The following is a 57,671-nucleotide window of genomic DNA, read 5'->3' on the forward strand; positions in this document are numbered from 1 at the left end:
GTTCAAACACCCCGAGCTGGCCGGCGCGCTCGCAGACATCGCGGGCGGTGGGGGAGCCATCCGATAGGCTCACGCGGGGGCACAGGCAGCACAGGAGGGTCCCGAGGCTGAGCAGGAGCCGTCTCCGGATGGGGCGGAATCCGCGAAGCAGCACCCAACCCGCGAAAGGCACCACAAGAATCACCGTTTTCGCGGGTTGGCCCAGCCCTCTCGGAAGGGGGCGGAGGGGGAGTCATCCGATAGGCTCACAAGAACCATGGTCCGCCACTGATCCGTGACCACCCCATGATTGCGATTGGAATCCGACATGCCCACCGCCTCGACCTTAACAACCACCACCCGGACCATCGAATTGGCCGAACTCGGCGGGGACTCGCCCCTTCCCTCGGTGCAGCCCCTTTTGGAGCCGCCGTACACGGTGGGGGAAGGCATCCCGGAGGAGATCGCCCAAGGCGTGCGGTGGGGCAAGGTGAGGAACATCTACCCGTATCCGCTGCAGGAGAACTACACGCGCGAGACAAGCGCAACGCAGCTGACCGCCGTCGTGCTTGAGAATACCTATGTAAAGGCGACCTTCCTGCCCCAGCTTGGCGGGCGGCTGTGGGAGTTGGTGGACAAGGCCAGCGGCAAGAACCTCCTCCACACACAGGAGCGGATCCAATTCGCCAACCTGGCCCTGCGCAATGCGTGGTTTGCCGGCGGGATTGAATACAACATCGGCACGCGCGGGCATTCACCCACCACCTGCATCCCGCTGCACGCGGCCACGGTGCGCACGCCCGGGGGGCAGGAGGTGCTGCGCATGTGGGAGTTCGACCGCCTGCGCGAGGTGGTGTTCCAGATTGACGCGTGGCTGCCGGCCGACTCCAAGGTGGTGCTGGTTGCCGTGCGCATCCGCAACCCCAACGACAAGACCGTGCCCATGTACTGGTGGACGAACGCCGCCGTCCCGCAGTCGCCCGGGACCCGCGTGATTGCTCCGGCGTCGCACGCCTACGCCACCGACTACGACGGTTCCATGACGCGGGCGAACCCCACCGATTTCCATGGCGCCGATGCCACCTGGCCGGTACGGAACAAGCAGGCGGCCGACTTTTTCTTCGACATCGCCCCGGCCGAACGCCGCTGGGAAGTGGCTGCCGACGCCGACGGCGACGGGCTGGCGCTGGTTTCCTCCGCGCAACTGCGGGGCCGCAAGCTGTTCGTCTGGGGCGAAGGCACCGGCGGGCACCGCTGGCAGGAATGGCTCACGCCTTCTGGCGCAGGGGGACCGCGCCACTACGCCGAAATCCAGGCAGGGCTCGCCCAGACCCAGTTTGAACACGTGCCCATGCCGGCAGGTGCCAGCTGGCAGTGGGTCGAGGCGTACGGCAACCCCGCGCTGGATCCAGCGCTCGCCGCCGGTGCATGGGACGCCGCGGTGGCCCACAGTGCCGGTCGCGTTGAGGCACTTGTTTCGGAACGGGCCATTGCCGATGCCCTGTCCGACGCCGGAGCCTGGGCCGATCTGCCGCCGTCGGAAGTGCTCGTCGCCGGCAACGGCTGGGGTGCCTTGGAAGCGGCGCGCCGTCGGCAGGGGCAGATGGGCTGGATCGACGAGACCGGCACGCCCTTTGGTGCCGAAACGATCACGGCCGATCAGGCGCCGTGGCTGGAACTGCTCAACGCCAATGAGGGAATTGTTGAAAAGCCCTTCGAGGCGTCGGCTGCCGAGGTGCCCAACCAGCCGTTTGGCGGCGCTGCTTCCTTTGTGCGCGGCCTGGACTGGGAGGACCTGCTCACGGCAGGGCGGAACATGAGCGCAGAAGCCGCCTTCCACCACGCCGTCATGGTTCATGCCAGGGCATCAGAGGGTGCAGGAGACGCATTGGTTGTGGCTTCCCTGTACCGGCAGGTGCTTGAAGATTCCTTCGCGGCAGGACCGGAGTTGAGCACGCGAAGCCGGAGCTTGGCGCACCGCGGCCTGGGGCTTGCCTTGATCGCTGCCGGGGACGATGCGGGAGGTTTGGCAGAAATGGCGGTTGCCTGTGCAGTTGAGCCGGGCAACCGCAACGTGTTGGTGGAGGCGATGACGTTGGCGCTGGACAACGGCCAGTCCGCCCTGGCGTTGGAAGTGCTGTCCGGGGCTGCGGAATCACACAAATCGCTGGGCCGTGTGCGTTACCTGCAGGCACGCGCCCTGGCCGATGGGGGCGAGACGGCTGCCGCGGAGGCCATCCTCAAGGAGGGTGTTGAAGTGCCGGATCTGCGTGAAGGTGTCAACTCGCTATCGGAGCTGTGGCAAAGGGTCTGCCCGGGAGAACCCATCCCTGCCGAATACCAATTCAGCATGCACTGATCCAGGCCCCCGGCGGCAGGGCTTGTGCGCAGATCAGGGTCAGGCCCAGGTCCCTGACCTTGCCCAGCAGCCCATGGAGGGCAGCCTGGTCCGGGACCGGGCCGGTCAAGGTGGTGGTGCCATCGTTTTCGAGGGTCAGCTCCATGCCATCAAACCAGGAAGACCAGCTGGCATCGAGGTGCCCAAGGACCCGCAACCGGTAGGCTGTGGGTCCTGGGCGAGTACCGCCGTCGTTCATGGCTGTCCGATCCTCACCGTCGGCCGGGAACCCACGGCGGCGGCGCGCTGTCCGCGCCACAACGACACGCCCAGGCCGATCATGGCGACACCCAGGGGCAGGGCAAACAACCTTTCGTTGATGAACGGGAGCAGCGGGATGGCTGCGGTGGCAAGTGCTCCCAGGCTCAGCAGTGCTGCGGCCCACCGGGAGAGGACCTTGGCGCGAAAAACTGCAATGCCGAAGATGAGGCCGCCGGTCAGGTAGGAGATGCCGGAGAAGGTGACCAAGCCCGCCAGCATACCGATGTCGCCGGCTGCCTTCGCGCCCGTGGCCACGGCAAGGACGTCGTTGACATAGCCCGGTGCGCTGGCGGCAAGCGTCGGCAAGACCACCGCGCCCATGACTTCAATGCACATCATGGCCAGGTAGCCGGCGCCGAAGATCACATACCCGAGCAGTCCCAGCACACCGATCTTGCGTACCTGGGAGAGGTAGATTCCGGTGATGCCGATCAGTGACAACACGGCCATCACCAGCTTCAGGGACTGACGGAAAAGGTACTCACCCGTGACGGCAAAGTTCGCGTCCAGGTGGGGGTGGTTGATCTGGACGCCGATGAACAATATACCCGCGGCGACGGCGCACAGGCCTGCCGCTGCGGACAACTTGGTGGTGGTGATGGACATGATGGCTCCTGGTGTCTTGGTCCCTTGGCGGGTGCCTGGGGGATAACTCCAAGATAGGGAGCGGGTGGGTGAGTAGGCGTCACCCAATGAGGTGATTGGGTGGGTGAGATGGTCGCTAGAGGAGGCCGCGCTCGCGTGCGCGATGGACTGCTGCCTGCCGGGTGGTGACCCCGAGTTTGGTAAATATGTGCTTGGTGTGGGTGCGCAAGGTGTTGTAGGAGATGAACAGTTGGGCGGCGATGGCCGGCCCGCCCAACTCGCTGCCCAGGAGTCGGAGCACCGCCAGTTCCCGTTCGCTCAAAGGCGGGTCCGACGTCGTTTGTTGGCTTGCGTCCAGAGCATGACCCTGGGTGGTGCCGGCCATGCGGAGCAGGGCCAAGAGGTATTCCGCTCCGCCGTGACGGGCGGCATCGCGTAGCAGGCCTGTCATGGCTTCCCCCTCGTCGAGGAAGAGCCGGGCGTACGCGAGTGGTTCGGCAACAGCGGCCACAGCAAGGGCCAAGGCTTCCCGGGCCTGCACCCGCTGGCTCAGTTCCTCGTGCACCAAGGCCTGCAGAATCAGGATCTCCACCAGGCTTGATGCCCTGCCGGAGGTTGAGGCGGCCATCCGGAGCCGGTCCAACAGCGCAAATACATCAAGGAGAAGGTCTGCCTCGGGGTGTGCCCGGTGCCATGCGATGAGCAGCCGCACCAGGGTCAGGTGCTCGAACTCGCGCAGATAGGTGGCGTTATCCGTCGTGGAGAGGCCCTGCTCGCTAGCCCAGTCAGTGGCCTCCGCCAGCCTGTCCGATGAAATCAAGAGCCGGGCCTTGACTGCCGCGATGGGGCGGATGTCCGGGAAAAAGCCTTGCCGGTACAGGGGCGCCGCCTGGTCCAGAAGCCGGATGGCTTCGCGCGGATCGCCCTCGGCTGCCGTGAGCAGTCCGGTGGCCACGAACCAGCGAAATCGGCTCTCGGTCATTGCCGCACCCTCCAACAGCTTCGCAGCGGCGCCAAGATGCTCCCGTGCGGAGGCGAGATCGCCTGCGCTCCTGAGCATCTCACTGAGCCCAACATGCAATTCGGCGGCAGCACGGGCCGTCGAGGGGCCATGGCTCGCGGCCAGTTCCAGCGCCTCTGCCAAGAGTCGGCGGGCAGTGTCGGGGCGGCCGGCCGTGAACCACATGTCCGCCAGCAGGACAGTGCCGCTGAGTTCGTCGACGAGGTTGCCGGCCGCCCGCAGGCTCGCCACGGCCTGGGTGAACGTTGACAGGGAAAGCCGCACCTGGCCCTCAGCCCAGGCGGCGAGCCCCAGAAAGCCGGTTGCGGCGCCCCGGGCCAGATGATCGCCGGGTCCCGCCAGCTCAAGTGCGTGCCGGGCATGAACCGCTGTGCCTGGCACATCACCGCGCGCCTGGGCCATGGAGGCACGGTAGACGGCGATGGTTGCCGGCAGGGTCCGGAGTTCATCCGTGATGGCCCGCGGCGCGGCCTCCTCCGGCGCGGCCTCCTCCGGCGCGGCGTGGTCCGGCGCGGCTGCCAGTGCGAGCTCCGCCCTTGTGAGCCAGGGTTCGACGCCGTCGAGGTCGCCGCTGACCATGAGCATGAATCCCTGGAAGACACTCAAGATCGGGCTGCGGGCGACGACGTCCGCAGGCAGTGCCTTGAGCCAGTCCCGGAGCATCCAGTCCTGCCGGGTGCGCCTGATCGTTGGCACGGCCGCCTCCATCAGGTGCGCCGCGGTGTCATGGTCGCCGGCAGCCAGCGCGTGGTTGATGGCGTCCGGCACCATGTCCTGGCCCGCGTACCAGTGACTTGCGCGTTGATGCAGCAGTGGAAGCTGCGCCGACGGCTCGTCAAGAAGGCGGGCCCGCAACACGTCGGCGAAGAGGCGGTGGTAGCGAAACCATTCCCGCCTCTCATCCAGCGGAACCACGAAAAGGTTGGCGCGCTCCAGTGCCGTGAGCTGCTCACGCCCGTCATCGCGGCCGGTCACGGCGTCACAAAGCGGGCCAGTGAGCCTGTCCAGGACGGAGGTTTGCAGCAGGAAGGTGCGGACCGGCTCCGATTGCTGGGCCAGCACCTCTTCGACGAGGTAGTCCAGAATGAACCTGTCATTGCCCGTGAACCTGTCGATAAAGCCGGCCGTATCTTCACGCCCCTTCAGCGACAGGGCGGCCAGCTGAAGCGCGGCAACCCATCCTTCCGTGCGTTGCTCCAGGGCTGCGACTTGCTCCGTGGCCAATTCCAGCCCCGCCGCCGCGTCGAAGTAGGCAGCAGTTTCGGAGGGGGTGAAGCGAAGCTCCGCGGCGCGGATCTCGTGCAGTTCCCCGCGCACGCGCCACCGGGACAGGGGCATGGCCGGGTCGACGCGGGTGCCGAGCACAAGGTGCACGGCAGGTGGCAGATGGTCAAGCAGGAATACCATCCACTTGTCGATCTCGCGGTTGTCCACCCAGTGGTAATCGTCAAGCACCACGATGGTTTCCTGGGCGATCCCGGCCAAGTCGTTGAGCAAGGTGGTGAGCAGGCGCTCGGTCGGCAGGGGGATCTCCCGGCTGAGTTCAAGGGCGCCTGCACCGATGGTCGGCTGCACTGTTTGGAGGGCCGCCACGACGTTCGACCAGAAGGTGGACGGGTCATGATCCGCGGAGTCCAGGGCGAGCCAGGCGACGCCCAGCCTGGCTTGCGGGGCCTTGGACAGCCACTGCGCCAGAAGAGTTGTCTTGCCGAATCCGGCTGGGGCTGAGAGGAGAGTCAGCTTGGAGCCGGTGCCGGCTTGCAAGAGCGCACTGAGCCGCGGACGCGCCACCAACTCGGGGCGCAGCCTGGGCAGGAACAGCTTGCTGGCGATCATTGCCTACCCGTTCATTCTGGGGCCCGGGCTGCCATGAGTGAGGTGATTGTCAGTGGAAGCGAGTGCGCAACTTCGGCATCCGTGATGCGCCCGGCGCGGATCTCTGCCGCTGAACCGTGGAGCAGGGTGAAGTAGCAGGACGTGAGCCACGTGGGCGAAACGTCGGTCCGGAATACCCCGGTTCCCTGGCCCCGTTCGATCAGTCGTTGAACACGGAGCATCGTCACATCATGGTGGTCACGCACGTGCGCGGTGCCCAATTCTTCCTCGGCGGCAGCGATCAGCCCCTGCAGATCCGCCAGAATCCGCCAGGAGGAACGGACCAGGAGATCCAGCGCCGCGGTGGGGTCGCCGTCGAGCTTCAGCGAAGTGAGGCGGGCCTCGACACGTGCCATGGTCCTTGTCGCGGCAGCCTCGAGCAATTCCTTCCGGGAAGAAAAGTGGCCATAGAGTGTCACCCGCCCCAATCCGGCAGCTGCGGCGATCTCTGTCATGCTCGACCTGGCATTGGTGGCCAGACATGCCAAGGCCGCATCGAGGATGGCCTCACGATTGCGCTGCGCATCGGCGCGCCGCGGCTGGCCTTTTTGTTCCTCACTCATGAGTGGCATCCTATCCCGCGCTCACTTGATGCCGGTTTGGCTCAAGAAGCCACGTATCTTCAGGGCCATGGTGCCCGCCAGGGTCCAATGCAGGTAGTGCGGGCCGTTGAGGACCAGCAGTTCGTGGTTGGTGACATTGGCCAGCTGGCGTTCATGGGCTCCGAGCCAGTTCGCATTTTGGTCCATGGTTTCCTGGGATAGGAAGTCCAAGACGGGAATGTTGTCCGGGTACCTCATGTCACGGAGTTTTGTCATTTCCCCCATCCGCAGGGTTTCATCCGTGACGGCCTGGTTGCCAAAATCCCAGATGGTCAGCTGGCGCATTTGTTGGCGTTCGTCGCTGGTCAAGGCATTGCCGCCGGGCTCCCCGTAGCCAAGGTCTGTGGCCCAGCGGATGAGTCCGGTGGTTGAGGGGATGTGGGCCCAGAAGTTCTTGCCTGCCGGCATGGGGCTCGCAGCAGGCTCCTTGACGTCGGATGCCGCAACGGTGGGCACAGTGGGGTCGATGCCGATCACTGCGGACACCTCCTTGGGGTACGTGTTGGCGTAGTGCAGGGTGTAGAAGCCGGCAATCGAGTGGCCTGCAAGTACGTAGGGCGTGGTGAGGCCGAGTTTGGAGATCACCTCGTGAAGTTCCTCGGTGATGTTTTCCACGGTTCGCGGCCGGGCGGCAGGGTCGCTGTATCCGTAGCCAAAGCCCTCGACCACCACGCTTTGGAAGCCGTCCAAGTCCCTGAGTAGGGGTGCGAAGTCAAGGCCGGGAGCGGGGGTGCCGAGTCCGCTGAGGAAAACTACTGCCGGGCCGCTATCGCCGCTTCGAGTGACATTGATGGACCCCTGCGCGATGTGCACCCGTTCCCCGTAGGGTGCGGTGGCGGATTTCTCCCTGCCTTCCATCGCGAGGTTTGCAGTGGTGGAGGCAAGTAGTGCCGCCGTGAGGGCCACTGCCACGATTCCCGTGACCCGCAGGGCGCCCCTGCGCCGCCGTGGTGGCCTAGGGGTTGTAACTGGTGACGTGGAGAGATTTTCGGACAGCATGGCGGGACTCCAGGAATGAAGGATTTTTTGGGGGGTACGGGGCGACGTCTCCGCGCTGCGACTCGGCCTGATTGGGTCACGGGCAACTAAGATAAATCATACAACTGTGTTTGAGTTATGGAAAGAGGATGGTTAAAGCAACACCCCAAGCCCCAACGCTCGGTTACATTTCGTGCATTTTTGGGCAACCCTCCTTCACCTGGTAACCGAGCGTCGCCCGAAAGGCAGCGAAATGTAACCGAGCGTCTGCAAGGGGCGTGGGGTGCGAAGATTGACACGCGCTGTAAGCCGTGCGAAAGTTTTGGGTATGAACCTGTCAGACAGCTGGACAGCAGGACAGGGGCCCATCGCCCGTGTCAGCGCAGCAGAAGCCGTATTCCAGGCCATCCGTACAGCCATCGAAGAAGGGGAGCTGCACGTCGGCAGCAAACTCAGCTCGGAAACCATGCTGGCCGCCCAATATGGCGTTAGCCGCTCGGTGGTCCGCGAGGCGCTGCGTTCCTGCACGGCACTGGGACTGACCGAAACGCTGACAGGTAAAGGCACCTTCGTGGTCGCCAATCGCGTATCGAGTGACCTTGTCCTCGGACAGTATTCGGCCCGCAGCCTGATGGAGGCCCGCCCCCACATCGAGGTGCCGGCCGCCGAATTTGCCGCCACCCGCCGCACGGCCGAGCAACTCGAGGAAATGCGCGGCATCCTGGCGCTGATGGCGGAGGAGGACGACCCCGAAATCTGGGTCAGCCTCGACGCCAGCTTCCATGCCGCCATTGCCCGGGCCAGCGGCAACGGCGTCTTCGAACGCGTCGTCAACGACATCCGCGACGCCATGGTAAACCAGTCCGAAACCATCAACTTGATCACGGGCCGCACCCGCCAGTCCGATGCGGAACACCTGACCATCCTTGACGCCATCGCCCGCGGCAGCAGCAATGACGCCGGACTGACCATGGCCACCCACCTCCGCGCCGTTGACGCCGCACTTAGCCTCATCATGGGAGAAGAGAACGCATGAACAACCACGATTTTCCCGCCCACGCCCCACTTGCCGTGCAGACCCGCGGCGAGCTGGTGGAAAGCGTCCACTATGGATCCATCATCGCCCTGGCGCCCGACGGCGGGAGCCTGATTTCCAGGGGTGAGCCCACCGCACGCGCGTACCCGCGATCGGCACTGAAACCACTGCTCGCCGTGGCCATGCTGCGGGCCGGCCTCGAGCTGCCCACTGACCAGCTTGCGTTGGCAGCGGCAAGCCATTCCGGCGCAACGGAGCACCAGGAAACCGCCGCCAGGATCCTTGCCGCCGCTGGCCTCAGCGAGGCTGACCTGCGCAACTCCACGGACTTGCCCTACGGTGTCGGGGAACGCGAAGAGTGGCTGGCAGCAGGCAAGGGCCCCACCCAGCTGGCCCAGAACTGCTCCGGCAAGCACGCCGCACTCGTGGCCACGTGCGTCAAAAACGGCTGGCCGTTGGAAACCTACCTGCACCCCGATCATCCCCTGACGGCACTCATCCGTGAAACCGTGGCTGAGCTGACAGGTGAGGAAATCACCGCGATCAGCACCGATGGCTGTGGCACCGAAGTGTTCGGCCTGTCCCTGAACGGCATGGCACGGGCTTTTAGCACATTGGTCACGGCAGCCCCCGGCGCCCCGGAACGCCTGGTTGCGGACGCCATGCGCGCCCACCCGGAAATGGTGGCCGGCAGCGGCCGCGACGTCACAGCCCTGATGGAAGCCGTTCCCGGACTGCTGGCCAAGGACGGTTTTGAAGGCATCCAGCTCATCGCACTGGCCGACGGCAGCGCCCTGGCTCTGAAGATTTCCGACGGCGGCGACAGGGCCCGCATGCCAGTTGCCGTCCCGGCCCTGCTGGCCATGGGCGTTGACCCGGGGCTGCTTGAACCCTTCAACCACCTGCCCGTCTATGGCGGGGGCCGCCCCGTGGGCGAACTGCGCGGGCTGCCGCCCACCGGCTGAGACGAATCTACTGACTGCCCGCGGCCACTGCCGCCGGCACCACATTCAACGGCGCCATGAAGCGCCCAAAGCCAAGGAGCATCATGTCCGACACCTTTTCCAACACCCCGGTTCCCGACCCTGAGCCAGCACCCTCGCCTGGGACCTTCCGCATCGAGCACGACCTGATCGGTGACCGCAACGTCCCCGCCAACGCCTACTGGGGTGTGCATACCCTGCGCGCCGTGGAAAACTTCCCCATTACGGGCATCCCGCTCAGCGACAACACCCACCTCGTCAACGGCCTGGCCATGGTCAAGCAGGCTGCGGCCCAGGCCAACCGGGAGCTGGGGTTGCTTGATGACGCCCGGGCAGGAGCCATCATCAAGGCCTGCCAGGAGATCATCGCCGGTGAGCTGCATGAGCAGTTCGTGGTTGATGTGATCCAGGGGGGTGCCGGGACGTCCTCGAACATGAACGCGAACGAGGTCATCGCGAACCGCGCCCTGGAAATCCTGGGCCACCACAAGGGCGAATACCAGTTCCTGCACCCCAACGACCACGTGAACCTGAGCCAGTCAACGAACGACGTCTACCCGACGGCCGTGAACGTGGCCACCATCTTTGCGGCAAAGTCGCTGGTGAAGGCCATGGAATACCTTGGCGCGGCCTTTGCGGAAAAGGCCGTGGAATTCAGGACCGTGGTGAAGATGGGCCGCACCCAGCTCCAGGATGCCGTACCCATGACGCTCGGCCAGGAATTCAACACGTACGCCGTGACCATGGGCGAGGACAGGGCCCGGCTCGCCGAATCGAGCATGCTGGTCCACGAGATCAACCTCGGCGCCACGGCCATCGGCACGGGCCTGAACGCGCCGCCGGGGTATTCGGGACTCGCCTGCAGGCACCTGGTGGAAATCTCCGGGCTGCCGCTGACAACCTCCCTTGACCTGATCGAGGCCACATCCGACGTCGGGGCTTTCGTCCACCTGTCGGGCGTACTCAAGCGTGTGGCAGTTAAGCTGTCAAAGATCTGCAACGACCTGCGCCTGCTCTCCTCCGGCCCGCGCGCCGGGTTCGGCGAAATCACGCTGCCGGCCGTCCAGGCAGGATCCTCGATCATGCCCGGCAAGGTGAATCCGGTGATCCCAGAGGTGGTTAACCAGGTGGCGTACGAGGTCATCGGCAACGACGTCACCATCACCATGGCGGCCGAGGGCGGACAACTGCAGCTCAACGCCTTCGAGCCCATCATTGTCCACAGCCTGAGCAAGAGCATGAGCCACCTTGAAGCCGCGTGCACCACGCTGGCCGACAAGTGCATCCGCGGCATCACCGCCCACGAGGACAAGCTGCGTGCCATGGTGGAGGACTCCATTGGCCTTATCACTGCCCTCACCCCGCGGTTGGGCTACGCCGCCTCCACTGCCATCGCACTGGAAGCACTTTCCAGCGGCAGGGGTGTGGCCGATCTGGTGCTTGAGCACAAGCTGCTCACGAACGAACAACTCAATGAACTGCTGCGTCCCGAGCATCTCGCCAACCTGAGCGACTGACCCGGGCCGCTTTCGCGCGGCAACTTGCACGACGGACGGCAAAGGAGCCGCCCGCACCTAAGAAGAGGATTCCCATCATGCACCACCAGGAAAATACAGAAACATCCGATCTGGTCCAGGATGCGCCCGGCGCCTCGCTGACCGCGGAGGACGCCGGGCTGCACAAGGGATTGAAGTCGCGACAAATTCAAATGATCGCCATCGGCGGGGCCATCGGAACCGGCCTCTTCCTCGGCGCCGGCGGCAGGCTCGCCAGTGCTGGCCCCGCACTGATGTTCAGCTACGCCATTTGCGGCTTCTTTGCCTTCTTGATCCTGCGGGCCCTGGGTGAACTTATCATCCACCGGCCCACATCGGGCTCTTTCGTCTCCTACGCCCGCGAGTTCTACGGGGAGAAGGCGGCGTTTGTCTCGGGATGGCTGTATTGGCTCAACTGGGCCATGACAGCCATCGTGGACATCACCGCCATTGCCTTGTACATGCATTTCTTTGCCAAATATGTGCCATGGATCGGGGCAGTGCCGCAGTGGGTCTGGGCACTGGCCGCGCTGCTGGTTGTGCTCGGGCTGAACCTTGTTTCGGTACGGGTATTTGGCGAGATGGAGTTCTGGTTTGCCCTAATCAAGGTCGTGGCGCTTGTGTCCTTCCTTGTCATCGGTGTCTACTTTGTCATTTTTGGCACCCCGGTGCCCGGCCACGAGGTGGGCTTCAGCCTAATCGCCAACAACGGCGGGTTCTTCCCCAACGGGCTGCTTCCTGTGGTGGTGGTGATGCAGGGCGTGGTGTTTGCCTACGCCTCCATCGAGCTGATCGGCACGGCGGCCGGTGAGACGCAAAACCCCGAAAAGATTATGCCCAAGGCCATCAACACCGTCATCATCCGCATCGCGATCTTCTATGTAGGTTCCCTGATTCTGCTGTCGCTGCTGCTGCCCTACTCCGCGTATAAGGCGGGGGAGAGCCCGTTCGTGACGTTCTTCAGTTCCATCGGCGTACCAGGCATCGACTCCATCATGAACCTCGTGGTGCTCACGGCAGCCATGTCCTCACTCAACGCCGGGCTGTACTCCACCGGCCGCATCCTGCGCTCAATGGCGCTGGCCGGATCGGCGCCGAAGTTCGCAGCGAAGCTAAACAGCAACGGCGTCCCGTATGGTGGCATAGCCCTAACGGCGGCGGTTGCCGTGCTCGGTGTCATCTTGAACGCCCTTGTCCCCTCGAGCGCCTTTGAGATTGTGCTCAACGTTGCGGCACTTGGCATCATCTCCTCCTGGGGCACCATCGTGCTGTGCCAGTTGGCCCTGCACCGGCTGGCGAAGAAGGGACTGGCTGTGCGGCCCGCGTTCCGGATGTTCGGTGCCCCCTACACCGGATACCTGACGCTGGCCTTCCTGTTGGCCGTCCTGGTTCTCATGGCGTTCGACAACCCCGTAGGCACATGGACCGTGGCCTCCTTGGTGATCATCATTCCAGCGCTCATTGCCGGCTGGTACGGAGCCCGCGGCAGGATCCTGGAGATTGCCTCCGTCCGCCACACCGACATCCATGCGCACCCCGTCGAAGCTCACCACAGCGGAGCGACGGCGGCCGGGGACGCCGAGTACGGCGGGCAGAAGAACTAGGAGGTGACCGGCGTCGGGCATTCCCGACGCCGGATGGAACCTGTGCGGGAATAACCCCGGCGGCACCCCCGTTGACCCTATTGAATGCAAACGCATGAAGTTAGGGAGTCACGATGCAGCGCACGGTAATAGTCATTTCGGCAGGCCTTGGGGTCCCCTCCACGACTCGCATGCTGGCGGATCAAATGGGGGCCGACGTCATCGCTCGCCTGGCCGCCAGGGGAATCACCGCGGTGCTCGACGTGGTCGATCTGCGCAACTACGCCACCGATATCGCCAATAACATGGTCACCGGGTATGCCGGACCGAAGCTGGCAGAGGTCATTGATCGTGTGGAGGCAGCCGATGCCATGATTGCCGTGACACCCACTTTCAGCGCCTCCTACTCCGGCCTGTTCAAGTCATTTTTCGATGTGATTGAACCGAAATTCCTCGACGGCATGCCAGTGCTTTTCGGCGCCACGGGAGGCTCGCCCCGCCATTCACTGGTGCTTGAGATGGCCATCCGCCCGCTCTTCAGCTACCTGCGCGCCAACACCATGCCCACCGCCGTCTACGCTGCGCCCGAGGATTGGGGCGGCTCCGGCAGCAACCCGCTCGAACGCCGTATCGGTCAGGGTGCGGGGGAGCTTGCCGCAGTTTTGGCCAGCCACGTTCAGGTCAGTACGACGGCGGACGGCAGCCACCGCGTCAAGCGGGCGCAGCGGGAAGCCGACGACATGACCTCCCTGCCGTTTGAGGAACTGCTGGCCGCAACCCGCCGCAGGTAGCGAAAAACAACCGACCCGTCGGTCAGTCAGCAGATCACGCCCTTAAAACGCCTCACGGGGCGGTTTTGAGGGCGTGATCTGCACAGTCACGGAGGTACTAGAAGATGGGCTGCACCGGCTTGGACGTCAGCGGCGGCGGATCCAGTTCGTCAAGGACCACAGTGAGCGCGGTCTTGTAAATGTCCGGGTGGATCTCCGGGCTTGCATGTCCGGTGTTGGGCACAAAGTAGACAACGTTCCTATTGCTGGGCATCAGTGCCTCCCATCCGCGAACCGCCTTAGCGGCATCGACAATGAAGTCCTCGGGGTCGTAGATCAGCCCGATCCCGGTTGAGACGGGGAGTTCGCCGTTGTATTGCCGCGGGAACGCCTGCAGGAAGGTGGCTTGGGTGGTATTCAGGATCAGCGAGTTGTTGTCCTGATTCAATGATCCTGCGATGCCGCTACGCGCAGCCTCATACATGCCCTGGCCGTTGGGGTTGGCCAGGCCGCCCCACACGCCCGCAGCCAGTCGCCCGATCAGGCCAAGGTACGGGACTACCTTGCCCGCGAGGGAGATGTATTCCTTGCCGGGATCCAGTGTGTCGCTGACGTTGCTGGGGCTTGAACCCATGACGACAAGCTGCACCTTCAGCCCGGTTTGGGCCAGCAGCGCGCCCAGAACGACGGCGACCATGCCGCCAAAGCTGTCACCGTAAAAGTACACGGTGTCGATCTTGCGCTCGTACACGTCGCGCTGGATGGCAATGAACAGCTGGGCGACGTCGATGCCGTCGTTGGAATAACCAATGTACGACGCCGGTGCGCGCTGGTTCATGGCCGGCTGCAGTGCCTCAAGCTTGCGTCCCGCATCGCGGTAGCTGACCATGAAGCCAGCCAGCAGGTACCAGGTCTTGCCGGGGAACCGTGCGGCGGCCGTCCTGTTTTCCTCGTTGTCAGGGGTGGCGACGCGGTACCGGCTGCGCTCGGTCAACCGGGCGTCGGCGGCAATGTTGGCCCGAAACCCGGTGCCGAGGGCTGCGGCGCCCATGATCCCGAGAAAGAGCCTGCGTGGCATGTCGGGAATCTGGCGGGTCGCCCGTGCTGCCGGGGCCGGCTTGTTTGGTTTGCCGTCCCCGTGCTGCTTGTTGCTGAGAATGTCTGCGCGTGCTGTCATGGTGAATCGTTCCCATTCTTCCACGCTTGCGGGCTGGCCCTTGATCCCGGGTCACTGCTGCCACGGCAGCGGTCAGTTGTCCTGGCGGTACTCGACACCCAGGGCGTCCAGGCGCGGGAACGCCATGTAGTCCAGGGTGCGGGACGAATCGATGCATTCGGTCCGCAAATTGGTCTGGCCGCCAAGCACATGCCTGACCTCTCCGGCGTCGAGCACTGCGGGAACCGGGTCAAGCCGTGCACGTCTGCCGCACCCAGCGGGATGGAGACAGGGACGGGTTCGGTGGGAAGGTCCGACTGCCTGTCGTCGAGGTAGTCGAGGTAGGCGAGGTCCTCGGGACAACAAACGACGTCGTGTCCCCGGCGCGCGGCGGTCAGCGCACCTCCATGGGCTTGCCGAGGACGCCCGGTTCGGGGTGGGCGGCCGGGGCTGCCTGGACGTGGCCGGGGGTTTCAGGAAATGCCGCACGACGTCGAGCATCGCCCCGCGCCAGCCGAACCGGGGCTTGTCCTGAACGGTGCACGAAGGAATTGCCCAACGGTCCGATGCTGCCTGAGCTGTCCTGAAAATGGCCCCGGCAAAAGCTGCAGCAGCGACTGGCAGCCGTATAACACACCGCCCCCGCCCCGGATCTCCACCGCGCGGGTGAGACTGACAAGCTGTACTCCCCAGCCGCAAGGCCGTGATCGAGGCGCAGCCTGATGGTGTCGGGGCAGCCACACGGCCACTCCCTGAAGATCAGTGGGAGCGTCCACGCCAGGGTGCAACTCCTTGGGATGCGGATTCGGGGCCAGTTCACGAGATTACGGCAAGTGGCCCGCCACACCGGACAGGCCGGGGGCGCTCGCCATCTGGGACGGGTCAATTCCCACTGGATAAGTGACGCGCCACGCGTAAACAATGGTCGGTTCACAGGGCAAGGTGGCACGATGGAGGCATGTCGTTTCCAGAACTCTTCGCCGGTTACTGGTGGTTGCTTTTCCCGCTCGGTGGCATGGCGGCCGGCGGCTTCAAGGCCTACTTCGCCTCGCGGGAGCGTGCACACCAGCGCCGCGTCGAAATGTACAAGCTCAAGCACCCCGAGGTGGCAGGCCTCGACGTTTCGGCACATGGGCACGCCGCGCTTGAGTCCGAACAAAAAGGCTATTCGGCGGCGGACGTTGGAAGGGTCATGGCTGAACATGACACGGTCAACCGCCGCTGGCTGGACTACGAGCTCGACGTCGGCAAGCTCATAGACTTCCCCATGATGAGCGATGTCAGGGAGCCGCTGACAGTTGCGTTCCTGCGGGCCAAGCGCGACGCCGATGCCCTGCGTCCGATGGATGGCGCCGAGATCCCTGCCAAGAGCCGCTGGGACGACTACCGCAATGCCGTCAACGCCTATGCTGTCGCATTTGACATCGCCGAAAAGGAAGCCCACAGGATCAAGGACTCGGCCTTCAACGACGCGGAACGCCAGCGACTGGCAACCGCCCGCAAACTTGTCAACATTGCCGAAAACGAGGGTGCCACCGGGGCCGAACGCCAAACGGCGTACAAGCGGGCCCGCAAGGAACTCGACGGGTTGCTAGTCCTTCCCGAGGTCACCATTGCCTCCCTTGAACAAAAAATAGCCCGCATGCTCGACGCCGGCGACTAAGAACCAAAAACCAACCGCAGGCCCCGCTGTTCCCTGACATCCCATCCGCAACCGCGCACACCGAGGACACCATCCATGAACGTTTCCGCCGTTAATATGGCAGCCGTCAACCTGGCCGCCGGCCCCCTGCACGAAGCAATGGACCTGGCCAACCCTGGCCCTGGGACCGGCGGAATCCGCCCCCGCGCTCACGTTGACAGCGGCCTGCCGGGGCTCTCCCTCAATGGTGATTGGCGTTTTCACTATTCACCGACGCTCGCGGCCGCACCCGTGGGCATCGAGGAGGAAGCGTTCGACGACGGGGCCTGGGCAACGCTGCCCGTCCCCTCCAGCTGGAATTTTCATGGTTATGGGGCGCCGGCTTACACGAATGTGCAGTTCCCGTTCCCGTTGGATCCGCCCCATGTTCCGGATGCGAATCCGGTGGGGGATCACAGGCTGACTTTCGACGCTGACGCACGCTTCCTTGAGGGTGCGGTGCTGCGTTTTGATGGGATCGATAATGCCGGAACTATTTGGCTCAACGGGGTGTTGCTGGGGATTACCCGGGGTTCGAAGTTGGCCCACGAATTTGATGTTTCGGGTGTTCTGCGGGCCGGGACCAATGTCCTTGTTGTCAGGGTGGCGCAGTTTTCTGCTTCAAGTTACCTTGAGGACCAGGATGCGTGGTGGCTGCCGGGGATTTTCCGTGATGTGACCTTGTTGGCTCAGCCTGCCGGGGCTGTCAGGGACATTTTTGTCCACTCCGGTTACACCGCAGATGGTACGGGAACCCTGCGCGTGGAGCTTGACCCGCCCGTGTCCGGGGCGACCGTGGCCATTGAGGGTCTTGGGTTCAGTGGCGTGCTCGACGGCGAAAACCAGGCAACCGTTGACGTCGGCACTGTTGCCCCGTGGAGCGCCGAATCGCCCACCCTGTATGCACTGACGGTCACCACGCCCGTGCAGACCCTGAGCCTGAACGTCGGGTTCCGGTCCATCACAGTTGAGGATGCGCAGGTCAAGCTCAACGGTGTGCCCCTGCTGTTCCGGGGTGTGAACAGGCACGAACATAACCCTGACCTGGGTCGCGCAGTTCCGCAGGAGCAGGTGCTGCGCGAGCTGCACCTGATGAAGTCCCACAACATCAACGCCATCAGGACCTCCCACTACCCTCCCCACCCCTTCCTGCTGCATGCGGCGGACACGCTGGGTTTCTACATCATCGACGAATGCGATTACGAGACCCACGGCTTTGAAGACGGTGATTGGGCCGGGAACCCCAGCGCCGAACCGCAGTACAGGGACGCCCTGCTTGACCGGATGGCGCGCACCGTGGAGCGCGATAAGAACCACCCCTCCATCATCATGTGGTCCCTGGGCAATGAGGCAGGCAAGGGCGAAAACCTTGAAGCCATGGCGCGCTGGACCAAGGCCCGGGACCCGGAACGGTTGGTCCACTACGAAGGTGATTGGGCCTCCACGTATGTTGATGTGTATTCGCGCATGTACGCATCCCACGCAGAAGTTGAGCTGATCGGCCGCCAGGAGGAGGCACCACTGGATGACCCCGATGCGGACGCCCACCGGCGGAACCTTCCGTTCATCCAGTGCGAATACGTCCACGCGATGGGTAACGGCCCGGGCGGGATGGCGGAATACCAGGATCTTTTCGAGAAGTATCCGCGCCTGCAGGGAGGGTTCGTGTGGGAATGGATCGAACACGGCATCCGCCAACACACCCCCGACGGTGAGGCCTACTTCGCTTACGGTGGGGACTTTGGTGAGGCCGTCCATGACGGGAACTTTGTCATTGACGGCATGGTCTCCGCGGACCTTGAACCGCGTCCTGCCCTGCTGGATTACAAGAAGGTCATCGAACCGGTGGCCCTTGCCATCTCCGCCGACTGGCGCGGGCTTGAAGTCCATAACAAGTACGACTTCCTGAACACCTCGCACCTGGCCTTCACCTGGCAGGTGGACGGACCCGAAGGTCCGCTGGCCGGCGGCGCACTCGAGGTGCCCGAGACGGCCCCCGGTGCCCGGTCCGCCGTCGTGCTCCCCCCGGAACTGGCAGCCGAACTGGCTGACCAGCGGGTCCTGACCATCAGTGCCGTCCTGGCTGCGGACGCGCCGTGGGCACCGGCCGGGCACGAGATCGCCTGGACCCAACAAGGGCAGGCGGCCGCACCCGTCCCGGTGGTTGACGGCAACGCCGACGCCCACATCCGGGGCCGTTCGCTGCGGTTCGGGCCGGCTGTTTTCAGCCTTGACTCCGGGGAGCTGAGCGAGTTCAAGGGTGTTCCGGTCAACGGGCCGCGCCTGAACCTGTGGCGCTCGCCCACTGACAACGACAACGGCAGGGACTGGACACGGCCCGGGGCTGAACGTGACTCAAACGTCTGGATTGCCGCGGGTCTTCCCCTGCTGCAGGGGCGTTTGCAGTCAATGACGCACGACGGCGGGACGCTGGCTGTGCGGGTGCGCTACGGGGTGCCCGTGGCCAGGCAGCACGTGGATGTTCAGTACCTGTGGCGCACCGACGGGAGCTCCTTGAAGCTGAGCGCACACGTGGCACCGAGCGCCGGATGGGGCCGGAACTGGCCACGCGTTGGCTTCGACTTCGAGCTGCCGGGAGAGTTCTCCCAAGCCGCCTGGACAGGGTTCGGGCCGGGGCAAAAGTACCCGGACACGGGCATGTCCGCGCGGCTTGGCTGGTTCAATGCAGCCATCGAGGACCTGCAGGTGCCCTACGTTCGGCCGCAGGAAAACGGGGCCAGGGCCGGCGTCTCCCACCTAGAAATGGCCACCCCCGGCGGCGATACCCTCACCTTCGAAGGCGAGGAGTTCTCCTTCACGCTCCGACCGTGGTCCCAAGAGGTGCTGACCGCTGCCAAGCACACCCCCGACCTGCTGGCGGACGGCATCAGCTACCTGACCATTGACGCCGCGGTGCACGGAATCGGCACCGCCTCCTGCGGACCCGGCGTGCTGGAGGACTACCAGCTTGTCCCGGCCCCTCTGGACTTCCACGTGGTCATCTCCTCAAGAGGTCCGGGGCAGTAAGGTTCACAGGCGGACCTGCCGGAACAAGCAGTGCCCGCCGTGCGTTGAAGATTTTGATGGTTGAGGCAGTCCCCGAAGCCCGCAGCTGCGGCAGCACCTGGCACAAAAGCCGGGCGCTGGTGCACAGTGTGCGGTTCAAGGGCCGGAGTGAGGATGTTCCATGGAACGAACAGTAGTTATCACCGGAGCCAGCGACGGGATCGGGGCTGCCGCGGCAAAAATGCTGGCCTACCCGGGCGACACGTTGGTCGTCGTCGGGCGTTCGGCGCAAAAAACCAAGGCCATCGCCGACGAGCTTGAATCGGATTATTTCCTTGCGGATTTCGCGGACCTGGCGCAGGTCCGTGCCCTCGCGGCGGAACTCCTTGAAAAGTATCCGCGCATTGACGTCCTGGCCAACAACGCCGGCGGCATTATGGGCCCGCGGGTGGAAACAGTTGACGGCTTTGAGAAGACGTTCCAGGTGAATCATCTGGCACCATTTTTGTTGACCAACCTGTTGCGGAAGCGGCTGGTGGAAAACCGCGCCACAGTCATCAACACCTCCAGCGCAGCCAACCAACACATGTCCCGCTTCAATATTGAGGACCTCAACGCGGAGCGGAAGTACTCCGCCCAAACTGCCTACGGAAATGCGAAACTCGCAAACATCCTGTTCACCAGAGAACTGCAAAAACGCCATGGTGACCACGGAATCAGCGCTGCAGCGTTCCACCCCGGTGTGGTGGGCAGCAATTTTGCCGCCGAATCAACATCCCTGGCCAAGCTGGCGTACGGGGGACTGGCTCGGCGTTTCCTGCTCTCACCGGCTCAGGGTGCGGACACCCTTGTGTGGCTGGCCACTACGACTCTCGGCGTTGACTGGGTCCCGGGGCAGTACTACGCGAAGCGCAAGATCGCCCGCAGCAACAAGCTGGCCGATGATGAAGGCATCGCCCGGTCTCTGTGGGAGCAGAGCGCTGCCATGGTGGGACTTGCCCCCGACTGGGATTAGCTGCGGAACACTCCGCCGGTGTAAATCCCCTCGGAAAGCTGCTGGACAAGCCACGGGCTGAACGCAAAGGGCGCGGCCGAAACGGCTTCCTCAACATCCACCACGTCGGCCCATGCCCAGTCGCACACTTCCTGCGGGTTGGGTGAGATGTCGCCCTCGTAGATGGCGGTAAAGACGGGGCAGATCTCATTTTCGACAATGCCGGAGGCGTCGGTGGCCTGGTAGCGGAAGTCCGGAAGGGCCGGCTGGATGCCGCTGACGGCGATGTTCAGTTCCACGGCGGCGCGGCGGATGATGGCCTGCTCAAAGGACTCACCAGGGGCCGGGTGGCCGCAGAAGGAATTGGTCCACACCCCGGGCCAGGTCAGCTTCGACAACGCCCGGCGGGTCAGCAGGGTGCGGCCCTGTGGATCGAGCAGGTGGCAGGAGAAGGCAAGGTGCAGGGGCGTTTCGGCCGTGTGCACCAGGGCCTTGTCGGCGGTGCCGATCTCGGCCCCGCTGTCATCTAGCAATCTGACCAGCTCAATGTTTTGATCCATGGTGGGACCAATTCCTTCCGCTCACAGCAGTTCTAGCAGGGTCGATATGTCTTTCCCCCGGGCGCATAGCACCGGGGTCCAGTGTATCTGTCGGAACCGCCACCCGAGTTTTGCGCAGGGGGCTGGTACACAGGAGGAACGTAAGGGTCCGGAGCCGGCGGAACATAGACGGGCGGAAGGTTGCGGATACGCTCAGCCTCGGCTTCGGCGGCTTTCTGTTGTGCCGCTGCCTCGGCCTGCGCCTTCGCCGCAGCCGCTGCCTCGGCCTGCGCCTTCGCCGCAGCCGCTGCCTCGGCCTGCGCCTTCGCCGCAGCCGCTGCCTCGGCCTGCGCCTTCGCCGCAGCCGCTGCCTCGGCCTGCGACAGGGCGGATTTCGCCTGCGTCAAGGACTCATGGTTTGATTCAGCCTTCGCTATCTTTGTGGACAACAGTTTGATGTGGGTTTTCAACTCAAGCTCGTCCAATGCTGCCCACCTGACGACGTCAGTGCCCGACCTGCCTGACTGAAGGAGGGTTTTGAGGGCTCTAGCTGTGGCAATGGAGGCGGCAGCTCCCGTGATCACGGCGCCTGTGGCTGCTGCGGTGGAGCCGGCCTGGGCTGCGGCCGCAGTTTCCAGGGCTTGAGTGGCCGTGGCAATTTGCGCAGGCAGGGTGCAATCAATGACGGGATCGTGGAGTCCCCGCGAGCTGTCCTTCGCTTCCTTCTCAGCGTCCTGCACGGGAGGGAGGAACTTTGAGTTCTTTCCGAAGACCACGGCTGTGCCAAGTCCAGCCCTGGCAATTTCAGCGCTGACAAAGGCGTCACTTGCGGTGAACACGGCAGCCAGGGTGCGGCCGTACTTATCTGTCCGTTCCTCGTCATACATCAACTTGATCGTGGAATTGACGGGAAGCAACTCACTCAGAAAACTGGTGGCTTCAGCGCCCAGACATTCAGTGGGCTTGTTGGGGTCCTTGGTTTCCGGGGTGTCGATATTCAAAAGCCGGATCGTTTGATCCTTGCCGTTCACCGTGGCCACCAACGTGTCGCCGTCGGTAATGGACACTACTTTTCCGGTGTCCGATTTGTCATCCGTGCAGGCGGTGGTGCCACCCACAAGTGCGGCGATGACCCCCATGCTCAGCAGCAGTCTTCGTCCAGAGAGCTTAAGGGTCAGTGCCACCGCAAGATCAACGCCTATTCAATGTCGGGAGCCATGAGAGGCTCGAGCAAACATCCAGTCTAGGGTTTCACGACGTCGTGCGTGACCACTTCGTGCAGTTCAAGTCCGCCGGAGGCCAGCTTCCAGTAGTGCAGTCGCAGTGCGCCGGCCGTGCCCTGCTCCACGTATAGCCGCCAGCACACGTCCTCGCCACGCAGCGTCGCTCCGGCGTGGGCGCCCTCCTTGAGCCTGAGCACGTGCGGTTCGCGCTTGCGCAGCGGCCCGGTGCGGCCTGCCACCAGGTCCACGACCGCCCGGAGGGTCTTGGCACGCTGCTGTTCGTTCAGGGCCGCCCAGGACTCCAGGAAGTGCTGGTTTGAACCGTAACTGCCCAGCGGATGGGCTGCCTTGTCGGCGGCCGGGACCGTGCGTGCCCACGCCAGCGTGAGGTCGAAGTTGAACTGCTCAGCAGGGTCGAGGAACAGGGTTTCGGGCGCATTTTCGGTGCGGTTTGAGGCCGAACGCCGCTGTTGCCGCAGCTGCACAAGGGAGGCCTTGGCCCGGGCAAGCTCGTCCTTGAGGGCGTCGAGCTGGTGAACTGCAGCGTTGTGCAGGCGGGCCAGTTTGACCGCCTCGTGCTGCTCCACTTCCAACTGGTCCTGCAGCGCCCGCGCCACCTTGTCGGTGGCCCCGCGCCGCTTTTGTTCGGCTAAAAGTTCGGCAATGGTGCGCCGGGCCGACTCCAACTGCATTTGGGTGCTTTGCAGGGCCGTGCGCCGCTCGGCCGCGCTCAGCAGGGCCTCCGGTCTTGCAAGCTCGACGCCGGACAGTCCCGGTTCGCGGCCGGCTCCCGTCGCGGCGGGGGAGCCCTGGGCCGGGGCAGGGGCGGGCGTTCCCGCCGTGAACAGGCTCGCGTAGGGCCGCTCGAAAACAAGCCACGGCGGCCCGCCGCGGAGCAGGGGCGGCGCTGGGACCGCGGGTTCGTCGTCGTCCACGTCAAGCATGGACAGGAGCACCGCGCCGTTCTCATACAGCACGCGGACGCGGACCACTTCGCCCTCGGTGAGGAGGTCTTCGGCGGAGTCGAGGTCGTTGGAGGAGATGCGCTCAACGCCGATGCGGAAGTCGCTGCCGGGCCAGAGGATGGCCACCGCATGGCTGGGCTGGACCGATTTCACCCGGGCCAGCGCCACGTCGCCGCTTTTGTATACGGTGACGGGGGAGGGGCGGGGGAGCAGGAGGTCCTTGACGTCAAGGACATGGCCTGCCGGGTCGATGGATCCGGTGAGACGTTGGCCCTTGCTGACAAGCCAGTCAAGGGGTATGCCCGCAAGCAGGTCCTCACCGCGGATCACTGCCTGCTCGCCACTGGGAACTAGCTCAACCATGGCCCTGTCGGCCGACGGGAAGCCCTTGACCACTGCCTCGGAAACCACTGCCAAGGGGCCCGTTGACGTCTGCCGCGGTGACTGGAAATGCTCCGCTGCGAGGACCTCGTTTTCCAGCGTTTGGTACAAGGCAGGCAGCTGGGAAGCGTGGTGGGGTACATGTGGATTCGGGGTCCGGGCCGCCCACTGCGGCCCGTGCGGATACACGCGGGCGCCGGTGCCGAAAACATGCAGGTGCTCGGGCAGGCCGTGCTGGAGGTGGTGGGTTTCGACGCCGTTGGCCACCTCAAAGACCTCTGCCTCGGCGCCGACCTGGGCCGCAACAGCCGCCGCATCAATGCGCAACGCAGCACCGGGGATGAACGAGACCACCACCACTGCATGGGCGCGCGCCGGATCCATTAGATATTCGGCCAGCGCACTGCCGCTCTTCCTGTGGACGGGAAAAATCTGTGCCGCACGGGAGTCCTCCGGTGGCGGGAGCCGCTTCCTGTTCTTCTGCGCAGGCATGGGTGCTCCCTCCTTATCGGCTTTGCCGGATCGTGTTAGTGCCCCACCTTACATCCAGTGGAAGTGGGCGGCGGCCACAGCGGCGCAAAAATTACGCAGTGGCCGAAAGGATCCTGAACTGGCGGCCCACAGGGAACTCCTGTGCCCCGTCCGCGAGGCTCACGACATCCCCCGCATCGACATCTGCCCCCGCACAGACGATGCTGCGTCCTTCGGCGTTGACAAGGACGGCATGGGGGGCAATCTCGCGCAGGATGTGCAGGGCGGTCCGTTCGAGCATCTGGGCTGTGACGTCCATGCCAACAACCCCGGCAAGCACACCGTCCTTGACGATGGGGTGGGTGAAGGTCAGCACGTATTCATCGGTGCACAGCAGGTCGATGTAGGGACCTGTGACATGTGGCAGGCCCGTCGCCATGGGCACCTTGAACCATTCGGCTTTGACGTAGCGGCTCATTGATTGCGGGCTGAAGTTTGCCAAGGCGTCCACGCGTTCCATGTCCTCGCCCTGCCACCAGGCGATGTAGCTCCGCTCAGCACCGAGCAATCCTGCCGCCGCGACAAAACCGGCGCCGGCCAGCAGGGAGCCGGGTTCGTGCAGGAACGCCTCAACGGCCGGGCGGATGAACTTATCAACCGCCGTTCCGGTGACCTTTCCCTGGGAATCAAGCCAGCAGCTGGCAGATTCCGCCCACCCTGCCAGTTTGTCTTCCAGTCCTGCGATCAGGGCTGCGAGTTCGCCAACCGCTGACGTTGTCTGCGCGGCGTCGTTGCCGTTCATAAGGGTGCCTTTGCTGAGTGTTTCCTAGTGGTGGCCGCCGGCATGCTCTGCGAGCAGCCAGGCGGTTGTTGCGGTGGTGAGTTCCTTGGTGCGTTCTTCGGCAGCCTTGGAATCGTGGTCGGCGATGGCCGCCGTGATGGCCTCGCCCAGGATTGCGGTTTTCTCGCGAAATTCGGGGTCTTCGAACGGCAGCAGGGTCAAGGTGCCCACGTCGGCCTGCAGGTGCAGGAGTTCGCGGGCAAGCCTGGCGGAGCGCGCCACGGAGGCGATCTCCAGCAGGAATTCTGCCGCGCACAGGCGCCAGGCAAAGGGCGTGGCAACTTCGCCGGGCAGGGTTTCGGGACGGATATAGGACTGCAGGGCAGCAATGTCATCCGCGCTTGAGCGCCTGGCGGCAACCCCGGCGCATGCCACCGCGATGGCCTGCAGGTGCAGGCCACGGTCAGTGATCTGCAGACGGGTCAGGGCTCTCAACGTGTCCCTGGCCTTGGCGGCCGAGGGGAATGAATTTTCGGTAACAAAGCTGCCGCCGCTGCGTCCGCGCACTGTTCGGATCAGGCCCTGGCCACGCAGTTGGGAGAGTGCCTCGCGCGCCGTGACGGCCGATACGCCAAGGGCCGCGGCCAGTTCAACCTCGTTGGGGAGCCGCTGGCCGCTTGCCAGCAGCCCTGATTCGACAGCGAGTTCTATGCGCCGGCACACCTCATCGACAAGCCCACCGGACTTGATGGGCGTGAAAACGGCGGCCAGGCTGCGGGAGGCGCCGAGTGGTGACAGGGACAAGGGAACCTGCCTCTCGGTTGCGGGGACTGTGGTTGTGGTGCGGCTTGTTCATCGTACCGGCGATTATTCCAGGGGGCTATACATAAAACATCTGAAGTAATAGCATTTACCAACATCACCGGAATGTGACCCAAGCCACACTGCGGGATTGCAGTCCAAGACCAGAAAAAGAAAGGCGGGCACCATGAGCCCAAGTGCCTCCTCCCTAACCGGGAGCCCCGCCGGGAGCCCCGCCGGCGGTGGCGCCGGAGGGACCGCCGGAGGGGCCGCCGCGGATGTCCCGGCCATCCGGCTGCGCAACCTCACCAAGACCTTCGGTGCCAAGAACATTGGCGAAACAAAGGCGGTCGACGGCGTCGACCTGGACATCCGCCAGGGCGAGTTCTTCTCCATGCTCGGACCTTCGGGCTCGGGCAAGACAACGGTCCTTCGCCTGATCGCCGGCTTTGAGCTGCCCACCTCGGGAACCATCGAGCTTGAGGGGCAGGATGTCAGCGGCAAGGCCCCGTTCCAGCGCGATGTCAACACCGTCTTTCAGGACTACGCACTGTTCCCGCACATGTCCCTTGTCGACAACGTCGCCTACGGGCTGCGGGTGCGGGGCATGAAAAAGGCCGAGCGGCGCGAACGTGCAGTGGAAGCTCTTGACCGCGTCCAGCTGCGCAAGTTCGTGGCCCGCCGCCCGTCCCAGCTCTCCGGTGGGCAGCGGCAGCGGGTCGCACTGGCCCGGGCACTCGTCGTCGAACCCAAGGTGCTGCTGCTGGATGAACCGCTCGGCGCCCTGGACCTCAAGCTCCGCCAGCGAATGCAGATCGAGCTCAAGGAATTGCAGCGCTCGCTGGGCATCACGTTCATCTTCGTCACCCACGACCAGGAGGAAGCGCTCACCATGAGCGATCGGATTGGGGTGTTCAACAACGGCAAGCTGGCCCAGATCGGCACGGCCCACGAGATCTACCAGCGCCCCACCGGCGCCTTCGTGGCCAATTTTGTCGGCACCTCCAATCTATTTGGCGCGGATGTGGCAACAACCCTGTACAACCGCAGCAGCCAGTTTGTGCTGCGGCCCGAACGACTCACAGTCCACTGGGACGGCGCCGGAACCACTGCCGGGCTCGAAGGCGTCAGCTCACTCCATGGGACTGTCACCTCCCTCGTCTATGTGGGGCACGCAACCCAGGTGCGGGTCGCGCTTGAGGGCGGCCCCGCCGTCGTAGTCCTGGTGGACAACGACCTGCCAGCGGAGCAATCCCTGGTGGGCAAAAACGTGTCGGTGAGCTGGGCGGACAACGACGCCGTTTGGCTCCCCGACGCAGCCTGAAAACACCCAACTTTTATACGCAAAGGACAAGACAGTGGCAAAGAAAAAAGCCTTGAAAGTCATCGGCACACTGGCTGCTGCAGCATTGGCGCTGGCAGCCTGCGGCACCTCCTCTGGCGGGGAGGTGAAGGACTCCCTAAAGGAATCCATCGGCGCGGGGGAGGGGCAGGTCTCCATCCTGGCCTGGCCCGGCTACGTGGAGGACGGCAGCAACGACCCCAAGGTCGACTGGGTCACCAAGTTCACCGCCGACTCCGGCTGCAAGGTCAACTTCAAGCCCTTCGGCACCTCGGATGAGGCAGTGACGCTTATGCGCACAGGCCAGTACGACGTCATATCCGCCTCCGGCGACGCATCCCTGCGCCTGATCGCCGGAGGGGACGTGCAGCCCGTGAACACGTCGCTGCTGAAGAACTACCCCGACATCTACCCGTTCCTAAAGGACAAGGCCTGGAACACCGTTGACGGGAAAAACTACGGCATGCCGCACGGCTGGGGCGCCAACCTGCTGATGTACCGCAGCGACAAGGTCACCCCGGCACCCACCTCCTGGAGCGCCGTGTTCACCGACGCCGGCGCCAACTCGGGCAAGGTCACCGCCTACGATTCGCCCATCTACATCGCCGACGCCGCCATGTACCTGATGGCGCACAAGCCCGAGCTGAACATCAAGAACCCGTACGCGTTGGACGCCAGCCAGCTCGCCGCCGCCGTGACCCTGCTCAAGGCCCAACGCACACACATTGGCGAGTATTGGAACGACGTCGTCAAGGAAGTCCAGTCCTTCGCCTCCGGCACCACGGCTGTAGGCACCACCTGGCAGGTGGGTGCGAACATTGCCAAGGCCGACGGCGTCAAGGTCCAGACGCTGCTGCCGACCGAAGGCGCCACCGGCTGGTCGGACACCTGGATGATCGGATCCAAGACAAAGAACCCCAACTGCTCCTACAAGTGGCTTGACTACATTGCCAGCCCGGCAGCCAACGCACAGGTGGCCGAGTACTTCGGTGAATCCCCGGCCAACCCCAAGTCCTGCGCCCTGACAGCGGACAAGGAGCACTGCACCACGTACCACTCAGGAGATGCGGCCTACGCGGAGAAGATCTGGTACTGGACAACACCCGTGGCCAAGTGCCTGGACGGGCGCACAGATGCCAAGTGCACGGACTACTCCGAATGGACCAAGGCCTGGACGGAGATCAAGGGCTAAAACTGCCCTTGCACCAACCGGTGTGTGCGGCGGACCGTTCCCGCCGCACACACCACCCCGCGACATCCAAGAATCAAAGGTAAGAGGACATGGCACTACAGACGCAGCCCGACGCTAAGTCGCACACGGGCACGGCGCCGGCGCACGCCGTCGTACCCCGGGCAAAGAAGAACACCGTCTCGGCAGTGCTCAGCCGCACCCCGTGGCTTCGGCTGGCCGGGCTGCTGACGGCGCCGGCCGGATGGCTCATCCTTGTCTATGTGGCAGCGCTCGCAGCACTGCTCATCACGGCACTGTGGACCGTTGACACCTTCACGGGCAAGGTCTCCACCACCTGGAACTTCGATAACGTCATCCAGGTCGTCACCGACCCCGTCTACCAAATCATCACCCTGCGCACCATCTGGATCGCCGTCGCTGTCACAGTCATCGACATGGTGATTGCCATCCCGATCGCGTTCTTCATCGCCAAGGTGGCAACCGTCAAATGGCAAAAGATCCTTGTCGTGGCCGTGCTCATGCCGCTCTGGGCCAGCTACCTGGTCAAGGCGTACGCGTGGCGCAATGTGCTGGCCGACGGCGGCCTGCTTGAATGGCTCGGTGCCCCCATCGGCGTTTCAAGCCCGGGGTATTCGGAGACTGCCGTCATTTTGACGCTTGCCTACATCTGGCTGCCCTACATGATCCTGCCGATCCATGCTGGCTTTGAAAAGGTGCCCGATTCCCTGCTTGAGGCCTCCTCCGACCTTGGCGCCAAACCGCTGTCGACCATGCGGCTTATCATGCTGCCCATCCTCGTCCCGTCCATCATCGCCGGCACCATCTTCACATTCTCGCTGTCACTTGGCGACTACATCACAGCGCAGATTGTCGGCGGCAAGACGCAGATGCTGGGCACCGTGGTCTACGCCAACGTCGGTGCTGCCAACAACCTGCCGTTCGCCTCGGCGGTGGCCTTGATCCCGATCGTGATCATCATGATCTACCTCTTCGTGGTGCGCCGTACCGGTGCCCTGAACAATCTGTAGGAGGAAGCCATGAGACTTTCACGCAGTGCAAAAACGATTCTCGGCGTCATCACCGGGCTGGTCCTGCTGTTCATTTACGCCCCGCTGCTGCTGGTGGTGGTCAACTCCTTCAACGCCGACAGGACGTTTGGCTGGCCGCCCAAGGGCTTCACCCTTGAATGGTGGGGGCGTGCCTTTGAATCCACAGGTGTCCGCGAAGCCCTCGTCACCTCCCTGTGGGTCGCCGTTGTTTCAACCGTCATATCCCTGGTGCTCGGAACGCTGCTCTCCCTGGCACTGCAGCGGTACAAGTTCTTTGGCCGCGAGGTGGTCAACCTGCTCGTCATCTTGCCCATCGCACTGCCCGGCATCGTCACAGGCATCGCGCTGAATAACATGTTCACCACCATCCTTGGCGTGCCGCTGAGCATGTGGACAGTCATCATTGCCCACGCAACGTTCTGCATGGTGACAGTGTTCAACAATGTGATTGCCCGGTTGCGCCGCACCAATGAGGGGCTGGAGGAAGCTTCCGCCGACCTGGGTGCGGGCCTGTTCACCACGTTCTGGCTCGTCACGTTCCCGCAGCTTCGCTCGGCACTGCTGGCCGGCGGCCTGCTTGCCTTCGCCCTGAGCTTTGACGAAATCATTGTCACCACGTTCACCATCGGCGCCGGGGACACCACGCTGCCCATCTGGATCCTGCAGAACCTGTTCCGCCCCAACCAGGCCCCAGTGGTCAATGTTGTTGCAGTGGTGCTGATCATCGTTTCGATTGTGCCGATATGGCTGGCCCAGCGGCTTTCCGCGGACTCGGTTGGTGTTGGCGTGGCCAGGAAGCCGGCGAGGGAAAAGATCGCCGCGTAGCCGTCCCACCCGCCTGGCCCGGGTGCCGGGTGGTTGTATGCGGTAGATATGCGCGTAACGGTTTCGTTGCGGTTTTCCTGCCCAAAGGGGCAATGAGCCGCGGCCCCGCCCCGAATTGGGGTGCATTCCCGGTTGCCGTCCGGCCCCGCCTTGTCCGTTTGGGCAGTCCTGCCGGATGCCGGCATTTTTGGACCCCGGGGCCGAAAATCGACTGCTGTACATTGGCACCCAAGAGTGTGAGGTGGATTACAGTCCGCATCCACCAAAGGGAAATGAAAGCTTCCGCTGCGACCGGTCCACCACCCATGGACGGGGCGGCGGCCCAGTTTTAAGGATGGTTGAATGCCACTGCACGTATCGACGCAGAGGACGGCGCACCGTTGCCGCGCTGCCGCTGTCGCCCAGTTGTGGAAGCCGGCCACATGATCGGTTTCATCGTCAAACGGTTCCTCAATTACGCGGTGCTATCGGCCATTGCCACGCTCAGCGCCTATGTTTTGGCCAGCATCATCTTGAACCCGGCCAGCCGCTATCTTGGCCGCAATCCCCGGCCCTCGGATGACACCATCAACGCGATCCTGGACGGTTTGGGCGTCAATCCGAACACCCCCGTGATCGAACGGCTGTGGGCGTGGATCATCAACCTGGTGACCCGCGGCTCCCTCGGAGACACCGTCCACAACTCCGACGTCATTGCGGAAATGGTGGCCCGGGCCGGCACCAGCTTGCGCCTGCTGATCCTTGGCACCATCATTGCGGCGATTCTCGGCGTCTCGCTGGGCGTGTGGGGCGCCGTGCGCCAGTACAAGTTCAGCGACCAGGCGATCTCCTACGCCTCGTTCACCATCTTGGCTACTCCATCCTTCGTGCTCGGGATCGTGCTGATGATCCTCGCGACGATGACCAACGGCTTCCTTGGCATCCAGTTGATCAACTTCACGGGCGAATACACGGCCGGGCTCGACGGCGGATGGTGGGTCCAGTTCTGGGACCGGGCCGCGCATCTTTTGCTGCCCACCATTTCCCTGGCCCTGATGGGTGCCGCGGGGTACTCCCGGTACCAGCGCAGCGCCATGCTCGATGTCCTGTCGGCCGATTACATCCGCACGGCCCGTTCAAAAGGCCGCACCCGGGGCTCGGCCCTTGTCCGCCACGGCGTCAGGGTCGCATTGATTCCGATGTCCACCTACTTCGCCTACTCCTTCGCCACGGTGCTGGCCGGTGCTGCAGTGACAGAACTCGTCTTCAGCTGGCACGGCATGGGCGAGATGCTGGTCCAGGCGATCACCGAAAGCGACATCAACGCCTTTACCGGAGCCATCTTGTTCAACGCAATCCTGATCCTGATTGCCGGAACGTTGTCCGACGTCGTGTACGCGGCCCTTGATCCGAGAGTGAGGGTTTAGCCATGTCGATGCTTGAAGAGATTCCCATCGCCGACACCGCAGCGGGCACCCCCGAAGTCATCAGGTCCACTAAACCCGTCTCCCGGTTCCGCCTCATCCTGTCCCGGCTGCGCCGCACACCGCGCTTTTGGGTTGGCGTCATCGGACTGGGTGCGATCATCCTGTGGGCCATCTTCGGACTGGTTCCCAACGCCTGGAACGCCACTGACCTCGATGTCTACAACATGGGCTCGCGCCCCAGCGCCGTGCACTGGTTTGGCACAAGTGACATTGGTGAGGACATTTACGCCCAAACCATTGTCGGCCTGCGCAAGTCGTTGATCATCGGGCTGCTGGTGGGCCCGCTGGCGGCCATTATCGCCGGAATCGTCGGCGCGGTGGCGGGATACCTTGGCGGCTGGTGGGACAGGGCCATCGTCTGGGTCATCGACCTGTTGCTGGTGCTGCCGAGCCTGTTCCTGTTCATCCTGCTCAGCCCCATTTTCAAGTCGTTGTCCTGGGTGGCCCTGATCTTCCTTCTCGCCGGGTTTGGCTGGATGATCATGGCCCGCGTGGTCCGGGCGCAAACCAGGTCCCTGCGTGAGCGTGACTTCATCAAGGCGGCACGGTTCATGGGCGTTGACACCTGGACCATCATCCGCCGGCACGTGCTGCCCAACGTTTCCTCGCTGCTGATCATCGACGCAACCCTTGGCGTGGGCGGGGCCATCCTCAGCGAAACGACACTGAGTTTCTTTGGTTTCGGCATCCAGGCCCCCGACGTTTCCCTGGGCACCTTGCTGGCCGCGGGCCAGGGCGCCGCGGCAACCCGCCCCTGGCTCTTTGTCTTTCCCGCCGCAATCCTTGTCTTTACCGTCCTCTCGGCCAGCCTTGTCGGGGATGCCCTGCGCGACGCCGTCGATCCCACCTCCGGAGTGAACCGTGACTGAGAACGCCACAGAATACCTTTCGACGCCGGCCACCGAGGCCCGCGCGCGGACAGTCGCAACGCCGTCGAACATGGCGAATCACCTGCTCGAGGTGCGCGATCTGAGCGTCACCTTCCCGCAACCCGGAGGCGCGGTGACAGCGGTGCGTGGCGTGAATTACCACGTGGACAAGGGGGAGTTTCTTGGCATCGTGGGGGAGTCGGGCTCCGGAAAGTCGGTGTCCTCACTGGCCGTCATGGGCCTGTTGCCGTCGTCCGCCAAGATCAGCGGCGACATACTTTTTGAGGGCAGGTCGCTGCTGGGCCGTACCGACAGGGAACTGTCCAAGCTGCGCGGCGACGGCATTTCCATCATTTTCCAGGATCCGCTCTCGGCACTGACACCTGTCTACACGATTGGTGCGCAGATCGCCGAGGCCCTGCAACTGCACGACAGGAAACTGTCCAAGGTGGCCGCCAATGCGCGGGCGGTGGAGCTCCTGAAGGTAGTGGGCATTCCCAACCCTGAACGCCGGGCCCAGGCCTTCCCTCACGAGTTCTCCGGAGGCATGCGGCAGCGCGCCATGATTGCGATCGCCATCGCCAACAACCCCCGGCTGATCATCGCCGATGAACCGACCACGGCGTTGGACGTCACCATCCAGGCGCAGATCCTGGAGGTGCTGCAGAAAGCGAAGGACCTGACAGGGGCGGCCGTCGTGCTCATTACCCACGATCTTGGCGTGGTGGCAGGGAATGCGGACAGGATTGCCGTGATGTACGCCGGGCGGATTGTGGAGACGGGAACCGTGGACCAGGTGTTCTACTTCCCGACCATGCCCTACACCATCGGATTGCTGCGTTCGATGCCGAACCTTGCCTCGGCGGGCCACACCCGGCTCGTGCCGCTGGAGGGGCGCCCGCCCCAGCTGAGCAACCTTGCGCCGGGCTGCCCCTTCGCCCCGCGCTGTCCCGTGGCCATTGCAGCCTGCACCACCACCGAACCGCCGCTGATGGTTGTCGGTGGCAGGGGGCAGGGCGCCGGCGCCACAACCACCGACGGCCAGGGTTCCGCCGCAGCGCAGGCCGATGCGGAGAACGCCGCCGCCTGCCTCAGGGTGGCCGAGATTGCTGGCGGTTCCCTGCCCCGTGACACCCTGTACCCCGTGCCTGAACCCTTGGCGCCTGCCGAGCGGGCCGACGTCGTGCCTGAACAAGTGTTGGCCGTCGAGGGGCTGAAACGGCACTTCCCGCTGACCCGCGGATCGGTGTTCAAGCACACCATCGGCATGGTGCGGGCAGTTGACGGCGTCAGCTTTGACATCAAGTCGGGGCAAACGCTGGGATTGGTGGGCGAGTCGGGGTGCGGGAAATCAACCACCATCATGGAGATCCTTGAGCTGGCCAAACCACAGTCCGGGCGGGTCACCATCAACGGCACGGACGTGGCAACGTTGTCGGCCAGGGACAAGAAGGCACTGCGCCGGGACATCCAGGTCGTGTTCCAGGACCCCATGGCCTCCCTTGATCCGCGGCTTCCGGTGCAGGACCTTGTGGCCGAGCCACTGAGCGTCCACGGCGTGCCGGCCAGGGAACGGCTGGAGAAGGTGCGCGACGTCCTACAACTTGTGGGCCTGGATCCTGACATGGCGTCGCGGTATCCGCACGAGTTTTCCGGCGGGCAGCGCCAGCGCATCGGCATAGCCCGGGCCCTTGTCACCGACCCAAGGATCGTGGTGCTTGATGAACCGGTCTCGGCCCTTGACGTGTCCATTCAGGCCGGAGTGATCAACCTGCTTCAGGACCTGCAGGAAAAGCTGGGACTGTCGTACCTCTTCGTGGCCCACGATCTGGCGGTGGTGCGGCAAATCGCGGACACAGTTGCCGTGATGTACCTTGGCCGCATTGTGGAAAGCGGCCCGGCGGAGCAGATCTTCCAGAACCCGCAGCACCCCTACACCCGGGCATTGCTCTCGGCCGTCCCCGTCCCGGATCCTGCGGTGGAGCGCAGCCGTAACCGGATCATCCTTGAAGGCGACCTGCCCAGCCCCACTGAGGACACCAGCGGTTGCAATTTCCGCACCCGCTGCCCCCTGTACAAGCTGATGGCCCATGACGGGCAGGAACGCTGCCGGACCGAGGACCCCCGGCAGCGGCCACTCGAGGGCAGCCTCGTTGCCTGCCATCATGCCGAACATATCGACCTGATGGCCGCCCCGGGCGTATGAGGACCACAACAGTTTTACCGAATCCACCAACCCCGCCGGCCACGACATATGGCCGGCCGGGGAACATTCAATTGGGAGGAAAAATGAAACACATCAACAAGATGGTTGGGGCAGGAATCCTTGTTCTTGCCCTCACGGCCACCGGCTGCGGTGCAGGTGGCAACAAGCCCACCGGCGACGCCAGCAAGGGCGCTGTTGACACGGGCTCGCTGCCCACCACCGCCTGGACCAAGGCAGATTATGCCGCGGTCAAGGGCGGCGGCACCCTGACGCTGCCCGTTGACCAACTGCCCGATAACTGGAACACGCTCCAGGTCGACGGAAACGTCAAGGCCGGCGGCGAAATCATGGATCCCACCCTCGGTGGACCGCTGGTCACCACCGTCGATGGCGGATGGGCTGTCAATCCCGATTACGCCTCCGAGGTCAAGCTCACCGGTGAGGACCCGCAGGTCATTGAGGTCAAGCTGAACCCCAAGGCAGTCTGGGAGGACGGTACGCCCATCACCTACAAGGACTATGCCGCGACCTTCAAGGCCAACAACGGCACCAACAAGGACTACCAGATCGTCGGCGACAACGTTTTCAAGGACGTGGAAGCTGTCACGAAGGAAGACACCGACTTCAACTTCAAGATCACGTTTAAGAACAAGAACGCGGACTGGCCCTCAATCCTGGGCAGCAGTACGGCGGGCATGGCCACGGCTGCGGTCCTGCCGGCGGCCGTTGCCTCCGATGTGAAGGCCTTCAACGAGGGATACAAGACCAAGCCGCTGCCATCGAGCGGGCCGTTCAAGGTCTCCAACGTTGACACCACGGGCAAGGTTGTCACGCTTGTCCCGAATACCATGTGGTGGGGCCAAAAGCCCAAGCTTGAAAAGATCATCATGAAGGTTGTCTCCCGTGACGCCATGGCCCAGGCCTACGCCAACAAGGAAATTGACGCCTTCCCGATCGGCACCAACAAGAACAACTACGACACTGCCAAGAAGCGTGCCGACGGCGCCATCCAACAGTCGGGCGGCCTGACCTGGAACCACATCACCATGAACGGTTCAAAGGGGCCGCTGGCCGACGTCAAGGTCCGTCAGGCAGTGGCCCGCGCCATTGACAGGGACACCATTTCCGCCAGCCGCCTGAGCCCCATCGGTGCACCGGTGGCAAGCCAGAACAGCTACATCTACATGCCCGGCCAAAAGGGCTACCAGGACAACGCCACGGCCGTGATCGGCTACGACACTGCCAAGTCGGAGGCGCTGCTGAAGGACGCCGGGTACACCAAGGCGGGCGACGGCACCCAGGAGAAGGGCGGAACGAAGCTGGAGATTACCTACACGCTGGATGCCAACAACCCGGTCTCCGAGCAGATCTTCAAACAGGTCCAGGCCAACCTGAAGGTAGTGGGCATCACGCTGAAGAACAACACTGTTCCCGCCGACAAGTTCTTCTCCGACTACGTGCTCAAGTCCAACTTTGACATGACCGGCTTCGCCTGGTCGGGCACGGCCTATCCCGTCGCCTCGACGGAGTCGATCTTCTACCCTGCTGATGCCGGGCAGAACTTCACCGGTATCACCGACACCAAGCTGGGCGAGATGTGGCGGGCGGCCAACGCCGAGCTGGATCCGGCCAAGCGCGTTGTCCTGGCCAACGCGATCGACAAGGCGATCTTCAACTACACCCCTGTCATCCCGCTGACACCGACCCCGAACACCTTCGGCGTCACGACAGGACTGGTCAACTACGGCGCGGCCCAGTTCCAGTCGATCGACTGGACGGCGGTGGGCTTCAAGTCCTAACTGCAGTCATAAGGTTTAGGCAGGGCCTCCACCGCACCGGTGGAGGCCCTGCCTAAACCTCTTTTTGTGCCTTACATCAGTGCGCCGGCGATGGCCAGGGCTGCCAGCAGGACACCGACGACGGCGGCCGGCGCGTTCCAGCGCGTCGTCACCGTTGCCTGCGGGCCGGGCTGGGAGGCGGCGTTGCCGGGGATGGGGGAGCCGCCGTCGTGCGTTCCGGCAATTGGCTGCCTGCGTTCCCACGCGTCCCAGGCGGACTGGACCGTTGACTGGGTGTGGGGGAGGGGGCCCATGGTGCGGGCGCCGTCGGGGCCCGTGTGCATCCGCGGGCCAAGCTTGCCGGCACCCGGGGCGCCCCAGCTGGCGATGCGCCCGGCGGCGGTGTCGAAGCTGACGGATTGCAGAACACGTACGCCTGTCAGTTCGCTGAAGGGGATGTCGTGGTCGCGCAGGATGTTGTGGACGCCCAGCCCGTCGACGCGGATCAGAAGGCACGGACGCCAGAAGAGGAGGTAGAGCGCCCAGGCCACCAGCAGCAGCCAGGGCAGGTAATGCCTGATCGAGGATGCGGTACCTGTCAGGACAAGGTTCACCGCGAAGAGGGTGCAGATGGCGAGCGCGACGGCCCCCAGCACCCGGGTTTGCCTGGCATAGACGGAGACGGTGCGCGGGTCAGCCTTGCCGCTCGGCGGTGCAGGAGCACAATCCCACCAACGATCGCGGCGCCGAGCGCGAGCACTCCGCCGCCCGCCCATGCCGGAGCGCAGTGACGTGGCCTGGCATCTCGCATCAAAAGCAGTGTTGCGGGACTTCGAAGGCCCTAGCCGCAGCATGTGCCGCTGGCGATGGCTGCCGTGGCAGTCATCATGACGGCGGACGGGAGGGTTTCCGTCGTGGCCCACATGAGTAACCGAGCGTTCCGGAAAAACACGCCATATGTAACCGAGCGTTGGGGGAGCGGGGTGGGCTGACCGGTTGAGGACGCTTGCTCCACGAGTTCTGCGCACTTTGCGGGGTCGGCCGGCACCTGTGGAACGGTTCAAAGTCGGCTCAGTCTCACGCTCGGATCCGGCGGTACCTTCGGCAACGATTTCCCTGAAAGGAGGGTCTTCGGGGCCTGATTTAAAGTTGGTCTGGCTCGCTTTCGGACTCCTGAGCCAATGTTTTTGCGTGCTCGTTGATCTCCTCGATGTCGGGGGTGACCATCTCCGAGTACACCTCGGCCAGCGGATCACGCCTTGAAGGCTCGTGAATCAGGTCGTCGTCGTCAAATTCTGGATGCTTGCCCATGTTCACACTGTAGACCCAATCAGTTCAGCGCGGCAGGGCTGTGTTTCCATGCGCGACGGCGCCCGCCCCACCCGGCGCTGGGCGCCACGTTCTTCGAACGTATTCACCAGCTGGCGAGGCGCGTCCTCGTCTCGGAAAAAATCCTTGCGGCTCAGGCCTGGCACTCGTGGCCTAGACGTGGTCGCCCCGAATTTCTACCCGGCAACACCCGGGACAAAGAAGGTGCTTGAGGAAAGCCGGGAACCGTTCAACAGCACTACCCACTCATAGGTGGATCCCGCGGCCAGCGGAAGTCCACCGGGGAAGTTCAGCACCACGTTGGAGCATCCGGGGAATCCCCTCGGAGGTTGTTGAACATTCGGTGCCACCGTGTGTTTGAAATCAACGTCTTGGTTGAAGCTCAACAAATTCGGCCCCTCCGTTCCAGGTACGGTGACTGTCCGGCCGTCGGTGTCCACGAGCTCAACCTCCACCGCCGCCTGGGTATCGTCAAAGGCCGGAATGCTCACGGTTACACTCACAAACAGCGAGAATGGAGCTGTCATGCCGGCATTGGGGTCGAAGCCAAGAAATTGGATCCCGCCGCCAATGATGTTGACCTTGCCGGCCGCATCAATATTGACAAAATCGGCGATCAGTATGTTAGCGCTGGCGCTAGAAAGGTCAGTCACGCGAAAATCTCCGTAGTGCTCGTCCATCCCTGGGGCCGCATGCCGCGGCACGCCATTGACTTAACAATAGGCGCAACCACCCGCAGCACGTCCTCCGCAGGAAGCACGACGCCGGTGGCTTGTCTTGGTGGGGGACAGCGACGGTGCCAGGCCACCGTGGTGCTGGGCTGTTCTTTGCCTCTTCAAAAAACCTGTTACACCCTGTGACGCTGCGCGCTGGCCAGGCGATTATGCGTGGGTGGCCCGGCGTCGCCGCAGAATAACTCCAAGGAGCAGCAGAAGCGCTGCCGCCGTGAGCAGTGCCCCGGTAGCAGCTGCACCCGTGGAAGCCAGCGGCTGGTCCAGGCCGACGGCGGATCCGCTGCTCGGCTGGGACAGATCCTGGCCGCCATTCGATGCCGCGGGTGAGGTGTTGGCAGGCACGTCGGCAGCTGCGCTGGTAGGCGAGGTCCCGGTGGGTTCGACGGTGGGGGTGGTGCCGTCAGTCGGTTCGGCGGTCGGGGTATTTAGGGCGAGCCGGTGCGTGGTGCTCTTCTTGGCCGTGAAATCGGGGTGGTAGGCCGAGGTCAGTGTGGCCGTGTTGACGATCCTTCCGTTGCCCTTGGCGGAGACAGTGCCGTTGTAGTTCAGGACTGCCGAATGCCCGGGTTCGAGCGCACCGTTCCATGTCAGGACGCCGGCCTCGAGTGAGGCAGGCGGCGTGGTGGCGCCGGTTTCAGGTCCGGTCCAGACCTGCATTTCCCACAGTGACATGCCGTATTTCTTACCGCCGATCGGGGTGCGCTCCAGGCCCTGCATCCTGACGAAGGCAACGGGTTTATCCACCAGCAGTGGCTGCCGATCCACGCTGCCGCAGACGGGGGTGATTTCCGCGGTGGCCGGAGTCCACACCGTGCCATCGGCTGAAACGTCAATGCGGTATCGGGCTGCGCAGGCTTCCTCCCAGTAGATCGTTACATGATCGATCAGGGTTGGTTTGGCCAGTTCGACGGCGAGCCAGGCGTCGTCGGCCCCGTTGGAGGACCATCGCGATCCCTGCGGGCCTGACTGTCCGGCAGTGACGCCGTCGAAGGCAAGCGCGGGACCCCATTGACTGGGCACTTCCTGGCCGGATGCTCTCGCTGGACGGCCGAGCGCCGCATTGGTGCCGGGCTCACGCACCACGTCGCCCTCGGCATCGGTCACTTCCACTGTCGGCACATCATTGAGCGTCACTTCATCCAGTGCGTCGCGGAGGTCATCGCTCAGGGTGACGTTGAGGCGGGCAGCGCCGTTGTTGGTGGCGCGCACCTGCCAGGTGATTTTGTCACCTTCTTGAAGATCTCCCGTCACCGGTGAACCATCGTGTGCAGCCACCCCGGTCTTGGTGAGGTTCAGCGACGGAGCAGTGACAAGGTCGGCAGCGGCAGGCTGGGTGCCAATGGCCTCAACCTTCGTCAGCCACTCCTGGTAGCTGGCGGTGGAGCCACTCGGGTTCCAAACACGCTCAGCCATGGCACGCAGGGGAAGTCGAATGCCAGCAGTGACTTGTTCTTCAGTTTGCCGTGCCGGGACATCGCTCCAAATAGCAAAGGAGGATCCTGTGATCCAATCCGGGCTGGGTTCTGGGTACGTCTGGGCTTTCTGGGGAGCTGGTACGGTCCAATCTTTGGTGGGGAATACGCCCGGACGCCAGGAGGTGTAAATATCGGATGCGGGCCGGGGAGTGGCATAAGCGCCGCCAGGGTTGGCCAGAACATAGTAGAAGAAACCGTCATTGAAGTTAATGACCTTATGGCCGCGCGCGCGAATCGTCTCCACCGTCGGCATGCTGGGGTGCCACTTAGTCCAGTAGGTGACATCGATGTTGGGATCCAAGGCTACGGTGCTGCCCGCACCGTACAAGGCATCGTTCCAGGCCCGTACATGCGTCTTGCCGAGTGCGTTCAGGTGTGCGTTGACTTCGTTCAGGAAGTGGATGTAACCGTCATGGATGTTGGCGGTAGGGCCCACCTCAGATTTGGCGTAGGCGAGCAGCTGGGGGAAGCGGGCGCCTGCATCGCTGGGGTCCTCGACGTTGAAGATTTCATCGCCACCCATATGCCAGCGGCTGCTGGGGAACAGTGCTGCGAATTCGTCAATGACCTCGAACAGCAAGGCCCGGGCCTGCGGGTTGGAATAGTCCAGAACCTTGGTGCCCTCACTGGTATTGGAGGCCCTGAACTGGGGGTACTTGTTCAGCAACTGGTTGAGGTGCCCGGGGACATCCAGTGCTGGAACTACCTCCACGTGGTACTGCTTGGCCAGTTTCAAAAGGTCCGCAAGCTCAGCCTGGGTGATGAAAGTATCGCTGAGGATTTCCGGATGGGTCTTGCTTTCCAGTCGGAAGCCCTCGTTTTCGGAGAAGTGGTATTGCAGCTGGTTCAGCTTGATGGAGGCCATGTCCCTGATGACTTGTTTGAACCAAGCAGGAGAGTAGTACTTGCGAGCGGCATCCACGTGCAGGGAACGTTCTGGTTTGGCGGGCTCATCGAGCACGGTTGCGCTTTGGGCGCCTCCGGAAGAGGCCAGGGACTGCAGGAGTGTGCGCGTTCCGTAGAAGACACCGGTATCGCTGGGGCCGGTGATGGTCACGGCACCGTCCACCTGGAGTTTGTAGCCTTCCTCTGAAGTGAGTGAGGGCACCGTGCCCAGCTGGAGAACAATGTCTCCGGAGCGTGCCGTTCCCGTGCCAACAACAATCTCCGGGGCGTGATTCATGCCCAGATGCCGGCTTTGATCGAGTGCGACGAGTTCGCCGGCAAGCAGTTCGGCGTCATCGCGCAACTGAGCCGCACCCGTGGTGGCAACGATGATGCGTGTGGAGGGCGTCAATTTAAAGGGCTGGCCGTCGCTGAGTTTGAGGTCCTTCACCGTCGGGACAACTCCTGCCAGTCCCGGGCCCGCAAGGGGCGAAGATTCCGCAGCGGGGGCAACCCCGGGCAGGAATGCTAATAGCAGTGGCGCGGCGGCGAGGCTGGCAAGGAGCCGGAGTGTGGGGCGTCTCATGCTCCAGAATGTTATCCGTATCACAGGGTCGTGTCCATTACTGTTCGGCATATTGCGAACCTTGGCGGTAACTGGCCCGGGTCCCCGTGGCTTTCGGGGCAATTGTGACGGGCGCCGCAGTAAATGACACTTTTTCGCGCATCTTCTTGTTTATTGTGATCCAAATCATGTTAGATTTTGAGTTCTTTCAATTTTTGTAAACACAACTGCGCAACTGCGATGGGCCCGGTCTTGTACCAGTCAGTCGGCGGCGTTGGATAGGAAAATATGAACTCCATGTTTCTCACACGCGGGCGCTGGGGGCGCCACGTGCTGGCTGTTGCCGTTCTGCTGCCGATGGTTGCCATGAGTGTTCCGGCCCAGGCGGCACCGCTGACGAGCGCCCAACAATCCGTTGTGCAGCAGGCCCCTGCGCCGCACGTCGCAGAATCTGGAACTCGTGAAGTAAAGAACTTCAATACTGACTGGAAGTTCAACCAGGGAGATGTCACCGACGGCCAACTTGGTTCCATCGATGATTCAGGCTGGGGCTGGGTGAACCTTCCCCACAACATCAAGTTCAATACCCCCGAGGACGTCACCGAATATCTTGGGGCTGCTTGGTACCGCAAGAAATTCACCGTCGGCGCCGAAACAGCCGGCAAAAAGGTCTCCATCGATTTTGAAGCGGCCATGCAAAAGGCGGAGGTCTGGCTCAACGGCACCAAGATAGCAACGCACGTCGGCGGCTACACACCCTTCAGCATGGACGTTACCGACAAACTTCTACCAGGTGAGAACCTCATTGCCGTCCGCATTGACACCCGTCCCAATGCGGAATTCGGGCCCGGGCGCACCGGTGTTGACTTCCGTTACTTCGGCGGGCTGTACCGGGATGTGACCATGACGGTGACCGATCGCGTCCACATCACCGACGCCGTGTCCAAGAACGAGGTTGCCGGAGGCGGACTGTTCATCACCACCCCCACTGTCGATCCGGCGTCTTCCACTGTTCAGGTGCGCACTGATGTGCAAAACGACACCGCAGCCAGCACCTCGGTGCAGGTCAAGACCGAGATCTTGGATGCCTCCAACACGGTGGTGGCCACGGGTACCAGCACGGCACAGCCGCTCGGTGCCGGCAAAAGCTCGGTCATCCAGCAGCAGCTCACCGTGACGAATGCAAAACTGTGGCACCCAAATAGCCCCAATCTCTACCATGCGCGCGTTAGCGTGCTTGCTGGTGGGGCAGTGGTGGACCAGCTCACCGAACAATTCGGCATTCGCAAAATTGAGTGGCGCCATGACGGCTTGTTCATTAACGGTGCGCGGTTCAAGGCGATCGGCACCAACAAGCACCAGGAAATTTACGGTCTGGGCAATGCCGTGCCTAACACCAGCATTTATGAGGACGTGAAGCGGGTCAAGGACGCGGGTTTTGATTTCATCCGCACCTCTCACTACCCCAACGACCCCGCCTTCTATGATGCGGCGGACAAGCTGGGTGTACTGGTCCTGAATTCCATGACTGGGTGGCAGACTTTCAACAACACCACCGCGTTCAAGGAGAACAGCTACAAGGAATTGCGTGACATGATTCGTCGCGACCGCAATCACCCGTCCGTGGTGGCATGGGAAACCAGCCTCAATGAGAGCAATTACAGTGCCGAATGGGCACAGAAGACCAACTCGATTGCCCATGAGGAATACCCGGGCAACCAGATGTTCACCGCAGGGTGGCTGGACTATTTTGATATTTATGTTGGCGCGTCCCAGCATGACATCCGCAAGACAACCAAGACCAAGCCCATTTTGATCAGTGAATGGGGAGACTGGGACTACGGTGGAAATTCCTCCACGTCGCGGGTTCCGCGTGAAAACTATGACTTCACGAACCAGAGTCGCAACAGCCTCAGCCAGGCCGCCAACCACCAAGAGGGGCTCAACGCCAACTTGGGGATGGACTGGTTCAGTGCCGATGCCCTGTGGGACTTTGCCGACATGAGCGGGTACAACCCGGGGGCTTCCCTCATGGGTGTCACCGACTATTACCGGATTCCTAAATTTGGCACCTACCTTTTCAAGTCCCAGCGCAATGCAGACGTGCTGATTCCCGGGGTTGATTCAGGTCCCATGGCATTCATCGCCAACACCTGGTCGGCCAATTCACCCACCTCGGTGAAGGTCTTCAGCAACGCAGAGCAGGTGCGCCTTTTCAAGAACGGCACATTGGTTGCAACGCAGTCCCCGGACACCACCAAGGACACGGCCAACCTGCCGCACCCACCCTTCACGTTCGACGTCGGCGCCTACAGCGCTGGCGAACTGCGCGCGGAGGCGCTCATTGGCGGTGTTGTGGTGGCCACGCATTCGGTCAAGACCGCTGGGACTGCCAGCAAGATCGCCCTGAGCAAGGAAACACAGACGCCGCTGCATGCTGATGGCTCCGACGCCCGCCTCGTGCACATTGCCGTTCAGGATGCCAATGGCACCGTGGCCTACAACGACGGCGGGACTGTCAACGTTTCTGTGACCGGTCCGGGCGAAATTGTTGGGCCGACCACCTTGACCATGAAGGGCGGCCAGCTGGCCGTATGGGTCAGGGCCAAACGCGCAGCAGGGGAAATCACCTTGACGGCAAGCAGGGCCGGGCTTGCCGCAGGCACCACCACCATCACCAGCGACGAGGTGCCAGGGCTGCCTGCACCCCAGTACGACGACGGCGAGGCGTCCGGGACCAACGTGGCCACCGGCTCCGTGGCCACCGCTTCGAGCTCTGCGGCAGGGACCACGGCCGGTGCTGCCGTGGACCAGAATCTGGGCACGTCCTGGAAGTCGGGCACTGCTGCAGGCAATTCCTGGCTGATGCTTGATTTGAAGACGCGCCATGATTTGACTGGCTCCACGCTGGTCTGGGACAAATCGGCAGCCTACCCGTATCTGATCCAGTATTCCGAGGACGGCATTGTCTGGGACACGGCGCTGGATAAGTCAGGCCCCCACGATGCTGGCGAGAAGGTCAGCGACACCTGGCTGCGGTCAGGGCGCTACGTGCGGGTAGTTTTCCCGGAGAACGCCGCCACCGGTGTGGCCGGAGTCGCCGAGTTCAAGCTGTTCGGATCTGCAAGTTCCGCTCCTGCTTCCCTTGATATTGCTCAGGAAAAGCCTGGCGTGATGGCCTCCAACTTCGCTTCGGGACATGAGCCGGCCGTGGCCAACAACGGCAACCCGGCACAATACTGGCAGGGCGGCCGTGGCGGGAACACCTGGTGGTCGGTGGACCTTGGAGCCCGGCACCAGCTCACCTCTACCTTGGTGACGTGGCTCGATGGCAGCAGGGCGTACAAGTACACCATCGAAGTTTCCAATGATGGGGAAAACTACTACACGGTGGCGGACAAGAGCGCCAACACAGTCTCCGGAAACGAAAGCCAGGACGCGTTCAGCGCCGTGGCCCGTTATGTGCGAATTTCCATTGCGGGAGATTCGAGCGATAAATCGCCCGTGGGCATGTACAACTTCAAGACGCTGGGTTTCCCCGTGGCGGACGTGGTGGCACGTAAGTCAAGCATGGCAACGTCCTCAGCTGACGGTGCAGGTGCCGCCTTGGCCAATGACACCGCGGTAGGAACCGCATGGCGTTCTGCAAAGGGTGAGGCAGCACCGGTCTGGAGTGTTGACCTCGGAGCGAACTTTGCGCTCAACGGCATTGATGTGAAGCTTGCTGCCGGATCGGTGCGCAACTTCACGGTGGAAACGTCTTTGGACGGATCGGCCTGGACGCCTGCTCCGGCCACGGCCAGTTCCACCGGGTCCCTCACCTTCAGTTCCACGGTGTCCGCACGCCATGTGCGCGTGAAGTTCACGGGTGTTGGCGCCGGCGAATCAGCAGGCCTGGAAAGTGTGGCTGGCTACGCGGGGGAACAAAACCGCAACCTGGCCTTGGCGTCGGAGAACCCTGCCGTGACGGTGAGCGCAACGTATTCCAACACAGGCGGCGGTGACTCGCTGAGCAAGGTCAATGATGGGATTATTGCCACTGCTAGCACCGGAGAGACGAAGAACCTCTGGACCAACTGGATTGCGACCCCGCGCGCCGAAGACACCATCACGGTGGACTTTGGCGGGGCCCGGACAGTTTCATCCGCTGAGTTCTACGTGTTTGTCGATTCAGGGGCCCCCACGCCTGCCGCTGTGACGGTCCAGTACCTGGACGGCAGCGACTGGAAGAACGTTCCCTCCGCTGCAGCGACGCCGGCTCAGCCTGCACAAGGCAAGAACGTGGTGCAGTTTGGCGCAGTGACCACCACCAAGGTCAGGTTCGTCATGGCGGCCGGCAAGTTGGCCAATGGCAGTCTGGGCTGCATTGCCATCTCAGAGTTGCGAGTTTTGGGAACGGATGCCGCATTGCCTAAGCGCCTGGCGGCCGTGGAAGTAGCAGAATCGACGGGGATGCAACAGCGTTCAGCGACCAACATCGCCGAGCCTGGCAGCAAAATCCGGTTGGTTGCCACGGGCCGTCCGGCAGCTTTTGCCGATGTGAGGGCAACCTGGGAGATTCAAGCCGTGGCCGGCACTGAGCCTGTCGCATCGGTTGATGCCAACGGCGTTGTCACGGGGCTTCGCCCAGGCAAGGCAACGGTGCTGGCTGTCTCTAGTGATGGCTGGAACGTGGTGGGAGCACTGGACGTGAGCGTTGGTGAGCCCGAAGCCACGGTTCCTCCGACGACGGTTCCTCCGACGACGACTCCGCCGACGACGGTTCCTCCGACGACGACTCCGCCGACGACGGATCAGAGCGAACGACCCTCCACCAGTCCTGCAGGTGCTGCCACCGCAGCAGCGGTGACGCCTTCTGAAGGCGGATCACCGGCAACAAGCACCTCGGCTGGGGCGGCTGCGGATGACCTGGCCAGCACAGGGGTCGATTCCAAGCTGACAATCCTGGCGGCATTTGCCGGGTTGATGCTTGTGGCCGGACTTGGCGCGATGGTCGCAAGAAACCGCGGCCGGCAGCGGCGCAGCCACTAGCTTCTGAAAGCTGGCACAGGGCAAATGGCTGTGGCATCCACCAACGGGTGGATGCCACAGCCATTTCCTCGTTCTTAGCGCCGGGCTTTGGTGAGGGCTTCCTGCAGTGCGCCAAGGACCAGCACCACGGAATCTGGGTTGGCGTTGGGCCCCATCATGCCGATCCGCCACACAGTGGAGGCGAACTCGCCCACCCCGGCGCCTATCTCGATGTTGAAACGTTCCAGAAGGTAGGCACGGACGGCGGCCGAGTCCACGCGCTCAGGCACCTTGACCGTGGTCAGACTGGGAAGCCTGCTGCCCTCCGCGGCAAAGAGTTCCAGGCCCATGTCCTGCAAACCGTTTTGTAGCGCCAGTCCAGCTGCAGCATGGCGGGACTGGACGGCGTCGAGCCCTTCATTGAGCACCCGGCCCACGCCTGCCTCCAGGCTGGCAATCATGGTGACCGGCGCGGTGTGGTGGTAGGTGCGACGGCTGCCGCTGGCGCTGCCGACATAGCCGCCGAGCAGGCCCAAATCCAGGTACCAGGACTGCGGGTCCTTGATGCGGCGCTCGAATGCGGCGTCGGAGATGGTGAAGGGGGACAGGCCGGGAGCCACGCCCAGGCACTTTTGTGTGCCGGCATAGCCCACGTCTATGCCCCAGTCATCGGCGAGCAGTTCCAGGCCGCCGATGGAGGTGACGGCGTCGGCGATCAGCAGGGCGTCACCTTTGAGCTGGCCAAGTGCTGCGATGTCCGAAAGTACCCCTGTAGAGGTTTCGGCGTGGACGGCGGCAATGACCTTCGGGTTGGGGTGGGCGGCCGCGACCCGTTCGGGGTCAATGGGCTGGCCCCATGGATGCTCTACCCGCACCACTTCAGCCCCGGCACGGCGGGCGATCTCGCACATGCGCCCGCCGAACAGGCCGTTGACGGCGATGACGGCAACATCACCGGGCCCCACCGTGTTCACAAAAGCCGCCTCCATGCCTGCCGATCCCGTACCGCTCAGGGGCAGGGTACGGCTATTGGCGGTTCCCCACACTTGGCGCAGGCCCTCGCAGGCACGGTCCATGATTTCCAGAAACAGCGGATCCAAGTGGCCCAGGACCGGGTTGCCCAAGGCGGCAATGGCCTCCGGGTAGCAGTTGCTGGGGCCGGGGCCGAAGAGATGGCGGTACGTGAGGGTGGCAGTCAAGGGGTACTCCTTTGGTGGATTTCCTTTGGTGCATGTTTCCTTTGGTGCGGGCAAAGCAGTGTCTGCCAAGGATAGGCGTGTAACCGCGTTTTGCCCACGTGGCATGATCGCGGCAGGATGGCACTGACTCCCACCATCTGTGCTGCCCCAATGCGCGGCCCTGGGACACCTTGCGCGCGGAGGTTGGTTGAACCCACCGGGTTTCCGGCGGTTTGGGGTTGCTGGGCGCGGAGCTGCCTGGGTGCAGAACATGTTGCGTCCGCCTTATTTGCGGGAGAGCACCTCGGAAATGTTGAGAATGACAAACTCGTGGTTGTCGGTCAGCACGTTCAGGTAGCCAGGGTCGACGCTGAGGACGTAGCCGGTGATGGAGCCGTAAGGGGTCAGGATCTGTTCCTGGGGCACCCACGGTGTCTGAATGAAGGCGGCGACGAGCAGGACCGCCACCGCTGCTACCCCACCGACCCTGGCCATGGCCACCGAAAACATTCGGCGCAGCCAATGCTTGACGGAAAGTCGGCGAATTAGCGAAAAGACGCCAAAAACGGCTGCCGTTGCCGCAGGCAACCACCAGGAGCGGAAGCTGAGCGTCAGTGCTATCAGCGTGACGGAGCCCAGTGCGGTGGCCAACAGCACCGTGGCACGATGGCCGCGCGTAGACCACAGGTACGTGGCGATGAGAAGTGGGAGAACACCAATCAGCAGAATCTGCACAAGAACGTGACCGGCCATGAGGGACCCGAAGACCAAGGCTAGGCCGTCGCTCAGGCTGAGCGTGGTGCTTACCGCGAACGCGGTGTTCCAGTCGTACCCCGATACGGCAAAGATGCGCAGAATCAGGAAAACAAATCCCACAGCTGTCGCAGGCGCGAGGTCTCCGGCGGAGAATCGTCGGCCCTCCCCGGAGGGGGTTGACTCAGGGGTTGGGTTCTCGCCAGGGTCCGTGGCAGCGGCTTTGGAATTGTCAGCGGTCATGGAAAGAGGCTACTGCCCCGCACCCTCGCCATTGCATTCCGAAGACTGTCCGATCCAAAGGCTGTGCCCTCAGAACACCTGCACCGGCCAGCAGCTAGCGCGAACAAACCTTGCCGGCAAGCAGCGTCTGGGAAACGGCAATGCGCTCGGTCGACGTCGGCTCCACCCCCAATGGATTCTCCTCCAGCAGGACCAGATCGGCGTACTTGCCCACCTCGATGGAGCCGGTGATGTCATCTGCGCGGCACTGCCCGGCGGCATCGATCGTGACAGCCCGAAGCGCCGCCTCCACGCCAATGCTTTCGTTGGCATTGAGAACCTCCCCGCCCTCTGTCTGCCATGATCCGGGTGGCGGCATCCTGAACGTAACGCAGAGGCTCTAGCGGAGTCACACTGCAGTCGCTGTGGAACGAGATCCGCAGGCCGGCTCTCAACGCCGAAGCGCAGGGATCGTAGAACGCTGCGCGGTCCGTGCCCAGAAGGCGATCGCGGAAAGCCTTGCCCCACCAGCGGACGTGGCCGATCAAAAACGACGGCGACAGGCCCAGTGCAACCATTCTCTCAACATGTTCCGGGCGCATGACGCTGCAGTGCTCGAGCCGATGGCGGCATCACCGTTGGCATGCACCCCTATCTGCCAGCCGTCGGTGTGGGCGCTCAGGACCACTTCGGCCAGTTGCTCCGGTGAATAATTCAGCGTGCCGCGGCTTTTCCTGCCCAGATAGGGTTGCCTTGGAAGCCCGTGCCGGCCTGGTTAGAGCCGTCGGACCAAGCCTTGATGCCGTCCACCCTGAAGAGGCCGTCGCCGAATCCGGGGTGCAGTCCCATCTCCATCCACGCGTCATAGGCGGTGGAAACGAGCATTCCCCGGTAGCGCACGGGTGAATCGGCGTCGATGGCGTTCTGGAGGCCGGCCAGGTCGGTGGCGCCGTCAATTGATCCGATGCCACCGTCATGGAGCAGGGTGACGCCCTTGCCTGCGGCATGCCACAAGAGTTCGCGGATGCGGGTTGTGGCAGCTTAGCCGGTGACGAAGGGGATCCCTTGGCCGAAGGCGCCTAAGGCCGATGACTCCTCGAGGCGGCCGGTCAGTTCGCCGCGCTCGTCGCGGGTGTAGCGTCCGGCCGGCGGGTCGGGGGTGTTCCTGTCCCCTCCGGCCGGGGCCAGCGCCGCCAAATTCACGTACGCGATGTGCCCATTGCTTGCCAGCACCAGAAGCGGACGGTCGGGAACCAGCTTGTCGACACAGCAGGCGCGTCGCGGAGCGCGGCAAACACATCATCGGCGCTGGGCCTGCCCATTGGGCTCACATCGACCCAGTCGTTGAGTTGGACCATGGAGGAATGCATGTGCGGGTCGATGAGCCCGGGCAGTAGTGTCCGGCTGGCCAGGTCCAACTGTTCCGTCCGGGGGAGGGTCGCAGGGGATTCAGTGTCGACGTGGGATCCCAGGCTGTGCACATGCCCCTCATGCTAACCCCGTACATCGCGCGTGCGGGTGGCAACCGTCACGGCTAGAACCAGCACCGCCCCCACTATGGCCGTGATGGCTGCCGGGGTGGAAAGCAAATCCCCGCCCAAGCGTGCCACGGCCACCCAGGCCAGGCCCCAGCACAGTGAGGTTGAAGGTGCGAGCCGGCCCCGGCCGTAGATGGCCAAGGCGATGCCGATGGCGGCCGCCGCTGCGAGAACCAGCACCGCCCAGGCATTTGCGGCCAAGCCAAAACCAGCAAAGCCGGAAGCCACCAGCACGGCAGCAATGTTCGCCGCTGTGGCCACGCACACCCACCCCAGGTACAGGCCCATGGTGCCATCCGTAATGACCGCATCCAGCGTGTTCAGCGGTTCATGGCGCTGCAGGAGCACGAAGATTCGAGCCAGCACTGCCAACAGGGCGATGATGATCGGGATGCTGAGCCAGAGTAGATCAAATTGGATGCTCAGTATCCAGGCCGCGTTCAGCAGCAGTGATGCTGCTGCCGGGTAACCCAGCAAGCGGTGGCGGCTCGCAGTCCTTTGGGCAGGCAGGAACTGCCACACGGCGTAGGCCACCAGGCCAAGATAAATAACGATCCAGATGGAAAACGCCGGTCCGTCCGGGGCAATGAGGGTCGCATCGGCAGCCAGAGCCCCGTTGGAGGCATTCTGGATCTCGGTGCCTCCTGCGGCGCCGGAACCGATGAAGGAACCGACAACGGCGACGACCGCGCTGGCGCCCACCACGATCTGCCGCGTCAAGTCCTTGGTTTGTTGCACTGTGCCTGCCTGCTGTCCCATGGTGCCACCCTCCAGAAGATTTCCCGTAGTCGTGGCACCGATCCTACCGTTCTAGGTGTGGGGCATGCGGCGCACCGAACCAGGGTAAGGCTGCTCCGCACACAGAATCGAGACCATACTTTTGCCCCACCCATAAAAACCAACCCACCCATAAAAACAGATGCACCCGATGACCACGACAGAAGCCCCCGCCACTCATCATCTGGCACCCGTGGCGGTACCCGGCCTCCAGCGGTGGAGGCCCGACCCCGGAACGTTGGCTCTGGCAGACGCTGTCCGGGTTCTGTGGGCAAATGATTCCTTGGCAGCCACGGCACAGTAGCTGGTAGCGGAGATCGCCGAGCTGACGGGCTGTCGCGGCACCGCTGCCTCAGCCTCCGCAGCAGCGCTCACCGCTGCCAGTGCCCAAGGAGGGGTGAAGACAGGAAGGTGGATATCGTGCTGGCCCTGGACCCTATGCTGGATTGTGGCTTGGACATTCCCACAACGGCAGGGGAGGGTTACGTACTGGTGGTGGGGAACGGCGTCGTCCTTGGGGCAAGGACGACTACAGGGGTTTTGGGGCACGCGGGTTCATGCTGGATGGGCGGGCCCTGTTCGAGTCCTGGGAGCCGCATGTTTTGGGGAAGGACAGAACATCTACCCGCATCACCCTCAACTGCTAGGTGCGGCCAGCTCACGGGGGAACTATCTGGTGCTCAAGGATTACGACGAGAACGTGATGCACTCCCTGATCGAGCCCACCTTTGAGCTGCTGGCACAGAGGATAGGGCGGGGCGCCGTGCCCGGCGTGGACTACAACGCCTTCATGACCGTGCCCGGGACCGTGGCCCGGTGGCCGGGGCGCAAATTCCTGAGGTAGCTGCCGGCACGTCCACACCCGTGGTCACTCTTATGCGGGATAAGTGATTTTCCCGTCCTGCACCGATGCGAACGGGGTCAGTTCTGCGGGCTTGGTCGAGGTGGCCGACATAATGTGGAACACTTCCACCCCCTCGACGATCAGCGCATCCGTGATGAGCCGCCGGTGGCACCGCCATGGCACGGCCTCGCTGCACATGATGGCAGGCACCGACTCGCTGGTGGCCTGCAGCAACTCAACGAGGCCTGAGTGGAACTCTGCGCTGGCCATGTAGTCTGCGTAATCGCGGAAAGCCTTGACCCGCCACCCGCCATTGGGAGTGGCCACCCCCACGGGCGTGTACCTCCGGCCCCCAAGGTCCCTGAACCACCGGTATTTGATGTCTGCCGGCAACGCAGCCTTGATCGCGGCCTGGTTCCACTGGGGATACTTCCGCGACGCTGGAAACGAACGCACATCAACCAACCCAGTCACTCCGTTGGTGCGCAGCATAGCGAGCAGATCGTCGAAATCCCGGGTTGAATGACCGATCGTGAACAGCTGAGGGGCACCATGCCCGGGTGCTTTGGCCACTGCCCATGGACCTTCCGTGAGTGCGCCACGCACCATCGTGGCGACCATCGAAGCGGTTCCTGCTTGCCCATTTGCCCACGGTACAACAGGGCAGGGCAGGCTTCCCCGCAGCGGAGTAATAATGGCTAGGGCCCCTGTTACCACTTCGCTGGGGCTTTCCTATGCCTGCACTACTTGAGTTTGCGCAACGCCTCGCCCTTGTGCGCTGCGACGTGGTCAGTCTTCTCACTTTCAATCTCATACTGGGGGTCATCCGTGCTGGCGCGCCGTTGATGTCCCTTATAGAGGAAATCCTTCGTGTGAACTTTAATGATTTTTCCCGAAACCCGCCCGGCTTCCGAGTCCCAGCTCACCCGGTCTCCTACTTTGAAATTTTGGCTCATCGCACTTCCGTCTTCCTGGCAGGGTGGGTGGTCGACTCGTAGCGATCCACCGATGGTCTCGTTCACGAACTGATGGGCCCATGGTTGCGCAATTTGAAGATGCTGTCCAGAGGCGGAGGCCGACGCGGAATTCTTGGTCCTCTAAATTGAGGATGCGGCTTGGTTAAGTGGAAGCCCGACGCCGGGCACACCGCCAGTCCGTCCAGGGACCGCCAATCAGGGCGTGCCAAACAAGGCGGACTGCCGGGTGTCGATCGGAAGTGATCTGTCGATTTGACCTGATCCATGAGTTCAAGACTGTCCGATTCCTTTGCGTCCATTTATCCTCACTCTTTTCCATCTGGAGTTACTGGCCTCTCGAAAACGCGTTCCGAGGTTCCCCATTTCGGGAGCACTTTAGCCAAGTCTCGTCTTTCCATTGCCGGGGGAAAGGCAAGTGGCTAGAGTTGGCGGCAACAGGTAGTGCGATTTACGTTGGCGATTTTTCGCAGGCGAAAGAGGCACAAATGCTCCCGTTCCGAGTCTCGCCTAAGTCAGTGCACGGAGGAAGCCGCTCCGCTCTTGCCCTCGTTCTTGCTCTCGTTATGGCGGCTGCTCTAGGCGGCTGCAATATTCAAATCCATTCCCAACCCGATCCGTCGCTTGGCTCGGGCACCATGCTGGTATCCGGAGACACGGGCTCTCCCACCTTTCAAAGGGTTTTCAACCCGTTTCTGCCCAACAAGCGCACGGCCACCAACTATGTGTTCGAGCCGCTTCTCTTGCAAAATCCGCTGGACGGCGAGCTGACGCCTTGGCTCGCATCGAAGTACACGCAGCCAGACGCGTCAACGATCGATATGACGATCCGATCGGGCGTCAGCTGGAGCGACGGGAAAAAGATGACCGTCGGCGACGTCGTCTTTACGTTTGAGCTTTTGAAGAAATTCCCCGCTCTTGACACATTCGGTGCGTGGTCGAGCTTGGCAAGCATCGAGGCGAAGGGAGAGCACGTTGTCTTTCATCTCAAGAAGCCCGACTCGCCGGCCGTGGCCATCATCGGCAACACCCTCATCGTCTCGAAGCTCCACTGGAAAGACGTTGAAAACCCCACGACCTATGAAGACCCCAATCCCGTGGGCACCGGCCCGTTCACCGTGGGGGCGTTTGCTCCCCAACAATATTCAATGGACCGCAACCCGAATTACTGGCAGGCCAAGAAGGTGCAGATAGAGCACATTGTGCTTCCCGCGACTAATACCCAACTGGACCTTGTTGCCAAAGGCTACGATTGGGCGTACGCGTTTATCTCCGATGTCAAGGGAACCTGGGGGAAGGCGAACTCGAGCAACAAATGGTGGTTCCCGGTGGGCGGGGTCATCTCTCTGATCCCCAACCTGACCAAGGCACCGTTCAACAATGTGAACCTGCGCCAAGGTATTTCCCACGCGCTGGACCGCACACGCATCGCAGGCTCCGCATCAGAAGGGTACATGCAGGCTGCCACGACAGTGGGACTGCTCCTGCCGAACCAGAACAACTACCTTGACCCGTCGATCCCCGCCAGCGGACTGATCACCCAAGATCAAAAAACCGCGCTGGATTATTTCAAGAAGGCCGGATACACGCTGCAAGGCAACAGCCTCGTGAATTCTGCTGGTCAGCAACTTACCTTCGCAATCACCACAGCCAACGGCTATTCCGACTGGCTGAGAGCGGTGCAGGAGGTGGGCAAGCAACTCGCTGCCGTGGGCATCAAGGTCACGATCAAGGCTCCTCAGCCGGCAGGCTACCAGTCGGCGCTTGCTAACGGGGACTTTGAAATGGCAATGGGGGGTACCGGCGGTGGCGATGTCTTTCAGGCATACAACAACTTGCTCTCCTCGACGTTCTATGTGCCGTCGGGAAAGCAGGCGTCCAACAACTTCCAGCGCTTCCAGAGCGCCGATGCCGACCGGCTGCTCGCCGAGTACCAGGGGACAACTGACCCAGCAAAGCAGAAACAAATAGTCCGCCAACTGCAGCAGATCATGTATCAGCAGCTTCCGGTCATTGGGCTCTACAACGGGGGACTATGGGGATTGTTCAGCACGCAGAAGTTCACTGGCTGGCCGAGCGCGCAAGATCCCTACATGGCGCCGCAAACTTATGGCGTTGCGCCGCTGGCAATCCTTACCCACCTGAATAAAAATTAAGGAGGGCCACTGATGAGTGAGGCAATTTCAAACGCAAGCGTCGGGCCACGGGAGCGCAAGGACAGCGCGCCCCTCCTGTCCCCGACGTTGCGGTTCTGGCTAAGTAAGGTGGGGCTGTTCCTGCTCACCTTGTGGGCGGCCGTGACGCTGAACTTCATCTTGCCGCGGTTGATGCCTGGCTCGCCCGCGGACGCGGCCATAGCCAAACTCTCGCAAAGTGGTCCAGTCTCGGCTGCGACCAAACGTGCGATCGAGGCGCAGCTCGGTGTGCCGTCCGGCAACATCTGGCAGCAGTACGTTGAATACTTGCACCAGGTCCTCACGCTCAATTTCGGGGTCTCCTACACGTTCTTCCCCGAGTCCGTGGCATCCCTTGTCCTGCGGGCCTTGCCTTACACGATCACTCTCGTGGGGCTCACCACGATCGTCGCGTTCATTGTCGGCACCTTGTTGGGAGCGGCTGCGGCGTGGCGTCGCGGCACATGGCGGGACACCGTCCCTACCCTGACAGGAAGCTTCTTCAGCACCTTCCCCTACTTCTGGGTTGCACTGCTGCTGTTGTTCTTTCTAGGCTACGTGGCACACCTGTTCCCAACCTCAGGAGCGTACGCGCCGACGGTGGAACCCAATTTCTCCTTCTCGTTCTTCGGCGATGCGATCTACCATGCGATCCTGCCGGCGGTGACGCTGTTTGTCACCTCGCTTGGCGGCTGGATCCTGGGGATGCGCAACGCGATGATCAACACACTCGGAGATGACTACATCACATTCGCGGAAGCGAATGGACTCAAGGGCCGCACAGTCGCCTTGCGCTACGCCGCCCGCAACGCGATCCTGCCGAACCTGACGGGGTTCGGCCTTGCTTTGGGCGGAGTGGTCGGCGGGTCCATTCTCGTCGAACAGGTCTTTGGTTATCCGGGTGTCGGTTACCTGCTCTTCAATGCGGTGATCAACCAGGACTATCCGCTGATGCAGGCACTGTTTTTGATGATCACCCTCAGTGTGCTTGTCGCAAACTTCCTAGTCGACATTCTGTACGGAATTCTGGACCCGAGGACGCACCGATGACCACCAGAGCAGCGGGAATAATCCCGAAAGGCCCGGGCTCCAAGCCCAACGCGTTCCGTTCGTTCTCACACTCCTTCGCCGTGATCTTCTCTAACAAGAAGGCGCGTGTGGGCATCATCATCCTTGCCGTCTTCGTGCTCGCCGCCGTCTTCGGCCCTCTAGTGGCCCCGTATGGCGCCACCGTGAACACTTTTCCGCGCAGTGCCAATGCGTCGGGCGCACACTGGTTGGGAACCACTGCTGCGGGAGAGGACGTTCTCAGTCAACTCATCTCCGGTGCCCGCGTCAGTGTGCTTGTGGGCGTTGTCGCGGGCGGCCTTGCGACCGTCGTTGCGGTGGTGATCGGCCTTGGCTGGGGCTATCTGCGGGGTTTCGTCAGTGACACCATCAACTTCTTCGTGAACCTATTTTTGGTGATCCCCGCACTGCCGCTCATGATCGTCATCGCGACCTACCTGCAGAACGGCGGCATTGCGGTGATCATCGTGGTGATCGTGATCACGGGCTGGGCGTGGGGGGCGCGCGTGTTGCGCAGCCAGACACAGTCACTCCGCGGACGTGACTTCGTGACAGCCGCTCGATTCTCCGGAGACAGCGCGCCACGCATCATCTTCCGCGAGATTCTTCCTAACATGATCTCGATCATTGCCAGCAGCTTCTTCGGCGCCGCGACAGCCGCCATCCTCGCGGAAGCTGGACTTGAATTCCTGGGTCTTGGAGATTCCAGCATCGTGAGCTGGGGCACGATGCTCTACTGGGCACAAAATTCCAGCGCCCTTCTGACCGGCCAGTGGGTGCTGTTGTTCGCACCCGGACTCTGCATCGCACTTCTGGCTATGAGCTTGACACTGATCAATTTCGGTGTCGATGTGATCAGCAACCCTCGCCTGCGGGAAACGGGAACCCGCCGCCGACGCGGACCTAAGGGGACCCCCGCCCCCACCAGCCAGGCGGAAGGCAATGCCTCCCGGTCCAAGGAAACGGCACCCGGGGCCGGCAATCTTGACGTGGACGTGAGGGAAGTGCAGCTATGAGCTCAACGGTGACCGGCCGCGAACCGAATGCCGCAGCCCCGGCGGGTGGGTTTCTGCTCGACGTGAGAAACCTGTCGGTGGCTTATGAATCCGAGGAGGGACCGCAGGTCCAAGCCGTAGACAAGGTCTCCTTCTCGCTACGCAAGGGCGAGTTTGTCGGTCTTGTGGGCGAATCTGGGTCCGGCAAGTCCACCCTGGGTTTTGCCATCACTCGACTTCAGAAGCCTCCGGCTGTGATAACCGGAGGGAACGTCGTCTTTGATGGTCGAGACATCCGAGAGATGGATCCGGAGTCCTTGCGCCGGCAACGCCAGGGTGGTTTCGCCATGGTGCTGCAGTCGGGCATGAACGCCCTGAACCCCGTGCGCACCATCGAGCATCACTTCACCGACATCTTCCGCGCGCACGGGCACGTCGAACGCGGGGATTGGCGGGACCGTGCACGGTACCTCGTGGACAAGGTCGAGCTGCCCTCCGGGGTACTCGCCCGCTACCCGGCCGAACTCTCCGGTGGAATGCGCCAGCGCGTGTCTATCGCGCTTGCCTTGTCGCTGGAGCCGCGGCTGATGGTTTTCGATGAGCCGACCACCGCTCTCGATGTGCTGGTACAACACGCCGTGATGGACACGATCACAACTTTGCAAGAGTCCGAAGGCTTCACTGCGATTCTGATCAGTCACGATTTGGGGGTGGTGCTGGAAGCGACCGAACGGGTCATGGTGATGCACAAGGGACGCATTGTCGAGGATGCCCCAAGCGACCGAATCCTCAGTGACCCGCAGGATGATTACACCAAAA

General features: G+C 63.0%; 46 protein-coding genes and 3 pseudogenes (2 of these 49 cut by a window edge). 24 read left to right on the forward strand and 25 right to left on the reverse strand.

Annotated features, from left to right (window positions below; all coding sequences use genetic code 11):
• Positions 1 to 67 (forward strand): annotated as a pseudogene (locus AAGW05_RS02885) (TIGR01777 family oxidoreductase) (it extends 841 nt beyond the left edge of the window).
• A gap of 240 nt (positions 68 to 307) precedes the next feature.
• Entirely contained in the window at positions 308 to 2,338 is a 2,031-nt protein-coding gene (locus AAGW05_RS02890; protein ID WP_411802966.1) for a DUF5107 domain-containing protein, read from the forward strand.
• On the opposite strand, the gene AAGW05_RS02895 is transcribed toward AAGW05_RS02890, so the two are convergent.
• The 5 genes from AAGW05_RS02895 to AAGW05_RS02915 form a co-directional block, all read right to left on the reverse strand.
• A complete protein-coding gene (locus AAGW05_RS02895) occupies positions 2,325 to 2,576 on the reverse strand; it encodes a hypothetical protein (RefSeq protein WP_411802967.1) in 252 nt (83 codons plus the stop codon). The genes AAGW05_RS02890 and AAGW05_RS02895 overlap by 14 nt on opposite strands.
• On the reverse strand, positions 2,573 to 3,244 hold the full coding sequence (locus tag AAGW05_RS02900) for a hypothetical protein (protein ID WP_411802968.1): 672 nt from the start codon (positions 3,242 to 3,244) through the stop codon (positions 2,573 to 2,575). The genes AAGW05_RS02895 and AAGW05_RS02900 overlap by 4 nt, the downstream gene beginning before the upstream one ends.
• Positions 3,245 to 3,359: 115 nt before the next feature.
• Positions 3,360 to 6,080: a LuxR C-terminal-related transcriptional regulator gene (locus AAGW05_RS02905; protein WP_411802969.1), complete on the reverse strand. Its 2,721-nt coding sequence runs from the start codon at positions 6,078 to 6,080 to the stop codon at positions 3,360 to 3,362.
• An 11-nt stretch (positions 6,081 to 6,091) separates the two neighbouring features.
• Positions 6,092 to 6,682: a TetR/AcrR family transcriptional regulator gene (locus tag AAGW05_RS02910; protein WP_411802970.1), complete on the reverse strand. Its 591-nt coding sequence runs from the start codon at positions 6,680 to 6,682 to the stop codon at positions 6,092 to 6,094.
• 21 nt (positions 6,683 to 6,703) lie between these two features.
• Positions 6,704 to 7,720, reverse strand: a complete 1,017-nt coding sequence (locus tag AAGW05_RS02915; protein ID WP_411802971.1) for an alpha/beta fold hydrolase — start codon at positions 7,718 to 7,720, stop codon at positions 6,704 to 6,706.
• 307 nt (positions 7,721 to 8,027) lie between these two features.
• On the opposite strand from AAGW05_RS02915, the gene AAGW05_RS02920 reads away from it, so the two are divergent.
• From AAGW05_RS02920 to AAGW05_RS02940, 5 genes are all read left to right on the forward strand, one after another.
• Complete coding sequence (locus AAGW05_RS02920) at positions 8,028 to 8,735, forward strand: FadR/GntR family transcriptional regulator (RefSeq protein WP_411802972.1); 708 nt, start codon at positions 8,028 to 8,030, stop codon at positions 8,733 to 8,735.
• The gene (locus tag AAGW05_RS02925) at positions 8,732 to 9,700 is read left to right on the forward strand and encodes an asparaginase (RefSeq protein ID WP_411802973.1); all 969 of its coding nucleotides are present in this window, start codon (positions 8,732 to 8,734) and stop codon (positions 9,698 to 9,700) included. The genes AAGW05_RS02920 and AAGW05_RS02925 overlap by 4 nt, the downstream gene beginning before the upstream one ends.
• Positions 9,701 to 9,783: 83 nt before the next feature.
• The gene (aspA, locus tag AAGW05_RS02930; protein ID WP_411802974.1) at positions 9,784 to 11,235 is read left to right on the forward strand and encodes an aspartate ammonia-lyase; all 1,452 of its coding nucleotides are present in this window, start codon (positions 9,784 to 9,786) and stop codon (positions 11,233 to 11,235) included.
• Between the two features lie 77 nt (positions 11,236 to 11,312).
• Positions 11,313 to 12,857, forward strand: coding sequence for an amino acid permease (locus AAGW05_RS02935; RefSeq protein WP_411802975.1), 1,545 nt, complete (start codon positions 11,313 to 11,315; stop codon positions 12,855 to 12,857).
• A 113-nt stretch (positions 12,858 to 12,970) separates the two neighbouring features.
• Positions 12,971 to 13,627 carry an FMN reductase gene (locus tag AAGW05_RS02940; RefSeq protein ID WP_411802976.1) on the forward strand — a complete coding sequence of 219 codons (657 nt, stop codon included), beginning with the start codon at positions 12,971 to 12,973 and terminating at the stop codon, positions 13,625 to 13,627.
• A gap of 97 nt (positions 13,628 to 13,724) precedes the next feature.
• Here AAGW05_RS02940 and AAGW05_RS02945 read toward each other — a convergent pair whose 3' ends face one another.
• Both AAGW05_RS02945 and AAGW05_RS02950 read right to left on the reverse strand, forming a co-directional pair.
• Positions 13,725 to 14,783 (reverse strand): hypothetical protein, encoded by a 1,059-nt coding sequence (locus tag AAGW05_RS02945; protein ID WP_411802977.1) that lies wholly within the window; start codon positions 14,781 to 14,783, stop codon positions 13,725 to 13,727.
• Positions 14,784 to 14,855: 72 nt separating this feature from the next.
• Positions 14,856 to 14,999, reverse strand: a complete 144-nt coding sequence (locus AAGW05_RS02950) for a family 20 glycosylhydrolase (RefSeq protein ID WP_411802978.1) — start codon at positions 14,997 to 14,999, stop codon at positions 14,856 to 14,858.
• 721 nt (positions 15,000 to 15,720) lie between these two features.
• Here AAGW05_RS02950 and AAGW05_RS02955 point away from each other — a divergent pair.
• The 3 genes from AAGW05_RS02955 (at position 15,721) to AAGW05_RS02965 (ending at position 20,464) form a co-directional block, all read left to right on the forward strand.
• Entirely contained in the window at positions 15,721 to 16,425 is a 705-nt protein-coding gene (locus AAGW05_RS02955) for a hypothetical protein (RefSeq protein ID WP_411802979.1), read from the forward strand.
• A 75-nt stretch (positions 16,426 to 16,500) separates the two neighbouring features.
• Positions 16,501 to 19,470 (forward strand): glycoside hydrolase family 2 TIM barrel-domain containing protein, encoded by a 2,970-nt coding sequence (locus AAGW05_RS02960; protein ID WP_411802980.1) that lies wholly within the window; start codon positions 16,501 to 16,503, stop codon positions 19,468 to 19,470.
• 160 nt (positions 19,471 to 19,630) lie between these two features.
• Positions 19,631 to 20,464 carry an SDR family NAD(P)-dependent oxidoreductase gene (locus AAGW05_RS02965; RefSeq protein ID WP_411802981.1) on the forward strand — a complete coding sequence of 278 codons (834 nt, stop codon included), beginning with the start codon at positions 19,631 to 19,633 and terminating at the stop codon, positions 20,462 to 20,464.
• Here AAGW05_RS02965 and idi read toward each other — a convergent pair.
• From idi to AAGW05_RS02990, 5 genes are all read right to left on the reverse strand, one after another.
• A complete protein-coding gene (idi, locus tag AAGW05_RS02970; RefSeq protein WP_411802982.1) occupies positions 20,461 to 21,003 on the reverse strand; it encodes an isopentenyl-diphosphate Delta-isomerase in 543 nt (180 codons plus the stop codon). The genes AAGW05_RS02965 and idi overlap by 4 nt on opposite strands.
• A gap of 32 nt (positions 21,004 to 21,035) precedes the next feature.
• Entirely contained in the window at positions 21,036 to 22,166 is a 1,131-nt protein-coding gene (locus AAGW05_RS02975; protein WP_411802983.1) for a thermonuclease family protein, read from the reverse strand.
• Between the two features lie 59 nt (positions 22,167 to 22,225).
• Positions 22,226 to 24,043 (reverse strand): hypothetical protein, encoded by a 1,818-nt coding sequence (locus tag AAGW05_RS02980; protein ID WP_411802984.1) that lies wholly within the window; start codon positions 24,041 to 24,043, stop codon positions 22,226 to 22,228.
• A gap of 91 nt (positions 24,044 to 24,134) precedes the next feature.
• Positions 24,135 to 24,824, reverse strand: a complete 690-nt coding sequence (locus tag AAGW05_RS02985) for a cache domain-containing protein (RefSeq protein ID WP_411802985.1) — start codon at positions 24,822 to 24,824, stop codon at positions 24,135 to 24,137.
• 24 nt (positions 24,825 to 24,848) lie between these two features.
• Positions 24,849 to 25,607: a FadR/GntR family transcriptional regulator gene (locus AAGW05_RS02990; RefSeq protein ID WP_411802986.1), complete on the reverse strand. Its 759-nt coding sequence runs from the start codon at positions 25,605 to 25,607 to the stop codon at positions 24,849 to 24,851.
• Positions 25,608 to 25,791: 184 nt separating this feature from the next.
• On the opposite strand from AAGW05_RS02990, the gene AAGW05_RS02995 reads away from it, so the two are divergent.
• The 8 genes from AAGW05_RS02995 to AAGW05_RS03030 all read left to right on the forward strand — a co-directional run bounded on the left by AAGW05_RS02995 (position 25,792) and on the right by AAGW05_RS03030 (position 36,352).
• Positions 25,792 to 26,928 (forward strand): ABC transporter ATP-binding protein, encoded by a 1,137-nt coding sequence (locus AAGW05_RS02995; protein WP_411802987.1) that lies wholly within the window; start codon positions 25,792 to 25,794, stop codon positions 26,926 to 26,928.
• Between the two features lie 34 nt (positions 26,929 to 26,962).
• Positions 26,963 to 28,138, forward strand: coding sequence for an ABC transporter substrate-binding protein (locus tag AAGW05_RS03000; RefSeq protein WP_411802988.1), 1,176 nt, complete (start codon positions 26,963 to 26,965; stop codon positions 28,136 to 28,138).
• 89 nt (positions 28,139 to 28,227) lie between these two features.
• A complete protein-coding gene (locus tag AAGW05_RS03005; RefSeq protein ID WP_411802989.1) occupies positions 28,228 to 29,166 on the forward strand; it encodes an ABC transporter permease in 939 nt (312 codons plus the stop codon).
• A 9-nt stretch (positions 29,167 to 29,175) separates the two neighbouring features.
• Complete coding sequence (locus AAGW05_RS03010; protein WP_411802990.1) at positions 29,176 to 30,012, forward strand: ABC transporter permease; 837 nt, start codon at positions 29,176 to 29,178, stop codon at positions 30,010 to 30,012.
• 422 nt (positions 30,013 to 30,434) lie between these two features.
• Positions 30,435 to 31,418 (forward strand): ABC transporter permease, encoded by a 984-nt coding sequence (locus AAGW05_RS03015; RefSeq protein WP_411802991.1) that lies wholly within the window; start codon positions 30,435 to 30,437, stop codon positions 31,416 to 31,418.
• A 2-nt stretch (positions 31,419 to 31,420) separates the two neighbouring features.
• Positions 31,421 to 32,347, forward strand: coding sequence for an ABC transporter permease (locus tag AAGW05_RS03020; protein ID WP_411802992.1), 927 nt, complete (start codon positions 31,421 to 31,423; stop codon positions 32,345 to 32,347).
• A 70-nt stretch (positions 32,348 to 32,417) separates the two neighbouring features.
• Positions 32,418 to 34,553, forward strand: coding sequence for a dipeptide ABC transporter ATP-binding protein (locus tag AAGW05_RS03025; protein WP_411803188.1), 2,136 nt, complete (start codon positions 32,418 to 32,420; stop codon positions 34,551 to 34,553).
• An 83-nt stretch (positions 34,554 to 34,636) separates the two neighbouring features.
• The gene (locus AAGW05_RS03030; protein WP_411802993.1) at positions 34,637 to 36,352 is read left to right on the forward strand and encodes an ABC transporter family substrate-binding protein; all 1,716 of its coding nucleotides are present in this window, start codon (positions 34,637 to 34,639) and stop codon (positions 36,350 to 36,352) included.
• Positions 36,353 to 36,423: 71 nt separating this feature from the next.
• Here AAGW05_RS03030 and AAGW05_RS03035 read toward each other — a convergent pair whose 3' ends face one another.
• The 4 genes from AAGW05_RS03035 to AAGW05_RS03050 form a co-directional block, all read right to left on the reverse strand.
• Entirely contained in the window at positions 36,424 to 36,987 is a 564-nt protein-coding gene (locus tag AAGW05_RS03035) for a hypothetical protein (RefSeq protein ID WP_411802994.1), read from the reverse strand.
• Between the two features lie 487 nt (positions 36,988 to 37,474).
• Positions 37,475 to 37,642 carry a hypothetical protein gene (locus AAGW05_RS03040; RefSeq protein ID WP_411802995.1) on the reverse strand — a complete coding sequence of 56 codons (168 nt, stop codon included), beginning with the start codon at positions 37,640 to 37,642 and terminating at the stop codon, positions 37,475 to 37,477.
• Positions 37,643 to 37,836: 194 nt separating this feature from the next.
• Positions 37,837 to 38,313, reverse strand: a complete 477-nt coding sequence (locus AAGW05_RS03045; protein WP_411802996.1) for a DUF6941 family protein — start codon at positions 38,311 to 38,313, stop codon at positions 37,837 to 37,839.
• A 228-nt stretch (positions 38,314 to 38,541) separates the two neighbouring features.
• Complete coding sequence (locus AAGW05_RS03050) at positions 38,542 to 41,340, reverse strand: family 20 glycosylhydrolase (protein WP_411802997.1); 2,799 nt, start codon at positions 41,338 to 41,340, stop codon at positions 38,542 to 38,544.
• Positions 41,341 to 41,616: 276 nt separating this feature from the next.
• Here AAGW05_RS03050 and AAGW05_RS03055 point away from each other — a divergent pair, with 276 nt between their 5' ends.
• Positions 41,617 to 46,350, forward strand: coding sequence for a discoidin domain-containing protein (locus AAGW05_RS03055; RefSeq protein WP_411802998.1), 4,734 nt, complete (start codon positions 41,617 to 41,619; stop codon positions 46,348 to 46,350).
• Positions 46,351 to 46,424: 74 nt separating this feature from the next.
• Here the strand turns inward: AAGW05_RS03055 and AAGW05_RS03060 are convergent, their stop codons facing one another.
• From AAGW05_RS03060 to AAGW05_RS03090, 7 genes and pseudogenes are all read right to left on the reverse strand, one after another.
• The gene (locus AAGW05_RS03060) at positions 46,425 to 47,528 is read right to left on the reverse strand and encodes a pyridoxal-phosphate-dependent aminotransferase family protein (RefSeq protein ID WP_411802999.1); all 1,104 of its coding nucleotides are present in this window, start codon (positions 47,526 to 47,528) and stop codon (positions 46,425 to 46,427) included.
• 264 nt (positions 47,529 to 47,792) lie between these two features.
• Positions 47,793 to 48,503, reverse strand: coding sequence for a hypothetical protein (locus AAGW05_RS03065; RefSeq protein WP_411803000.1), 711 nt, complete (start codon positions 48,501 to 48,503; stop codon positions 47,793 to 47,795).
• A gap of 94 nt (positions 48,504 to 48,597) precedes the next feature.
• Positions 48,598 to 48,861, reverse strand: coding sequence for an amidohydrolase family protein (locus AAGW05_RS03070; RefSeq protein ID WP_411803001.1), 264 nt, complete (start codon positions 48,859 to 48,861; stop codon positions 48,598 to 48,600).
• A 28-nt stretch (positions 48,862 to 48,889) separates the two neighbouring features.
• Positions 48,890 to 49,084, reverse strand: a pseudogene (locus AAGW05_RS03075) (amidohydrolase family protein); the annotation flags it as partial.
• A gap of 112 nt (positions 49,085 to 49,196) precedes the next feature.
• Positions 49,197 to 49,496, reverse strand: a complete 300-nt coding sequence (locus AAGW05_RS03080; protein ID WP_411803002.1) for a hypothetical protein — start codon at positions 49,494 to 49,496, stop codon at positions 49,197 to 49,199.
• A 27-nt stretch (positions 49,497 to 49,523) separates the two neighbouring features.
• Positions 49,524 to 49,852, reverse strand: a pseudogene (locus AAGW05_RS03085) (amidohydrolase family protein).
• Between the two features lie 123 nt (positions 49,853 to 49,975).
• Positions 49,976 to 50,779, reverse strand: coding sequence for a tryptophan-rich sensory protein (locus AAGW05_RS03090; protein ID WP_411803003.1), 804 nt, complete (start codon positions 50,777 to 50,779; stop codon positions 49,976 to 49,978).
• 694 nt (positions 50,780 to 51,473) lie between these two features.
• Here AAGW05_RS03090 and AAGW05_RS03095 point away from each other — a divergent pair.
• On the forward strand, positions 51,474 to 51,641 hold the full coding sequence (locus AAGW05_RS03095) for a hypothetical protein (RefSeq protein ID WP_411803004.1): 168 nt from the start codon (positions 51,474 to 51,476) through the stop codon (positions 51,639 to 51,641).
• 30 nt (positions 51,642 to 51,671) lie between these two features.
• Here AAGW05_RS03095 and AAGW05_RS03100 read toward each other — a convergent pair whose 3' ends face one another.
• Together AAGW05_RS03100 and AAGW05_RS03105 are read right to left on the reverse strand one after the other, a co-directional pair.
• Positions 51,672 to 52,262, reverse strand: a complete 591-nt coding sequence (locus AAGW05_RS03100) for a DUF488 family protein (protein ID WP_411803006.1) — start codon at positions 52,260 to 52,262, stop codon at positions 51,672 to 51,674.
• Between the two features lie 122 nt (positions 52,263 to 52,384).
• Positions 52,385 to 52,663, reverse strand: coding sequence for a DUF2945 domain-containing protein (locus AAGW05_RS03105; RefSeq protein WP_411803007.1), 279 nt, complete (start codon positions 52,661 to 52,663; stop codon positions 52,385 to 52,387).
• A gap of 518 nt (positions 52,664 to 53,181) precedes the next feature.
• Here AAGW05_RS03105 and AAGW05_RS03110 point away from each other — a divergent pair.
• The 4 genes in view from AAGW05_RS03110 to AAGW05_RS03125 are tightly spaced (at most 12 nt apart) and all read left to right on the forward strand, a layout consistent with a single transcriptional unit that may run on beyond the window.
• Positions 53,182 to 54,771 (forward strand): ABC transporter substrate-binding protein, encoded by a 1,590-nt coding sequence (locus AAGW05_RS03110; RefSeq protein WP_411803008.1) that lies wholly within the window; start codon positions 53,182 to 53,184, stop codon positions 54,769 to 54,771.
• Positions 54,772 to 54,783: 12 nt separating this feature from the next.
• Positions 54,784 to 55,839: an ABC transporter permease gene (locus AAGW05_RS03115; protein WP_411803009.1), complete on the forward strand. Its 1,056-nt coding sequence runs from the start codon at positions 54,784 to 54,786 to the stop codon at positions 55,837 to 55,839.
• Positions 55,836 to 56,873: an ABC transporter permease gene (locus AAGW05_RS03120; RefSeq protein WP_411803011.1), complete on the forward strand. Its 1,038-nt coding sequence runs from the start codon at positions 55,836 to 55,838 to the stop codon at positions 56,871 to 56,873. Before AAGW05_RS03115 ends, AAGW05_RS03120 begins: the two co-directional genes overlap by 4 nt.
• Positions 56,870 to 57,671 carry the 5' portion of an ABC transporter ATP-binding protein gene (locus AAGW05_RS03125; protein ID WP_411803012.1) on the forward strand. The gene runs 944 nt beyond the window's last position, so only the first 802 of its 1,746 coding nucleotides appear in the window; its start codon is at positions 56,870 to 56,872; the stop codon falls past the right edge of the window. Before AAGW05_RS03120 ends, AAGW05_RS03125 begins: the two co-directional genes overlap by 4 nt.

Origin of the sequence: Arthrobacter sp. LAPM80, assembly GCF_046736435.1 — a bacterium.
Lineage (GTDB): Bacteria > Actinomycetota > Actinomycetes > Actinomycetales > Micrococcaceae > Specibacter.

Bases quoted from the DNA above. Each gene is read 5' to 3' on its own strand.
- AAGW05_RS03030 (WP_411802993.1), top strand. From the start codon at position 34,637: ATGAAACACATCAACAAGATGGTTGGGGCAGGAATCCTTGTTCTTGCC.
- AAGW05_RS03100 (WP_411803006.1), bottom strand. From the start codon at position 52,262: ATGGTCGCCACGATGGTGCGTGGCGCACTCACGGAAGGTCCATGGGCA.
- AAGW05_RS03120 (WP_411803011.1), top strand. From the start codon at position 55,836: ATGACCACCAGAGCAGCGGGAATAATCCCGAAAGGCCCGGGCTCCAAG.
- AAGW05_RS02925 (WP_411802973.1), top strand. From the start codon at position 8,732: ATGAACAACCACGATTTTCCCGCCCACGCCCCACTTGCCGTGCAGACC.
- AAGW05_RS03020 (WP_411802992.1), top strand. From the start codon at position 31,421: ATGTCGATGCTTGAAGAGATTCCCATCGCCGACACCGCAGCGGGCACC.
- AAGW05_RS02955 (WP_411802979.1), top strand. From the start codon at position 15,721: ATGTCGTTTCCAGAACTCTTCGCCGGTTACTGGTGGTTGCTTTTCCCG.
- AAGW05_RS02940 (WP_411802976.1), top strand. From the start codon at position 12,971: ATGCAGCGCACGGTAATAGTCATTTCGGCAGGCCTTGGGGTCCCCTCC.
- AAGW05_RS03065 (WP_411803000.1), bottom strand. From the start codon at position 48,503: ATGACCGCTGACAATTCCAAAGCCGCTGCCACGGACCCTGGCGAGAAC.
- AAGW05_RS03015 (WP_411802991.1), top strand. From the start codon at position 30,435: ATGATCGGTTTCATCGTCAAACGGTTCCTCAATTACGCGGTGCTATCG.
- AAGW05_RS02915 (WP_411802971.1), bottom strand. From the start codon at position 7,720: ATGCTGTCCGAAAATCTCTCCACGTCACCAGTTACAACCCCTAGGCCA.
- AAGW05_RS02895 (WP_411802967.1), bottom strand. From the start codon at position 2,576: ATGAACGACGGCGGTACTCGCCCAGGACCCACAGCCTACCGGTTGCGG.
- AAGW05_RS03055 (WP_411802998.1), top strand. From the start codon at position 41,617: ATGTTTCTCACACGCGGGCGCTGGGGGCGCCACGTGCTGGCTGTTGCC.
- AAGW05_RS02905 (WP_411802969.1), bottom strand. From the start codon at position 6,080: ATGATCGCCAGCAAGCTGTTCCTGCCCAGGCTGCGCCCCGAGTTGGTG.
- AAGW05_RS03070 (WP_411803001.1), bottom strand. From the start codon at position 48,861: ATGCCGCCACCCGGATCATGGCAGACAGAGGGCGGGGAGGTTCTCAAT.
- AAGW05_RS03010 (WP_411802990.1), top strand. From the start codon at position 29,176: ATGAGACTTTCACGCAGTGCAAAAACGATTCTCGGCGTCATCACCGGG.
- AAGW05_RS02985 (WP_411802985.1), bottom strand. From the start codon at position 24,824: ATGAACGGCAACGACGCCGCGCAGACAACGTCAGCGGTTGGCGAACTC.
- AAGW05_RS03110 (WP_411803008.1), top strand. From the start codon at position 53,182: ATGGCGGCTGCTCTAGGCGGCTGCAATATTCAAATCCATTCCCAACCC.
- AAGW05_RS02920 (WP_411802972.1), top strand. From the start codon at position 8,028: ATGAACCTGTCAGACAGCTGGACAGCAGGACAGGGGCCCATCGCCCGT.
- AAGW05_RS03115 (WP_411803009.1), top strand. From the start codon at position 54,784: ATGAGTGAGGCAATTTCAAACGCAAGCGTCGGGCCACGGGAGCGCAAG.
- aspA (WP_411802974.1), top strand. From the start codon at position 9,784: ATGTCCGACACCTTTTCCAACACCCCGGTTCCCGACCCTGAGCCAGCA.
- AAGW05_RS02995 (WP_411802987.1), top strand. From the start codon at position 25,792: ATGAGCCCAAGTGCCTCCTCCCTAACCGGGAGCCCCGCCGGGAGCCCC.
- AAGW05_RS02900 (WP_411802968.1), bottom strand. From the start codon at position 3,244: ATGTCCATCACCACCACCAAGTTGTCCGCAGCGGCAGGCCTGTGCGCC.
- AAGW05_RS02980 (WP_411802984.1), bottom strand. From the start codon at position 24,043: ATGCCTGCGCAGAAGAACAGGAAGCGGCTCCCGCCACCGGAGGACTCC.
- AAGW05_RS03025 (WP_411803188.1), top strand. From the start codon at position 32,418: ATGGCGAATCACCTGCTCGAGGTGCGCGATCTGAGCGTCACCTTCCCG.
- AAGW05_RS02890 (WP_411802966.1), top strand. From the start codon at position 308: ATGCCCACCGCCTCGACCTTAACAACCACCACCCGGACCATCGAATTG.
- AAGW05_RS02935 (WP_411802975.1), top strand. From the start codon at position 11,313: ATGCACCACCAGGAAAATACAGAAACATCCGATCTGGTCCAGGATGCG.
- AAGW05_RS03050 (WP_411802997.1), bottom strand. From the start codon at position 41,340: ATGAGACGCCCCACACTCCGGCTCCTTGCCAGCCTCGCCGCCGCGCCA.
- AAGW05_RS03040 (WP_411802995.1), bottom strand. From the start codon at position 37,642: ATGGGCAAGCATCCAGAATTTGACGACGACGACCTGATTCACGAGCCT.
- idi (WP_411802982.1), bottom strand. From the start codon at position 21,003: ATGGATCAAAACATTGAGCTGGTCAGATTGCTAGATGACAGCGGGGCC.
- AAGW05_RS02960 (WP_411802980.1), top strand. From the start codon at position 16,501: ATGAACGTTTCCGCCGTTAATATGGCAGCCGTCAACCTGGCCGCCGGC.
- AAGW05_RS02965 (WP_411802981.1), top strand. From the start codon at position 19,631: ATGGAACGAACAGTAGTTATCACCGGAGCCAGCGACGGGATCGGGGCT.
- AAGW05_RS02945 (WP_411802977.1), bottom strand. From the start codon at position 14,783: ATGACAGCACGCGCAGACATTCTCAGCAACAAGCAGCACGGGGACGGC.
- AAGW05_RS03005 (WP_411802989.1), top strand. From the start codon at position 28,228: ATGGCACTACAGACGCAGCCCGACGCTAAGTCGCACACGGGCACGGCG.
- AAGW05_RS02910 (WP_411802970.1), bottom strand. From the start codon at position 6,682: ATGAGTGAGGAACAAAAAGGCCAGCCGCGGCGCGCCGATGCGCAGCGC.
- AAGW05_RS03090 (WP_411803003.1), bottom strand. From the start codon at position 50,779: ATGGGACAGCAGGCAGGCACAGTGCAACAAACCAAGGACTTGACGCGG.